The 57229-nt window shown below is 72.0% G+C and carries 50 protein-coding genes and 3 pseudogenes (2 of these 53 only partly in view); 26 read left to right on the top strand and 27 right to left on the bottom strand.

The genetic code is table 11. The features are described from left to right. Positions 1–673, top strand: partial view of a TerB family tellurite resistance protein gene (locus tag OG247_RS14740; protein WP_327252685.1) — the 3' portion only. It extends 23 nt beyond the left edge of the window; only the last 673 of its 696 coding nucleotides appear in the window; its start codon lies beyond the left edge, outside the window; the stop codon is at positions 671–673. 49 nt (positions 674–722) lie between these two features. Here the strand turns inward: OG247_RS14740 and OG247_RS14735 are convergent, their stop codons facing one another. After that, positions 723–866, bottom strand: coding sequence for a hypothetical protein (locus OG247_RS14735; protein ID WP_327252684.1), 144 nt, complete (start codon positions 864–866; stop codon positions 723–725). 633 nt (positions 867–1499) lie between these two features. Between OG247_RS14735 and OG247_RS14730 the strand changes: the two genes are divergently transcribed. The 3 genes from OG247_RS14730 to OG247_RS14720 all read left to right on the top strand — a co-directional run bounded on the left by OG247_RS14730 (position 1500) and on the right by OG247_RS14720 (position 4763). Further along, the gene (locus tag OG247_RS14730) at positions 1500–3026 is read left to right on the top strand and encodes a nucleobase:cation symporter-2 family protein (RefSeq protein WP_327252683.1); all 1527 of its coding nucleotides are present in this window, start codon (positions 1500–1502) and stop codon (positions 3024–3026) included. A 157-nt stretch (positions 3027–3183) separates the two neighbouring features. Next, positions 3184–3930 (top strand): DNA repair protein RecO, encoded by a 747-nt coding sequence (gene recO / locus OG247_RS14725; RefSeq protein WP_250754311.1) that lies wholly within the window; start codon positions 3184–3186, stop codon positions 3928–3930. 11 nt (positions 3931–3941) lie between these two features. Continuing rightward, entirely contained in the window at positions 3942–4763 is an 822-nt protein-coding gene (locus OG247_RS14720; RefSeq protein ID WP_327252682.1) for an isoprenyl transferase, read from the top strand. A 333-nt stretch (positions 4764–5096) separates the two neighbouring features. On the opposite strand, the gene OG247_RS14715 is transcribed toward OG247_RS14720, so the two are convergent. Genes OG247_RS14715 through OG247_RS14700 form a run of 4 tightly spaced genes read right to left on the bottom strand, consistent with a single transcriptional unit; the run spans position 5097 to position 8264 of the window. After that, entirely contained in the window at positions 5097–5528 is a 432-nt protein-coding gene (locus OG247_RS14715) for a Fur family transcriptional regulator (protein ID WP_327252681.1), read from the bottom strand. Positions 5529–5587: 59 nt separating this feature from the next. Beyond that, positions 5588–6454 (bottom strand): metal ABC transporter permease, encoded by an 867-nt coding sequence (locus OG247_RS14710; protein WP_327252680.1) that lies wholly within the window; start codon positions 6452–6454, stop codon positions 5588–5590. Then, entirely contained in the window at positions 6454–7245 is a 792-nt protein-coding gene (locus tag OG247_RS14705) for a metal ABC transporter ATP-binding protein (RefSeq protein ID WP_327252679.1), read from the bottom strand. The genes OG247_RS14710 and OG247_RS14705 overlap by 1 nt, the downstream gene beginning before the upstream one ends. A gap of 35 nt (positions 7246–7280) precedes the next feature. Next, on the bottom strand, positions 7281–8264 hold the full coding sequence (locus OG247_RS14700) for a metal ABC transporter substrate-binding protein (RefSeq protein WP_327252678.1): 984 nt from the start codon (positions 8262–8264) through the stop codon (positions 7281–7283). A gap of 156 nt (positions 8265–8420) precedes the next feature. On the opposite strand from OG247_RS14700, the gene OG247_RS14695 reads away from it, so the two are divergent. Further along, a complete protein-coding gene (locus OG247_RS14695) occupies positions 8421–9803 on the top strand; it encodes a glycine--tRNA ligase (protein ID WP_327252677.1) in 1383 nt (460 codons plus the stop codon). Positions 9804–9872: 69 nt separating this feature from the next. Here the strand turns inward: OG247_RS14695 and OG247_RS14690 are convergent, their stop codons facing one another. From OG247_RS14690 to OG247_RS14665, 6 genes are all read right to left on the bottom strand, one after another. Beyond that, positions 9873–10589 carry a VC0807 family protein gene (locus OG247_RS14690; RefSeq protein WP_327252676.1) on the bottom strand — a complete coding sequence of 239 codons (717 nt, stop codon included), beginning with the start codon at positions 10587–10589 and terminating at the stop codon, positions 9873–9875. Between the two features lie 123 nt (positions 10590–10712). Next, the gene (locus OG247_RS14685; RefSeq protein WP_327252675.1) at positions 10713–11306 is read right to left on the bottom strand and encodes a TetR/AcrR family transcriptional regulator; all 594 of its coding nucleotides are present in this window, start codon (positions 11304–11306) and stop codon (positions 10713–10715) included. 21 nt (positions 11307–11327) lie between these two features. Further along, on the bottom strand, positions 11328–12359 hold the full coding sequence (locus OG247_RS14680; protein ID WP_327252674.1) for an aldo/keto reductase: 1032 nt from the start codon (positions 12357–12359) through the stop codon (positions 11328–11330). Between the two features lie 146 nt (positions 12360–12505). Continuing rightward, positions 12506–12934 carry a MarR family winged helix-turn-helix transcriptional regulator gene (locus OG247_RS14675; protein WP_327252673.1) on the bottom strand — a complete coding sequence of 143 codons (429 nt, stop codon included), beginning with the start codon at positions 12932–12934 and terminating at the stop codon, positions 12506–12508. Then, positions 12934–13350: a polyketide cyclase gene (locus OG247_RS14670; protein ID WP_327252672.1), complete on the bottom strand. Its 417-nt coding sequence runs from the start codon at positions 13348–13350 to the stop codon at positions 12934–12936. The genes OG247_RS14675 and OG247_RS14670 overlap by 1 nt, the downstream gene beginning before the upstream one ends. Before the next feature lie 88 nt (positions 13351–13438). Next, positions 13439–13783: a DoxX family protein gene (locus OG247_RS14665; RefSeq protein WP_327252671.1), complete on the bottom strand. Its 345-nt coding sequence runs from the start codon at positions 13781–13783 to the stop codon at positions 13439–13441. A 90-nt stretch (positions 13784–13873) separates the two neighbouring features. On the opposite strand from OG247_RS14665, the gene OG247_RS14660 reads away from it, so the two are divergent. Continuing rightward, complete coding sequence (locus OG247_RS14660) at positions 13874–14329, top strand: MarR family winged helix-turn-helix transcriptional regulator (RefSeq protein ID WP_327252670.1); 456 nt, start codon at positions 13874–13876, stop codon at positions 14327–14329. Between the two features lie 36 nt (positions 14330–14365). Here the strand turns inward: OG247_RS14660 and OG247_RS14655 are convergent, their stop codons facing one another. Continuing rightward, positions 14366–15826, bottom strand: coding sequence for an MFS transporter (locus OG247_RS14655; protein ID WP_327252669.1), 1461 nt, complete (start codon positions 15824–15826; stop codon positions 14366–14368). A gap of 63 nt (positions 15827–15889) precedes the next feature. On the opposite strand from OG247_RS14655, the gene dusB reads away from it, so the two are divergent. The 3 genes from dusB (at position 15890) to OG247_RS14640 (ending at position 21709) form a co-directional block, all read left to right on the top strand. Beyond that, positions 15890–17032, top strand: coding sequence for a tRNA dihydrouridine synthase DusB (gene dusB / locus OG247_RS14650; RefSeq protein ID WP_266909012.1), 1143 nt, complete (start codon positions 15890–15892; stop codon positions 17030–17032). A gap of 375 nt (positions 17033–17407) precedes the next feature. Next, complete coding sequence (gene ppdK / locus OG247_RS14645) at positions 17408–20116, top strand: pyruvate, phosphate dikinase (RefSeq protein ID WP_327252668.1); 2709 nt, start codon at positions 17408–17410, stop codon at positions 20114–20116. Between the two features lie 507 nt (positions 20117–20623). Continuing rightward, a complete protein-coding gene (locus OG247_RS14640; RefSeq protein ID WP_442813283.1) occupies positions 20624–21709 on the top strand; it encodes an ArsR/SmtB family transcription factor in 1086 nt (361 codons plus the stop codon). A 98-nt stretch (positions 21710–21807) separates the two neighbouring features. Here OG247_RS14640 and OG247_RS14635 read toward each other — a convergent pair whose 3' ends face one another. Then, on the bottom strand, positions 21808–22968 hold the full coding sequence (locus OG247_RS14635; RefSeq protein ID WP_327252666.1) for an alkaline phosphatase PhoX: 1161 nt from the start codon (positions 22966–22968) through the stop codon (positions 21808–21810). 332 nt (positions 22969–23300) lie between these two features. On the opposite strand from OG247_RS14635, the gene OG247_RS14630 reads away from it, so the two are divergent. Together OG247_RS14630 and OG247_RS14625 are read left to right on the top strand one after the other, a co-directional pair. Continuing rightward, the gene (locus tag OG247_RS14630; protein ID WP_327252665.1) at positions 23301–23807 is read left to right on the top strand and encodes a group III truncated hemoglobin; all 507 of its coding nucleotides are present in this window, start codon (positions 23301–23303) and stop codon (positions 23805–23807) included. A gap of 159 nt (positions 23808–23966) precedes the next feature. Beyond that, positions 23967–24374: a VOC family protein gene (locus tag OG247_RS14625; RefSeq protein WP_327252664.1), complete on the top strand. Its 408-nt coding sequence runs from the start codon at positions 23967–23969 to the stop codon at positions 24372–24374. Here the strand turns inward: OG247_RS14625 and nirD are convergent, their stop codons facing one another. From nirD to OG247_RS14610, 3 genes are all read right to left on the bottom strand, one after another. After that, positions 24375–24728 (bottom strand): nitrite reductase small subunit NirD, encoded by a 354-nt coding sequence (gene nirD, locus OG247_RS14620; protein ID WP_327252663.1) that lies wholly within the window; start codon positions 24726–24728, stop codon positions 24375–24377. It lies immediately after the preceding gene. Next, positions 24725–27214, bottom strand: a complete 2490-nt coding sequence (gene nirB / locus OG247_RS14615; RefSeq protein WP_327257477.1) for a nitrite reductase large subunit NirB — start codon at positions 27212–27214, stop codon at positions 24725–24727. Before nirB ends, nirD begins: the two co-directional genes overlap by 4 nt. 110 nt (positions 27215–27324) lie before the next feature. Then, positions 27325–28794: an NAD(P)/FAD-dependent oxidoreductase gene (locus tag OG247_RS14610; protein ID WP_327252662.1), complete on the bottom strand. Its 1470-nt coding sequence runs from the start codon at positions 28792–28794 to the stop codon at positions 27325–27327. Between the two features lie 167 nt (positions 28795–28961). Between OG247_RS14610 and OG247_RS14605 the strand changes: the two genes are divergently transcribed. The 4 genes from OG247_RS14605 (at position 28962) to OG247_RS14590 (ending at position 33292) form a co-directional block, all read left to right on the top strand. Beyond that, complete coding sequence (locus OG247_RS14605) at positions 28962–30263, top strand: ferredoxin reductase family protein (protein WP_327252661.1); 1302 nt, start codon at positions 28962–28964, stop codon at positions 30261–30263. A 677-nt stretch (positions 30264–30940) separates the two neighbouring features. Then, a complete protein-coding gene (locus OG247_RS14600) occupies positions 30941–31717 on the top strand; it encodes a sulfite exporter TauE/SafE family protein (protein WP_327252660.1) in 777 nt (258 codons plus the stop codon). 49 nt (positions 31718–31766) lie between these two features. Further along, entirely contained in the window at positions 31767–32783 is a 1017-nt protein-coding gene (locus tag OG247_RS14595; RefSeq protein ID WP_327252659.1) for a class I SAM-dependent methyltransferase, read from the top strand. Continuing rightward, complete coding sequence (locus tag OG247_RS14590) at positions 32780–33292, top strand: hypothetical protein (RefSeq protein ID WP_327252658.1); 513 nt, start codon at positions 32780–32782, stop codon at positions 33290–33292. Before OG247_RS14595 ends, OG247_RS14590 begins: the two co-directional genes overlap by 4 nt. A gap of 9 nt (positions 33293–33301) precedes the next feature. Here OG247_RS14590 and OG247_RS14585 read toward each other — a convergent pair whose 3' ends face one another. Next, positions 33302–34768 (bottom strand): MFS transporter, encoded by a 1467-nt coding sequence (locus tag OG247_RS14585; protein ID WP_327252657.1) that lies wholly within the window; start codon positions 34766–34768, stop codon positions 33302–33304. A gap of 115 nt (positions 34769–34883) precedes the next feature. On the opposite strand from OG247_RS14585, the gene OG247_RS14580 reads away from it, so the two are divergent. After that, complete coding sequence (locus OG247_RS14580; RefSeq protein ID WP_327252656.1) at positions 34884–35552, top strand: helix-turn-helix domain-containing protein; 669 nt, start codon at positions 34884–34886, stop codon at positions 35550–35552. On the opposite strand, the gene OG247_RS14575 is transcribed toward OG247_RS14580, so the two are convergent. The 4 genes from OG247_RS14575 to OG247_RS14560 form a co-directional block, all read right to left on the bottom strand. Next, complete coding sequence (locus tag OG247_RS14575) at positions 35549–36181, bottom strand: class F sortase (protein WP_327252655.1); 633 nt, start codon at positions 36179–36181, stop codon at positions 35549–35551. The genes OG247_RS14580 and OG247_RS14575 overlap by 4 nt on opposite strands. Positions 36182–36325: 144 nt before the next feature. Next, entirely contained in the window at positions 36326–36889 is a 564-nt protein-coding gene (locus OG247_RS14570; protein ID WP_327252654.1) for a hypothetical protein, read from the bottom strand. Between the two features lie 338 nt (positions 36890–37227). Beyond that, positions 37228–38505: a HAMP domain-containing sensor histidine kinase gene (locus OG247_RS14565; protein ID WP_327252653.1), complete on the bottom strand. Its 1278-nt coding sequence runs from the start codon at positions 38503–38505 to the stop codon at positions 37228–37230. Beyond that, positions 38502–39212 carry a hypothetical protein gene (locus OG247_RS14560; RefSeq protein ID WP_327252652.1) on the bottom strand — a complete coding sequence of 237 codons (711 nt, stop codon included), beginning with the start codon at positions 39210–39212 and terminating at the stop codon, positions 38502–38504. Before OG247_RS14560 ends, OG247_RS14565 begins: the two co-directional genes overlap by 4 nt. A gap of 202 nt (positions 39213–39414) precedes the next feature. Here OG247_RS14560 and OG247_RS14555 point away from each other — a divergent pair, with 202 nt between their 5' ends. The 3 genes and pseudogenes from OG247_RS14555 to OG247_RS14545 all read left to right on the top strand — a co-directional run. Beyond that, positions 39415–39906 carry a gamma-glutamylcyclotransferase family protein gene (locus OG247_RS14555; protein ID WP_327252651.1) on the top strand — a complete coding sequence of 164 codons (492 nt, stop codon included), beginning with the start codon at positions 39415–39417 and terminating at the stop codon, positions 39904–39906. Between the two features lie 250 nt (positions 39907–40156). After that, positions 40157–40644 (top strand): annotated as a pseudogene (locus tag OG247_RS14550) (RNA-guided endonuclease InsQ/TnpB family protein); the annotation flags it as partial. Positions 40645–40841: 197 nt separating this feature from the next. After that, positions 40842–41324, top strand: a pseudogene (locus tag OG247_RS14545) (LuxR C-terminal-related transcriptional regulator); the annotation flags it as partial. Between the two features lie 44 nt (positions 41325–41368). On the opposite strand, the gene dnaG reads toward OG247_RS14545, so the two are convergent. The 4 genes and pseudogenes from dnaG to OG247_RS14525 form a co-directional block, all read right to left on the bottom strand. Beyond that, positions 41369–43300, bottom strand: coding sequence for a DNA primase (gene dnaG / locus OG247_RS14540; protein ID WP_327252650.1), 1932 nt, complete (start codon positions 43298–43300; stop codon positions 41369–41371). Between the two features lie 34 nt (positions 43301–43334). Beyond that, positions 43335–44609, bottom strand: coding sequence for an NAD(P)/FAD-dependent oxidoreductase (locus tag OG247_RS14535; RefSeq protein WP_327252649.1), 1275 nt, complete (start codon positions 44607–44609; stop codon positions 43335–43337). A gap of 93 nt (positions 44610–44702) precedes the next feature. Next, on the bottom strand, positions 44703–46046 hold the full coding sequence (locus tag OG247_RS14530) for a deoxyguanosinetriphosphate triphosphohydrolase (RefSeq protein WP_327252648.1): 1344 nt from the start codon (positions 46044–46046) through the stop codon (positions 44703–44705). Between the two features lie 77 nt (positions 46047–46123). Then, positions 46124–47028, bottom strand: a pseudogene (locus OG247_RS14525) (sirohydrochlorin chelatase). Between the two features lie 88 nt (positions 47029–47116). On the opposite strand from OG247_RS14525, the gene OG247_RS14520 reads away from it, so the two are divergent. From OG247_RS14520 to OG247_RS14490, 7 genes are all read left to right on the top strand, one after another. Beyond that, complete coding sequence (locus OG247_RS14520; protein WP_327252647.1) at positions 47117–47617, top strand: hypothetical protein; 501 nt, start codon at positions 47117–47119, stop codon at positions 47615–47617. A gap of 248 nt (positions 47618–47865) precedes the next feature. Continuing rightward, complete coding sequence (locus OG247_RS14515) at positions 47866–48480, top strand: SanA/YdcF family protein (RefSeq protein WP_327257476.1); 615 nt, start codon at positions 47866–47868, stop codon at positions 48478–48480. Positions 48481–48595: 115 nt separating this feature from the next. Continuing rightward, positions 48596–49366 (top strand): glucose 1-dehydrogenase, encoded by a 771-nt coding sequence (locus OG247_RS14510; protein ID WP_327252646.1) that lies wholly within the window; start codon positions 48596–48598, stop codon positions 49364–49366. A gap of 102 nt (positions 49367–49468) precedes the next feature. After that, positions 49469–49828, top strand: coding sequence for a hypothetical protein (locus OG247_RS14505; RefSeq protein ID WP_327252645.1), 360 nt, complete (start codon positions 49469–49471; stop codon positions 49826–49828). Positions 49829–49874: 46 nt separating this feature from the next. After that, positions 49875–52004, top strand: coding sequence for a molybdopterin oxidoreductase family protein (locus OG247_RS14500; protein ID WP_327252644.1), 2130 nt, complete (start codon positions 49875–49877; stop codon positions 52002–52004). 199 nt (positions 52005–52203) lie between these two features. Next, on the top strand, positions 52204–52701 hold the full coding sequence (locus OG247_RS14495) for a hypothetical protein (RefSeq protein ID WP_327252643.1): 498 nt from the start codon (positions 52204–52206) through the stop codon (positions 52699–52701). A 227-nt stretch (positions 52702–52928) separates the two neighbouring features. After that, complete coding sequence (locus OG247_RS14490) at positions 52929–54044, top strand: RNA polymerase sigma factor (protein WP_327252642.1); 1116 nt, start codon at positions 52929–52931, stop codon at positions 54042–54044. Positions 54045–54129: 85 nt separating this feature from the next. Here the strand turns inward: OG247_RS14490 and OG247_RS14485 are convergent, their stop codons facing one another. Continuing rightward, positions 54130–56055 (bottom strand): ABC transporter ATP-binding protein, encoded by a 1926-nt coding sequence (locus OG247_RS14485; RefSeq protein WP_327252641.1) that lies wholly within the window; start codon positions 56053–56055, stop codon positions 54130–54132. After that, on the bottom strand, positions 56052–57229 hold the 3' portion of the coding sequence (locus tag OG247_RS14480) for an ABC transporter ATP-binding protein (protein WP_327252640.1). 556 nt of this gene lie beyond the right edge of the window; 1178 of the gene's 1734 nt are visible here — the last part of the coding sequence; the start codon falls outside the window, past its right edge; the stop codon is at positions 56052–56054. The genes OG247_RS14485 and OG247_RS14480 overlap by 4 nt, the downstream gene beginning before the upstream one ends.

Below are 57229 nucleotides of genomic sequence, written 5' to 3'. Positions count from 1 at the left end.
CGGCCGGAAGCTGACGGTCTGGGGTATCCGCACCACCTGGAGCACCGTGGGGGACGGGGAGTTCTTCTGTCCCGACTGCGGTGGCGACCGCAACTACCGCCGGCGCACGGGGCGCCGCCGGTTCACCGTCCTCGGCGTGCCGCTGCTGCCCCGCGGCCAGGCGGGTCCCGTCGTCGAGTGCCAGGGCTGCCGCGAGCGGTTCGGCACCGAGGTCCTGGACCACCTCACCACCACCCGCTTCTCCACGCTGCTGCGCGACGCCGTGCACACCGTGACCCTGGCCGTGCTGGCCGCCGGCGGGACGGCCTCGCGCAGCGCGCTGGAGGCCGCCGTGGGCGCCGTACGGTCCGCGGGGTTCCAGGACTGCACCGAGGAGCAGCTGGAGTCCCTCGTCGAGGGGCTGGCCGCCGAGGAGGGCAGGCTCGGGCTCTACGACGGCCCCGACTGCTACGGCGCCGCGCTCTCGATCGAGCTGCACGAGGCCCTGGAGCCGCTGGCCCCGCACCTGGCCGGCCCGGGCCGCGAATCGATCCTGCTGCAGGGCGCGCGCGTCGCACTGGCGGACGGCCCGTACATCCCCGCGGAGCGCGAGGTGCTGGCGACGGTCGGCGCCGCGCTGCGGATCGACATGGACGAGGTCGCGCGGCTGCTGTCGGCGGTCCGGGCGCCCTGAGAGGCCCGCGCGGGCCGCGTAGGGGATCCCTGCGAGGCCCCCAGGGACCTCAGGCGGCGCCCCGCGCCACCGGGGCGGGGTGGGCCGCGATGACGCGGCGCAGGGCCTCGCACAGCCCCTGAGGGTTGTCGAACGGGATCAGCGTGCGGGCGTGCGGGACCTCCGTGCTCGCGCTGTTGGAAGGTGCCTTCATGCCGGGCCGCGCGCACCGACGGGGGATCCGGTGTTCGCCGCGGCGACGGCGGCGCAGGCGGTCGTTTCGGCCGCACTGGCGGGTTCGGACGTGGCGGCGTCTCACGGTGTGGGCGAAAACGGCACAATCCGAGATAACGATCGGGCCTCGCACGCCCGAATCGGAGATCCTTCCGCGTGCCGTGAACCGCGGAGGCGTGCCATCCGTACGGGGTGTTTCCGCCAGGTGGACGGGCGGAGCGGCGCCTTCGTCTTTGCGTGGCCGAACGGCCTGCGGAGTGTTAACCCGCACGTCACCACGTACGGCCTTCGCGTTCGTGCAGCGGGAAGCGCCGATTTCGCGAAGCGTTGGCCATAGACGACACCGAGGGTCTCCGCCACTGGAGAAATCTCCAGATCCTGCACGTCGAAGAGTCAACATTTTGTAGAAGTCGACGATATCTGTGAGCGGCCCCACAGGCGTTCAATTCCGGTCACACGAGGAGACGCCGCCGGTAACACCGCGGAGCTTCGATTCACGTGGACGCAACGACAACCCTGACGGATCAACGGGCTAACGACCCACTTCGCCAGGGACAACCCGCTTCCTATCGCTTCCTCTCAGTTACCTACCTCATTGAAGGGCAAGGCAGAGATGGCACGTGTCGCCGCACCGCTTTCCGCCACCGGAAAGCAGAGCACGCACCCGGTCGACGAGGTGCTCCCCCTCCCCAAGCTCGCGCTGTACGGCTTCCAGCACGTACTCGCGTTCTACGCCGGTGCGGTGATCGTTCCGATCATCGTCGGTGGCGCCCTCGGGCTCACCACCGAGCAGCTGGTCTACCTGATCAATGCCGACCTCTTCACCTGCGGTATCGCCTCGATCATCCAGGCGTGGGGCATTGGCAGGATCGGAGCGCGGCTGCCCCTGATCCAGGGCGTCACCTTCACCGCGGTGTCCCCGATGATCGCCATCGGTCTCGGGGCCGGCGGCGGGACGGCGGGCCTGCTCGTCATCTACGGCGCGGTCATCACGGCCGGCATCGCCACCTTCGCCTTCGCCTGGCTGCCCCCCAAGGCCTTCCGCACGATCATGCGGCTCTTCCCGCCGGTCGTCACCGGCACGGTGATCACCGTCCTCGGCATCGTGCTGATCCCGGTCGGCCTGAACGACGCCGCGGGCGGCCTCGGCAGCCCCGACTTCGGCGACCCCAAGCACTTCGCCTACGCCGGCGGCACGATGCTCTTCATCCTCATCCTGATGAAGCTCGGCAAGCCCTTCCTCAACAGCATCTCCATCCTGCTCGGCCTGGTCGGCGGCACCGCCGTGGCCTTCCTGCTCGGCGACGCCAAGTTCGGCAACGTGAGCAACTCGGACTGGATCGGCATCACCACGCCGTTCTACTACGGTGCCCCGAAGTTCGAGTGGTTCCCGATCGTCCTGATGCTCATCGTCATGCTGATCACCATGGTCGAGACCACCGGTGACACCTACGCCGTCGGTGACATCGTCGGCAAGGACATCGACAGCGAGACCGTGGCCCGCGCCCTGCGTGCCGACGGCGCCGCGACCGCCCTTGGCGGTGTCCTCAACTCGTTCCCGTACGTGGCCTTCGCCGAGAACGTCGGCCTGGTCCGCATGACCAAGGTCAAGAGCCGCTTCGTCGTGGTCGCCGCGGGCGTCTTCATGATCGTGCTCGGCATGATCCCCAAGGCCGCCGCGATCGTCGCCGCCGTACCGCACGGAGTGCTCGGCGGCGCCGCGACCGTGATGTTCGCGATGGTCGCCCTGGCGGGCATCCAGACCCTGGCCAAGGTCGACCTCAAGGAGGAGAAGAACGCGCTCGTCGTGGGTGTCTCCCTGGCCTTCGCGCTGCTCCCCGCCACCGTCCCGGTCCTCTTCAAGGACCACATGGACCCGGACCTCTCCTCGCTCCTCAACAGCGGTGTGACGCTCGGTGCCACGGCCGCCATCGTCCTGAACCTGATCTTCAACGGTCTGGGCAAGGACGGTGCGCACGACGCCCCGACGGCCGACTCCCCGTTGGCCGACTCCCTGCCGGCCGACGCCCCGCAGGCGGACGCCCCCAAGGACGCCGCCGCGGCGTCGGACGACGAGTCCACGGCAGCCATTCCGGCCCAGTCGGGCGAGGGCGAGCCCGCCCCGGCGCCGACCGCCTGATCCTCCCAAGGGGTGTCCCCCGCCGGGCCTCGCGCCCGGCGGGGGTCGCTGCCGTCCGGGAGTCCGCCCTGCCGTCCGGGAGTCCGCCCTGTCGGTGGGGAGTCCGCCCTGTCGGTCGGGAGTCCGCTCTGTCGGTCGGGTACGGGACAATGAGTCCATGAGTCTGTTCCGCGACGACGGCATCGTGCTGCGCACCCAGAAGCTGGGTGAGGCGGACCGCATCATCACGCTCCTGACCCGGGGCCACGGCCGGGTCCGGGCCGTCGCCCGCGGCGTCCGGCGCACCAAGTCCAAGTTCGGCGCCGGGCTGGAACCTTTCTCCCACGCCGACGTGCAGTTCTTCTCGCGGAGCGGCGAACTGATCGGCCGCAGCCTGCCGCTCTGCACGCAGACCCAGATCATCGCCCCGTACGGCAACGGCATCGTCACCGACTACGCCCGCTACACCGCCGGCACCGCGATGCTGGAGACCGCCGAGCGGTTCACCGACCACGAGGGCGAGCCCGCCGTACAGCAGTACCTGCTGCTCGTCGGCGCCCTGCGCACCCTCTCGCGCGGCGAACACGCGCCGAACCTCATCCTCGACGCCTTCCTGCTGCGCTCCCTCGCCGTCAACGGCTACGCGCCCAGCTTCGACGACTGCGCGAAGTGCGGACTCCACGGCCCCAACCGGCACTTCTCCGTCGCCGCCGGCGGGGTCATATGCGGCGACTGCCGCGTTCCCGGCAGCGTCGTACCCTCGTCGGAGGCCATCGCCCTGCTCAGCGCCCTGCTGACGGGGGACTGGGGACATGCCGACGCGTGCGAGGCGCGTCACGTGCGGGAGGGCAGCGGGCTGGTATCCGCCTACTTGCACTGGCATCTGGAGCGCGGGCTACGCTCCCTTCGATACGTCGAGAAATAGGAGCTGGGCACATGGCACGACGCGGGATTCTGGGGCGCTCTCGCCGGGAGTACAAGGTTCCCGAGCCGCACCCCTCCGGTGAGCGCCCGCCGAAGATCCCCGGCGAGCTCGTCCCGAACCACGTCGCGATCGTCATGGACGGCAACGGCCGCTGGGCCAAGGAGCGCGGGCTGCCGCGCACCGAGGGCCACAAGGTGGGCGAGGGCGTCGTACTCGACGTGCTCAAGGGCTGCCTGGAGATGGGTGTCAAGAACCTCTCCCTGTACGCCTTCTCTACGGAGAATTGGAAGCGCTCGCCCGACGAGGTGCGCTTCCTCATGAACTTCAACCGCGACGTCATCCGGCGCCGCCGCGACGAGATGAACGAGCTGGGCATCCGCATCCGCTGGGTCGGCCGCATGCCGAAGATGTGGAAGTCGGTCGTCCAGGAGCTCCAGGTCGCACAGGAGCAGACCGTCGACAACGACGCGATGACCCTGTACTTCTGCGTCAACTACGGCGGCCGTGCCGAGATCGCGGACGCGGCGCAGGCCATCGCGCGCGATGTGGCGGCGGGCAAGCTGGACCCGTCGAAGGTCAACGAGAAGACCTTCGCGAAGTACATCTACTACCCGGACATGCCGGACGTGGACCTCTTCCTGCGCCCGAGCGGCGAGCAGCGCACCTCCAACTACCTGCTCTGGCAGAGCGCGTACGCCGAGATGGTGTTCCAGGACGTCCTGTGGCCCGACTTCGACCGCCGCAACCTGTGGCAGGCCTGCTACGAGTACGCCCAGCGCGACCGGCGCTTCGGCGGAGCCGTCCCGAACCAGGGTGAGGGCACCTCGGGCTGACCCTGACCGTAGGCCCCGCTGTCATGGACACGAACATGCCCGGGGGTCACGTCGCACCACCGAGCGCCGGGGCGGCCGAACTGGCTTCGCCGTCTCCGGGGTGGTGCCGTGGGCGCTCTCGCCGATCGTCCCCGGCCTGACGCCCTGGCTGCCGGCGCGGTCGTTCGCCGGCTGAGTGGAGAAGACGGGGGAGGCCCGGGTCCTCGTCGACGCATCCGGAGTCCGGGTGACGACGGCCGCCAGTGAGGCGCGCATCGGGTGGAGTGCGCAGCCCACGTACCGCGGCGGACGCCGACGCCCTGCGCGTGATCCTCGACCGGAACCTGCGCAGTTCTAGGCGGCGGCCGCCGCGCAGTCCGAGCAGGTGCCGAAGATCTCCACCGTGTGGGCGACGTTCACGAAGCCGTGCTCCGCCGCGATCGCCTCCGCCCACTTCTCCACCGCGGGGCCCTCCACCTCGACGGCCTTGCCGCACTTGCGGCAGACCAGGTGGTGGTGGTGGTCCCCGGTGGAGCAGCGGCGGTAGACGGACTCGCCGTCGCTGGTCCGCAGTACGTCCACCTCACCGGCGTCCGCGAGCGACTGCAGGGTCCGGTAGACGGTGGTCAGACCCACGGAATCACCGCGGTGCTTGAGCATGTCGTGGAGTTCCTGGGCACTGCGGAACTCGTCCACCTCGTCCAGCGCCGCCGCCACCGCGGCCCGCTGTCGGGTGGATCGTCCTCGTACTGGCGCGGTATTCATCTCGCCAGGCGCAGTCGCCACCGGTTCCTCCTCGTCTAGGCCTCGGCCCATTGTGCCAGGCGGCCGACTGCCCGAGGTCGTCACACCGTTACGCCGTCCCGCGTGCAGACTTCTTCGGCCGCGCGGGCGGCCCTGGCCCGGCGCCGGGCCAGGGGGGTGGACACCGCCGTCATGACGACGAACACGGCGATGGCGAGCAGCACGATGGCGCCCCCGGAGGGAGCGTTGACGTAGTAGGTCGCGGCCGTTCCGGAGAGCGAGACCAGGACGCCGATCAGCATGGCCAGGCTCAGGGTGGCGGTGAAGCCCCGGGTGACGCGCTGGGCGGCGGCCACGGGGATCACCATCATGGCGCTGACCAGCAGCAGGCCGACGATGCGCATCGCGACGGTGACGGTGACCGCGGCGGTGACCGCCATCAGCAGGTTCAGGAAGCGCACCGGCAGGCCGGTGACCCGGGCGAACTCCTCGTCCTGGCAGACCGCGAACAGCTGGCGGCGCAGGCCGACGGTGACCGCGATGACGAACACGGCGAGGACCGCCGCGGTGACGGTGTCCTCGGCCGAGACGGTCGTGATGGACCCGAACAGGTAGCTGGTCAGGTTGGCCGTGGAGCCGCCCGGGGCCAGATTGATGATCATGACGCCGCCGGCCATGCCGCCGTAGAAGAGCATGGCGAGCGCGATGTCCCCGCTGGTCTTGCCGCGGGAGCGGATGAGCTCCATGCCGACCGCGCCGACGACCGCGACCAGGGTGGCCATCCAGATCGGGCTGGTATTGAGCAGGAAGCCGAGCGCGACACCGGTCATGGCGACGTGCCCGATGCCGTCGCCCATGATGGCCTGCCGGCGCTGCACGAGGTACGTGCCGATCGCGGGGGCCGTGAGGCCGACGAGGGCGGCGGCGATGAGGGCTCGCTGCATGAAGGCGTAGTCGAGGAGGTCCATCAGCTCAGCAGTCCCGTCCGGAGGGGCTCGGCGTCGTGCGCGGAGTGGGGGTGTACGTGGTCGTGGCCCGGCAGCGCGTGCTGCCCCAGGGCCTCCGGGGGCGGGCCGTCGTGCGTGACGCAGCCGTCGCGCAGGACGACGGCGCGGTCGATGAGCGGCTCCAGCGGGCCCAGCTCGTGCAGGACCAGCAGCACGGTGGTGCCGGCGGCGACCTGGCTGCGCAGGGCGTTCGCGAGGACCTCCTGGTTGGCCAGGTCCACGCCGGCCATCGGCTCGTCCATGATCAGCAGCTCGGGTTCGCCGGCGAGCGCGCGGGCGATCAGGACCCGCTGGTGCTGACCGCCGGAGAGGGCGTTGACCGAGGCGTCGGCGTAGGAGCCCATGTCGACGAGGTCCAGCGCGTGCTCGACCGCGGCCTTGTCGGCCTTGCGCAGGAGCCCGAAACGGGTGCGGGCGAGCCGGCCGGCGGAGACGACCTCGCGGACGGTGGCGGGGACCCCGCTGGCGGCTGTGGTGCGCTGGGGCACGTACCCGATGCGCGACCAGTCGCGGAAACGCTTGAACTCGGTGCCGAAGAGGGACAGGGCGCCATCGCTCAGCGGAACCTGGCCGACCACGGCGCGGACGGCCGTGGACTTGCCGGAGCCGTTGGCGCCGAGCAGGGCGACGACCTCACCGCTGCGGACGGTGAGGTCGATGCCGCGCAGCACGGGGCGCGAGCCGAGCGAGGCCGTGGCCCCGCGCAGGGATATGACGGGCTGGTCCAGGGCCTGGCCGGGCTTGGACTCCATGGCTCGCGCCTCCGATGCCGCTACTGCTGTTGCCATTACTTGCTGCCGAGTGCCTTCTGGAGGTTCTTCAGGTTGGCCCGCATGACCTCGAAGTAGTCAGCGCCCTGGGACTTGTCCGTGATTCCCTCCAGGGGATCAAGGACGTCGGTCTTCAGGCCGGTGTCCGCCGCGAGGGTCTTGGCCGTCTTGTCGCTGGCCAGGGTCTCGAAGAAGACGGTCGACACATTGTCCTGCTTCGAAAGGGCCTGCAGCTCCTTCATCCGGGCCGGGCTCGGCTCGGACTCGGGGTCGACGCCGGAGATGCCCTCCTGGTCGAGGCCGTAGCGCTCGGCCAGGTAGCCGAAGGCGGAGTGGGTGGTGATGAAGGTCTTGGAGGCCGTGTTCTTCAGGCCGTCCTTGAACTCGGTGTCGAGCGCGCCCAGTTTGGCGACGAGGTCGGCGGTGTTCTTCTTGTAGTCCGCCGCGTGGCCGGGGTCGGACTTCTCCAGGGCCGCGCCGACGCCCTTGGCGATCTCCGCGTACTTGACCGGGTCGAGCCAGACGTGCGGGTCCTCGCCGGCTTCGCCGTGGCTGTGGTCGTGGCCGTCTGCGGCGCCCTCTTCGGCGGCCGCGTCATGACCGTCATGGCCGGAGGTGCCGTGCACCTCGAGCTTGGTGAGGGTGGCGGCGTCGACGACGTTCTTCACGCCGGACTGGGCGACGGCCTTGTCGACGGCGGGCTGCAGCGTCTTGAGGTAGAGGACGACATCGGCCTCGCCGAGCTGCGCGGTCTGCTTCGGGGTGATCTCCAGGTCGTGCGGCTCGACCCCGGGCTTGGTGAGGGTGTCGACCTTCACGTGCTCCTTGCCGATCTGCTCGGCGAGGAACTGCATCGGATAGAACGACGCCATCACGTCGAGCTTGCCGTCCTCGGCTCCGGCGGCTCCGGCCGTGCCCGAGCAGGCGGTGAGGGCCGTGGCGGCGAGGGCCACGGCTCCGGCGAGGGCGGCGGTCGGTATGAGGCGTCGTCGTACGTTCATGACATCCATTTTCATCAAAGATGGAAACGATTGTCAAAAACCCAGGTGGGAGGGGTGTGGAGGGCCCGGGGAAGGGGGTCCCGATTTGAAAGGGGGGGTGCGGGCGCCGGTAACCTTGAGGCTTCGCCGTTCGTCCTCGTAAATGAAGAGAGCACCGTGGCCGCCGACAAGATCGAAACCATCGTCAGCCTGAGCAAGCGCCGTGGCTTCGTTTTCCCGTGCAGTGACATCTACGGCGGCTCTCGGGCTGCCTGGGATTACGGTCCGCTCGGTGTCGAGCTCAAGGAGAACATCAAGCGCCAGTGGTGGAAGGCGATGGTCACCGGGCGTGAGGACATCGTCGGCCTCGACTCGTCCGTGATCCTGGCCCCCGAGGTCTGGGTGGCCTCCGGCCACGTCGGCACCTTCTCGGACCCGCTGACCGAGTGCACCTCCTGTCACAAGCGCCACCGCGCGGACCACCTGGAAGAGGCGTACGAGGCCAAGCACGGCCGCGTGCCCGCCAACGGTCTTGCCGACATCAACTGCCCCAACTGCGGCGTGAAGGGCCAGTTCACCGAGCCCAAGCAGTTCTCCGGCATGCTGGAGACCCACCTCGGCCCGACCCAGGACACCGGCTCCAAGGCGTACCTGCGCCCCGAGACCGCCCAGGGCATCTTCACCAACTTCGCCCACGTGATGACCACCTCGCGCAAGAAGCCGCCCTTCGGCATCGCGCAGATGGGCAAGTCCTTCCGCAACGAGATCACCCCCGGCAACTTCATCTTCCGCACCCGCGAGTTCGAGCAGATGGAGATGGAATTCTTCGTCAAGCCGGGCGAGGACGAGCAGTGGCAGGAGTACTGGATGCAGGAGCGGTGGAACTGGTACCGCGACCTCGGCATCCGCGAGGAGAACATCCGCTGGTACGACCACCCGAAGGAGAAGCTGTCCCACTACTCGAAGCGCACCGCCGACATCGAGTACCGCTTCAACTTCGGCGGCAATGAGTTCTCCGAGCTCGAAGGCGTGGCCAACCGCACCGACTTCGACCTCAAGGCCCACTCCGCCGCCTCCGGCCAGGAGCTCGTGTACTTCGACCAGGAGTCCAAGGAGCGCTACACCCCGTACGTCATCGAGCCGGCGGCCGGCGTCAACCGCGCCATGCTCGCCTTCATGCTCGACGCGTTCAACGAGGACGAGGCCCCGAACGCCAAGGGCGTCATGGAGAAGCGCACCGTGATGCGCTTCGACCCGCGCCTGGCCCCGGTCAAGGTCGCCGTCCTGCCGCTGTCCCGCAACGCGCAGCTGTCGCCGAAGGCCAAGGGCCTCGCCGCCGACCTGCGCAAGCACTGGAACATCGAGTTCGACGACGCGGGCGCCATCGGCCGCCGCTACCGCCGCCAGGACGAGATCGGCACGCCGTTCTGCGTCACCGTCGACTTCGACACCCTCGACGACAACGCGGTGACCGTGCGCGAGCGCGACACCATGAAGCAGGAGCGCGTCTCCCTGGACCAGATCCAGAGCTACCTCGGCAGCCGCCTGCTCGGCTGCTAGGTTCCGCCGCGGATGCGGCTGTGGCCCGGTACGCGATGCGTACCGGGCCACAGCCGTCTTCCGGCCCGCTTACGCCGGCGCCGGACTGCCGGCCTCCGCGGCGGCGGCCGCGGCCCTCGCCTGGCCCTCGGCCTGGGTGCGCTTGGAGAACCGGACGGTCCAGACGATCAGCGAGACCAGGAAGCCGTAGATCAGGACGGGGCTGACCCAGACCATCGTGTCGACGCTCAGCGTGTACGCCAGCACCACCCGCAGCGAGGCCTCCACCAGGTACGCCACGCCCCAGACGGTGGTCATCCGCCGCATCGCGCTGCGGAAGTCGGGGTACTGCCAGAGCCCGTTGAAGTACGCCACGCCCTCCTTGGTCCCGTCGGTCCCGAACTTGCGGCCGAAGTAGAACATCAGCGGCCGGGGAGCGAACAGGGTGGCGACGCACAGTGCGCCGAACAGACCCGTCACCCCCGAGTCCTTGATGAGCAGGGCGCGCGCCGAGTGCGCGCCGATCAGGGTGACGAGAGCGGTGATCACCAGGAAGAACAGGGTGACCACGGCGAACTCGTCGATCTTGCGGCGCCAGGCGAGGTGGACGAGGGAGTCGACCACCGGCCAGCCGCCGCTGGCCAGGAGCGCGGCGAACTCGCTCCAGCCCCGCTCGGTGAGCATGTTGTACGTGAGGATGGGCGCGACCACGTTGAACCCGATGGTCAGGATCCAGCCGATCGCCGCGGCGGCTCCGGACCGGGCCGGCGGCCCGGACCGCGCTGCCGGTTCTTGCTGAGTGGACAAGGTTCCCCCTGGAACAGACCTGATGGTGTGCGGTAGGGGGAACGTAGGAACACGGCAGGTGTGCGGCAAGGGCCCGCCGCCCCAAATGATGATCAAGCTGTCCGGAGTGGCCGCTTCCAGGGCTCAGGCGCGCAGGCCCCGGATGACCAGGGCGGTGACCGCCTCGAACTCGGCGGTGATGGTCGGCTCGAGCCAGTCCGCCGCGTACTGCGGATCGTGGAAGCGGCCGGTGGCATCGAACACCGCGCGCGCGGCGGCCGCTACGTCGGGCGCGGTGAGCGATCCCGCCGCGACCCCCTCGCCGATGATCCGGGAGAGCTGCTCGATCAGCTCGGTGATGTGGTGCTCCACCACGCCGCTGCTCTCGCCGAGCAGCACGATGTACGTCGCGAACAGCTCCGGGTCGTCACCCGCCTTGTGGCGCTTGGCCTCGAACAGCGCCTCCAGCCACGATTCCAGCTTGGACGGGGCCGGCTCGGCCGGGGCCGAGGCGATCTCCTCCAGCATGACCACGCTCTTGGCGAGCCAGCGGTCCGTGACGGCCTCGCGCAGCGCGGCCTTCGAGGGGAAGTGCCGGTACACGCTGCCGTGGCTGACGCCCAGGGCGCGCGCCACGTCCACCACGGTCGCCTTGGTCGGGCCGAAGCGGCGCAGCACCTCCTCGGTGGTTTCGAGGATGCGCTCGGGGGTGAGGGGCTCGGCGGCTGCGGGTGGCATGAGTACGACCGTACAGCCGGATCAGTGCTCGCTGTCCAGGTGGGCCATCTGGGCTGCCGGGTACCGGTCTCCGGCGGCCGCACCCGCCGGGACCGCGTCCTCGATGGACGCGAGGTCGGCGGGGGTCAGGGCGACCTGAAGGGCACCCAGCGCCTCGCCGAGCCGCTCGCGGCTGCGGGCGCCGACCAGCGGGACGATGTCCCCGCCCTGTGCGAGCACCCAGGCGATGGCCGTCTGGGCGACGGTGATGCCCTTCTCGTCGGCGACCTTGCGCAGGGCGTCGACCAGGTCGAGGTTCCGGTCGAGATTGCCGCCCTGGAAGCGCGGGCTCATCCCGCGGAAGTCGCCCGGAGCCAGTGCCCGGTCCCGGGTGAAGTGGCCGCTGATCAGGCCGCGGGACAGCACCCCGTACGCCGTGACGCCTATGCCGAGCTCGCGGGCGGTCGGCAGGATCTCCTCCTCGATTCCGCGCGAGATCAGGGAGTACTCGATCTGGAGGTCGGCGATGGGAGCCACTGCGGCGGCCCGCCGCAGGGTGTCCGCGCCCACCTCGGAGAGCCCGATGTGCCGGACGTGCCCGGCGGCGACGGCCTCGGCGATGGCGCCGACGGTCTCCTCGATCGGGACGTCGGGGTCCACCCGGGCGATGCGGTAGATGTCGATGTGGTCCCGGCCGAGCCGCTGGAGCGAATAGGCCAGGAAGTTCTTGACGGCCTCCGGGCGCCCGTCATACCCGGTGAAGCCGCCCTCGACCGTGCGCAGCGCACCGAACTTCACACTGGTCAGCGCCTTCTCGCGCGCCGCGGCGGGGGCGGTGCGCAGGGCTTCGTTGATGAGGAGCTCGTTGTGCCCCATGCCGTAGAAGTCGCCCGTGTCGAGGAGGGTGACTCCGGCGTCGAGGGCGGCGTGGATGGTGGCGAGGGATTCCGCCCGGTCGGCCTCGCCGTAGAGGGCGGACATCCCCATGCAGCCCAGCCCCAGCGGGAAGACGCCGGGTCCGGTGCTGCCGAGGGTGCGGGTGCCGGTCTCTGAGGTGCTCTGGTTTGTCGTCATGGAACGAGAATGACATGACGGCTGACAGATTTCAATATCTGTCACTCGTTCGGGCAAGGAAGCCCCGCCCGCAAGGCGGACGGGGCTGAGGGGAGGGGAGGGGAGGGGAGGGTGGGGGGGGCGGGGCGGGATTCGGGATTCGGGATTCAGGACTCGGGACGGGCCAGGCGGCCCAGCAGGGTGATGGCATCCTCGCGCGCGACCGGCCGGAAGAACGCCTCGTCGACCCCCTCGACGGCGGCGATCGCCCGCGGCGCCAGCTCGGCCCCGGCCGCGGTGACGCGCAGCCGCTTGGCGCGGGTGTCCGCCGGATCGACCTCGCGCGCGAGGAGCCCCTTCTGTTCCAGGGTGCGCACCACCTGGGAGGTCATCTTCACGTCGGTGCCCGCCTGGCGTGCCAGCGCCTGCTGGTTGGGCCGCTCGCCCTGTTCGTTCAGCCACCAGGCGCAGGCCAGGAGGACGAACTGCACGTGGGTCAGGCCCAGGGGGCCCAGCGCCGCGGCGATGCCCCGCTGCCAGCGCAGGGTGGCGTGCCAGAGCAGGAAGCCGGGACTCTCGCCGGGGGTCAGGGGCATCAGCCCTGGGCCGTCCGGACCAGTGCGGCCAGGGTGTCGGGCCAGTCGGCCGTGATGGCCGGGCCGATCTCGGGGCCCGCTTCCGCGGCGCCCTCGCCGCTGATCTCCATCCGGTACACCACCCGGCTGAGCGCCCGGTCGAGCCGGTCGATGCGGTGGGTGGTCCGCAGGACCAGGCCGGCGAAGCGCGCCTCGTCGGTGAACATCTCGCCCTCGGTGGCCTCGGCGACGAGCAGTTCCACCGGGTCCTGGCCGGCCGGGGTCATGGTGATCTCCGCGCCCGCCGCGAAGGGGCCCCGGAGCTCGATCTTCTCGATGTCGGCGTTCCAGGTGCCCCAGTTCTCGACGTCGGCCCACAGGGCCCAGATCGCCTCGGGTGCGGCGGTGGTCTCGATGCCGTGCTCGTACTCCCACATGGGGGTCCTCCAGATTGTCTTCGCGCAGACTATCTCTGCGCAGACTAACTGTCCAGGAGGTCGGGGCGGAGTCGCGGCGCAGGGCGTGTCAGGCCGCCGCGCGCAGGATCAGGGCGGCCGCCGCGACCAGGGTGAGGACGGCCGCGGGGGCGAAGTCGTAGTCCTTCGCGCGCAGGTGGAAGAGGATCGCGCCGAGGAAGTAGAGGGTCACGCCGATGGCGGCGGCCATGCCCAGTGGGGTCAGCCACAGGCCCGCGACCAGGCCGATCGCTCCGGCCGCCTTGAGGGTGGCCAGGCGGGGGAGCCAGGAGTCCGGCACTCCGACCTTCGTCATGCTCTCCGTGATCGCGGGGTTGCGCTGGAGTGTGAAGGTCGCGGACGCGGTGAGGACGAGGGCGAGCAGTCCGGCGACGACGGCGTAGGCGATGAACATGGTGGACTCCAACGATCGGCAATGGTGAATCATTGAATACCATCAACGATCGGCGGAGCGCAATCATTTCCCGGTTGTTACGATGTGGACATGACGGCGCCTCAGGACACCACGCACCCGCCGCAGCGGCTGGGCATGCTGCTGGCCTGGCACGGATCGGTCACCCAGACCCGCATGAAGAAGGCGCTCAGCGCCGCCGGACTCACCCCGCGCCACGCGATGACCCTGACGCACCTGGACGGCGGGCCCATCGGCCAGCGCGCGCTGGCGGAGCGGCTGGAAGTGGACCCGAGCGTGCTCGTCGGGATCCTGAACGACCTGGAGGGCGACGGACTCGTCGAGCGCCGCCGGGACCCCGCCGACCGCCGCCGCCACAACGTGGCCATCACCGACGCCGGCACCGCGGCCCTGGCGAAGACGAACGCGGCCCTCGACGCGGTGGAACTCGCACTGTTCGCCGGCCTCTCGGACCGGGACCGGGACGCGCTGCGCGGCCTGCTGGACCGGATCGACTCGCACAGCGAGGACTTCGCCTGCGGCGAGTAGCCGGCCGGCCGGTCCGGCAGCCGCGCGGCTCCCGCCTCAGTGCCGCGGTGCGGCGCCCGTACGCGCGGGGCCGGCCTGAGGCTCCAGGGCGCGGGCCGTGCGCAGGGCCGTCTCGCGGGCCCAGCGGCCGCTGGTGGCGAGGCCGACGCACAGGACGAGCAGTCCGCACACCGTGATGATCCACCAGGCGGGCCGGGCGGCGGCCACGAACGCGGCGGCGGAACCGGACCCGCCCGCCATCCCGGCGGCCAGGACCGCGCCCACGACCGCCACGCCCAGCGCCCCGCCGGTCTGCCGGCTGGTGGAGGCCACCGCGGCGGCCACCCCGGCCTGGGCGCGCGGCATCCCGGAGACGGCGGTGTTGGTGATCGGGGCGTTCACCAGGCCGAACCCGATGCCGAAGAGCACGTACCCGGCGAACAGCATCGGCGTCGAGCTCTCGGCCGAGAAGGCGGCGAACAGCAGCCCGCTCGCGCTCATCGTCACGCCCGCGACCAGCAACGGCAGCCGCGGCCCCCGGGTGGCGACGAGCCGTCCCGACACGGGCGCGCAGAGGAAGGCGAAGGCCGCCATCGGCAGCATGTAGAGGCCGGCGTCCAGGGCGTCCAGGCCCCGTACGTCCTGGAGGTACAGGGTGTTCAGGAACAGGAACCCGGACAGCGCGGCGAAGGCACTGACCGCGATCACCGTGGCCCCGCTGAAGGGGGCGCTACGGAAGAACCGCGGGTCGATCAGGGGCTCCGCCCGCCGTGACTCGTAGGTCAGCAGCCCGGCCAGGGACAGGACGGCGACGAGCGCGCAGCTCAGGATCAGCGGGGAGAGCAGTCCGGCGGCCGGGGCCTCGATGATCCCGAACGTCACCGAGCCGAGCAGCCCCATGACCAGCAGTTGCCCGACCGGGTCCGGGCGGCGCGGGTGGTCGGCCCGGGACTCCGGGATGTAGCGCAGGGTCAGGACCAGGGCGAGGAGGCCGACGGGGAGGTTGATCCAGAAGATGGACCGCCAGCCGACCGAGTCCACGAGCAGGCCGCCGATCAGCGGGCCCGCGGCCATGGAGATGCCGACGACGGCCCCCCAGACGCCGATGGCGCGGGCACGCTCGCGCGGTTCGGTGAAGGTGTTGGTGATGATCGACATGGCGACCGGGTTGAGCATCGAGCCGCCGACGGCCTGGATCATCCGGAAGGCGATCAGCCAGCCCAGGCTCGGCGCGAGCGAGCAGAGGACCGAGCCGGCGGTGAAGAGCACGATGCCGACGGTGAAGACCTTGCGGCGGCCGATCCGGTCCGCGGTGGAGCCGGCCAGCATCAGCAGCGAGGCCAGGACCAGCGTGTACGCGTCGATCGTCCACTGCATGCCGGCCACGGAGGCGTCCAGATCGCGGCGCATGGCGGGGAGGGCGACGTTCAGGACGGTGTTGTCCAGGCTGACGATGAGCAGGCTCATGCAGCAGATCGTCAGGATCAGCAGGCGCCGCCGCTGGGTCAGCTCGTCCATGGGCCGATAGTACGCCTAACTAACGACATGCGATCAACGGCACGACTGAGCCACAATGGTGGGATGACCACGCTCCCCCCGCCTCTCGCGATCGGCCCGCACACCGTGCAGCCCCCGGTGGTGCTCGCGCCGATGGCCGGCATCACCAACGCCCCGTTCCGTACCCTGTGCCGCGAGTTCTCGGGCGGCAAGGGGCTGTTCGTGAGCGAGATGATCACGACCCGGGCCCTGGTCGAGCGCAACGAGAAGACCATGCAGCTGATCCACTTCGACGAGACCGAGAAGCCCCGCTCGATCCAGCTGTACGGAGTCGACCCCGCGACGGTCGGCAAGGCGGTCCGCATGATCGTCGAAGAGGACCGCGCCGACCACATCGACCTCAACTTCGGCTGCCCGGTGCCCAAGGTCACCCGCAAGGGTGGCGGCTCGGCCCTCCCGTACAAGCGGAACCTGCTGCGCGCGATCCTGCGCGAGGCCGTCGCCGGCGCCGGCGACCTGCCGGTGACGATGAAGATGCGCAAGGGCATCAACGACGACCACCTCACCTACCTCGACGCCGGCCGGATCGCCGTCGAGGAGGGCATCACCGCCATAGCCCTGCACGGCCGGACCACCGCGCAGCACTACGGCGGCACCGCCGACTGGGAGGCCATCGCACGGCTCAAGGAGCACGTGCCGGAGATCCCGGTGCTGGGCAACGGCGACATCTGGTGCGCCGAGGACGCGCTGCGGATGGTCCGCGAGACCGGCTGCGACGGTGTCGTCGTCGGGCGCGGCTGCCTGGGGCGCCCGTGGCTGTTCAACGACCTGGTGGCGGCCTTCGAAGGGCGTCCCGAGGACTTCCACAAGCCCACGCTGCGGGAGGTCGGGCAGACCATGCTCCGCCACGCCCAGCTGCTGGGGGAGTGGATCGGCGACGAGGCGCGCGGGGTGATCGACTTCCGTAAGCACGTGGCCTGGTACACCAAGGGCTTCTCGGTGGGTTCGGAGATGCGGCAGAAGCTCGCCGTCACCTCCTCCCTGGCCGAGCTGGACGCTCATCTGAGCGAGCTGGATTTGGATCAGCCCTGGCCGGACAGCGCGGACGGCCCTCGGGGTCGTACGTCCGGAAACAACCGGGTTGTCCTGCCCGAGGGCTGGCTGAAGGATCCTTACGACTGCGCGGGCGTGAGCGAGGAAGCCGAACTGGACACGTCCGGAGGTTGAGAACTCGCTGGCAAAACGTGCCATGTGTGGCGTGACATACGCCACGCATGGGTGAGGTTTCGCTCAGATGAGCGTAATGGTCACGGGTAAGACTTTCAAAGGGTGGCACTGGGTGCCACCCTTTGTGCGTTCAAGTCTTGAACGCAAATGTATCGATGATCGCTCATCGGAGCGGAAACAAGCCTCAGTGAGCACCTCACCCTTCGGGATCTGAAGGCTCTTCGTAGGTTTTGGCTACTCGCCAGTTACATTCGATTGGCTGGCACCCAGGTGGTTACGGCCACATGACCGCCAAGTGGACGTACCCATAAGCCTTCGATCTGGGTATGTTCCTGGCCGTCAGGGCAGCCACCGAGCCTCGAGGAGTCGAGACCCGTGTCGGAAAACAAAGATCAGAAGTTCGTCTACGACTTCACGGAGGGCAACCGCGACCTCAAGGACCTTCTCGGCGGCAAGGGTGCCAACCTCGCCGAGATGACCAACCTGGGTCTGCCGGTCCCTCCCGGCTTCACCATCACCACCGAGGCCTGCAAGGTCTACCTCGACAGCGGCGAGGCCCCGGCCGAGCTGCGCGAAGAGGTCAGCGCGCACCTCGCCGCCCTCGAGGCGAAGATGGGCAAGAAGCTCGGCCAGTCGGACGACCCGCTGCTGGTCTCCGTGCGTTCCGGCGCCAAGTTCTCGATGCCCGGCATGATGGACACGGTCCTCAACATCGGCCTCTCCGACGAGTCCGTCGCCGGCCTCGCCACCCAGGCCGGCAACGAGCGCTTCGCGTGGGACTCGTACCGCCGCCTGATCCAGATGTTCGGCAAGACCGTCCTCGACGTGGACGGCGAGCTGTTCGAGGAAGCCCTCGACGAGGCCAAGGCCACCAAGAAGGTCACCGTCGACACCGACCTCGACGCCGCCGACCTGAAGAAGCTGGTCACCCGCTTCAAGAAGATCGTCGCCAAGCAGGCCGGCCGCGAGTTCCCGCAGGACGCCCGCGAGCAGCTCGACCTCGCCGTCGAAGCGGTCTTCAACTCCTGGAACACCGACCGCGCCAAGCTCTACCGCCGCCAGGAGCGCATCCCGAGCGACCTGGGCACCGCGGTCAACATCTGCTCCATGGTCTTCGGCAACCTCGGCCCCGACTCGGGCACCGGTGTCGCCTTCACCCGCGACCCGGCCACCGGCCACGCGGGCGTCTACGGCGACTACCTCCAGAACGCCCAGGGCGAGGACGTGGTCGCGGGCATCCGCAACACCGTGCCGCTCGCGGACCTGGAGACCATCGACAAGGTCTCGTACGACCAGCTCATGACGATCATGACGACGCTGGAGACCCACTACAAGGATCTCTGCGACATCGAGTTCACCATCGAGCGCGGCCAGCTGTGGATGCTCCAGACCCGCGTCGGCAAGCGCACCGCCGGCGCCGCCTTCCGCATCGCCACCCAGCTCGTCGACCAGGGCCTCATCGACGAGGCCGAGGCCCTCCAGCGCGTCAACGGCGCCCAGCTCGCGCAGCTGATGTTCCCGCGCTTCGACGAGGATGCGAAGACGACGCTGCTGGGCCGCGGCATCGCCGCCTCCCCGGGCGCGGCCGTCGGCAAGGCCGTCTTCGACTCCTACACGGCCGTCAAGTGGTCCCGCTCCGGCGAGAAGGTCATCCTGATCCGCCGCGAGACCAACCCCGACGACCTCGACGGCATGATCGCCTCCGAGGGCATCCTGACCTCGCGCGGCGGCAAGACCTCGCACGCGGCCGTCGTGGCCCGCGGCATGGGCAAGACCTGCGTCTGCGGCGCCGAGGACCTCGAGGTCGACACCAAGCGCCGCCGCATGACGGTCGGCGGAACGGTCGTCGAAGAGGGCGACGTCGTCTCCATCGACGGTTCCACCGGCAAGGTCTACCTCGGCGAGGTACCCGTCGTACCGTCCCCGGTCGTCGAGTACTTCGAGGGCCGCATGCACGCCGGCGCCGACGACGCCGACGAGCTCGTCGCCGCGGTGCACCGGATCATGGCCTACGCCGACCGCGTGCGCCGCCTGCGGGTGCGCGCCAACGCCGACAACGCCGAGGACGCGCTGCGCGCCCGCCGCTTCGGCGCCCAGGGCATCGGCCTGTGCCGCACCGAGCACATGTTCCTCGGTGAGCGCCGTGAACTGGTGGAGCGACTGATCCTCGCGGACACCGACGACGAGCGCGAGGAGGCACTCAGTGCCCTCCTGCCGCTGCAGAAGAAGGACTTCGTCGAGCTGTTCGAGGCGATGGACGGGCTGCCCGTCACCGTCCGCCTGCTCGACCCGCCGCTGCACGAGTTCCTGCCCGACATCACCGAGCTGTCGGTGCGCGTCGCCCTCGCCGAGTCCCGCAAGGACGCCAACGAGAACGACCTGCGCCTGCTCCAGGCCGTACACAAGCTGCACGAGCAGAACCCGATGCTGGGTCTGCGCGGAGTCCGCCTCGGCCTGGTCATCCCCGGCCTGTTCAAGATGCAGGTCCGGGCGATCGCCGAGGCCGCGGCCGAGCGCAAGAACGCCAAGGGCGACCCGCGCGCCGAGATCATGGTCCCGCTCGTGGGCACCGTCCAGGAGCTGGAGATCGTCCGCGAGGAGGCCGACCAGGTCATCGCCGAGGTCGAGGCCGCCACCGGCACCGACCTCAAGCTGACCATCGGCACCATGATCGAGCTGCCCCGCGCCGCCCTCACCGCCGGCCAGATCGCCGAGGCCGCGCAGTTCTTCTCCTTCGGCACGAACGACCTGACCCAGACCGTGTGGGGCTTCTCCCGCGACGACGTCGAGGCCAGCTTCTTCACCGCCTACCTGGAGAAGGGCATCTTCGGGGTCTCGCCCTTCGAGACCATCGACCGGGACGGCGTCGGCACGCTGGTCCGCAGCGCCGTCGAGGCCGGCCGGGCCACCCGCCCCGACCTCAAGCTCGGCGTCTGCGGAGAGCACGGCGGCGACCCCGAGTCCGTCCACTTCTTCCACGAGGTAGGCCTGGACTACGTCTCCTGCTCGCCGTTCCGGATTCCGGTCGCGCGCCTGGAGGCCGGCCGCGCCGCCGCCGAGGCGAAGGGCAGCGACAGCCGCTGACCGCTCCACGGCCCCCGTGCGGGGCCCCATCGACCGCGCCTGCCCCCGGGTTCCCTGACGTCCGGTGGCAGGCGCGCTCTATTTCCCCGGCGTTCCGCGGCGTTCCCCGTCCCTCTCTGACGTTCGCGGGCGTTCCCCGGCCTTCCCGGGCGCCGTCCATCGGTGTTCCCCGGCGTTCCCGGGGCTCAGTATTGGTTCAATGTTGTTCCAGATGCCTTAACGGCAACAGGCGGTGGACGGATCCCCACCCGTCCACCGCCTGTCGCCAATCCGCCGGACACGTCGGCGCTTCCCGGTGCGACCGACCGCCAGGCCCCGCAAAGCCCCCCACGGCCTTCGCGGAGCGTTTCGGTCGCGCCGGAGTGTGCCCGGCGGAGTACAGGATTTCGGTTGTCACACCTCCGCCGAAAGGGGTTTCAACTGTGGCTGAAAGGCCATGGTGACCACGTGTGACGACGTGCATACTCGAGGGGCGGGGGGATTGCGGTTGCACAGGTGGGGGTTCGGGTGCTGCGTATCCATTTCACTGGAGTGGACCTCGCGCGCGTAAGGATGGCAGGGCGTCCGGATGCGTTGTGGGAAACGATTCTGAGTTTTCACCGTTTACGGGACCGGCGGGATACGCGGCTCTTCGGCGATTGGCGTGCGGAAACACGCACCAGGTTGAATGGTGAAACACGACTTCTCGGTGCGCTGATACCGAGCCGCGGGTATTTCCCCGATTTCCTGACCCCCGTGGAGGGGCAGTACGGGTGGGACGTGGGCCTCGACGCACTGCGCGGGATCCGCCCCGAGCGGCTGCGGCGCGAGCTCACCCTGCTCGGCCGGAGCGTGGAGACGGGCTCCGGCATGGCCGCGGCCTTCGGGATGCCCGCGACGGCCGGCGGGGGCGCGTACCGCGGCTCCGAGGTCCTGGTCCCCAGGCGGCTGCGGGACTTCATGGAGGGGGACACCGCGCACCTGCCCCGGCTGATGGAGGAGCTGCGCCGGTACCACCGGGCGGCCGTCGACCCGTACTGGAGCCACATCCAGGCGCAGATCGAGGCCGAGCGGGCCGCGCGGGGGCGGGCGCTGCTCGACGGGGGAGCGGACGAGCTGCTGGCCTCCCTGCCGCCGATGCTGCGGTGGCGGGCGCCGGTGCTGGAGTGCGACTACCCCGTGGACCGGGACGTACGGCTACGGGGGCGCGGGCTGCTGCTCCAGCCCTCCTTCTTCTGCCGGCGCACGGCGGTGACCCTGCACGATCCGGAGCTGCCGCCCGTGCTGGTGTATCCGGCGGCGGCCGAGCTGTCCTCGGCGCAGGCCGGCGGCGAGGCGGCCCGTCCGGCGGAGGAGCGGCGCCGGCACCGCCAGCACACCCTGGGCAAGCTCGTCGGGCACACCCGGTCGGTGGTGCTCCAGGCGATCGGCGACGGGGCCACCACGAGCGAGCTGGCGCGGCGGGCCGGGGTGTCGCTGGCCTCCGCGAGCCAGCACGCGGGGGTCATGCGGGAGGCCGGGCTGGTCACCACGCTACGGCGGGGCAACGCCGTGTTGCACACGGTGACGCCGCTGGGGGCCGCGCTGCTCAAGGGCGGGGCCGTGATGTCGTGAGCGGCCGCGCCCCGGCGGGTTCGTGACCCGTCGGGGCGCAGCCTGCCGCTGGGCCGGTCGCTGGGCCGGATGTGGCCGCGGCCGGGGGCGGAGCGGTGTCAGACGCGGAACGGGCCCGTGACCTCGTACGTGATGCCACCCGTGGAGCTGCCGCTCGTGCCGCGCTGGCTGCTGAAGTAGAGGCGGTTTCCGGCGGGGGAGAAGGCCGGGCCGGTGATCTCCGAGGAGGACTGGCCGGTGACCCGCAGGAAGGGGGCGACGATGTCGTCCGGGGTGATGACGCAGATCTCCAGGTTGCCGCCGTCCTCGGCGACGTACAGGTCGCCGTACGAGGAACCCGTGACGTTGTCGACGCCCGTCAGGGGGGCGCCGCCGCCGGAGACCAGGGAGTCGTCGTAGGCGAGCTCGTAGGTGCTGTTCGCGAGGTTGAGCTGCCAGACGCGGTTGTCGCCCTTGGTGGTGAACCAGACCGTGTCGTTGGCGTAGTGGCAGCCCTCGCCGCCGTTGAACTTCTTCGAGCCCGAGACCTGGGTGCGCGTGCTGGTCGGCGAGCCGTCCGGGTCGGGGACGTTGGCCCAGGTGAAGGAGCCGGAGGTGGCGGTGCCGGCCTTGAGGACCTGGAGGGTGCCGGAGGAGAGGTTGCCCCAGGTGGTGGGGATGAAGCGGTAGAAGCAGCCGCTGCTCTCGTCCTCGGTCAGGTAGACGACCTGGCGCACCGGGTCGGCGGCGGCCGCCTCGTGCTTGAAGCGGCCCATCGCGGGGCGCTGCACGGAGGCGTTCACCCCGTACGGGTCGGTCTCGTAGACGTAGCCGCGGTCGACCTCCTCGCAGGACAGCCAGGTGTTCCACGGGGTCTTGCCGCCCGCGCAGTTCTGCCGGGTGTTGGAGAGGATGCGGTAGGCGCCGGTGACGGTGCCCGAGGAGTTGAACTTCACCGCGCTCGCACCGCCGGAGGGGTTGATCTCCGAGTTCGACACGTAGATCCAGCCCGTGCCGTCGGCGAAACAGGCGCCGCCGTCGGGGGCGCTGTGCCAGGCGTACGAGGTGCCGGGGACCGTCTGGCCGGAGCGGGCTATCACCCGGCTGCTGAAACCGGCAGGCAGCATGATGCCGTTGGCGTCGGCGGCGCCGAGCCCCCCGTAGGGTCCGGCGCCGGGCTGGGCGGGGGCCGCGTAGGCCGCGCCGTGCATCAGCGTGCCGCCGAAGGCGGCGGCGGAGGAGCCGATGACGGCCCCGCGAAGGAAGGTACGACGTTCCACGGTCACTCCTGTGGGAGGAGGGGCTCCGCGCCCGGTCGGGCGAGGAGTCACGCACGCGTCGAGGAACTTAGAACCGTCGAGTTGACGTCACGTCAATTCCATATGACGCGGGAGCGACCGGCACGAGGTCAATCCTCGCGGAGGGATTTCCTGAAGAATCGGAGAGGAAGCGGAGAGCGGTGGGAGAGCGAGCAGAGAGCAAGCAGAGAGCAAGCAGAGAGCGAACGGAGAGGCGGCCGAGAGGCGCTGGAGCGGTATCGAAGCGGCCGGGACGGCGTAATGCAGGACTTTCTGCCCTGGGGAGGGGAGCGGTGCGGGAGGATGGTGGAGTGATGAGCCATACCGCCGCCGAGACCGCGGCCGAGACCGCCGACACCGCGGCCGCGGGCATCGCCGACGCCGACATCTCCGGCCGCGCCGACCTCGATGTCGTGCTGCGCCGCTTCTACACGGCGGCCTTCGCCGACCCGCGGATCGGGCCCTTCTTCACCGAGATCGCCGGCACCGACCTCGACGTGCACCTGCCCCGGATCACCGACTTCTGGGAGCGGGCCCTCTTCCGCAGTGCCGACTACCGGCGCAACGCCTTCGCCCCGCACGCGGCCCTCCAGTCGGCCCGCGAGATGACCGCCGAGGACTTCGGCCGCTGGGTGCAGCTGTGGCGGGCCACGATCGACGGACTGCACCGCGGGCCGAACGCGGAGCGGGCCAAGGCCCAGGGCGAGCGGATCGCACTGACCCTGCACAAGCGGCTGGCCGGCGCCGATGCCTCGCTGGAGAGCGCCGACGGGCTGGGCTTCGTACCGCTGGCGGCCCTGCAGCTGCGCTCGTTCGCCTGACCCGTCTGGTCCGTCTGACCTGTCTGACCCGTCTGACCTGCGCGTTCGTCCCTCGTCGAAGAAATCCGAAAAAACTTCGACGGGGGCGATGAGTTCCCCGAGGCCCCGCGGTCTACCTCTCGAAAGCAACGCAGACGCACCGAGAGAAGAGAGACTGCGATGTCCTCCACCATGATCTTCGTCAACCTGCCGGTCAAGGACCTCGAGGCCACCAAGACCTTCTGGGGCAAGCTCGGTTACACCTTCAACGCCCAGTTCACCGACGAGAACTGCGCCTCGATGCCCATCACCGACTCGATCGTGGCCATGTTCCTGACCGAGGCCCGGTACAAGGACTTCACCCACAAGTCCATCGCGGACGCCACCACCACGTCCGAGGTGCTGCTGTGTCTGAGCGCCGAGAGCCGCACCGCCGTCGACGAGTTCGTCGACGGGGCCCTGGCGGCCGGCGCCACCGAGCCCCGCCCCGCCCAGGACCACGGCGTCATGTACGGCCGGGCCTTCGACGACCTCGAGGGCCACACCTGGGAGATCATGTGGATGGACCCGGCGATCATCCAGGGCTGATCAGACGGAGGCCGGGGAGGCCGGGGAGGTCGCGGCGGTCCGTACCGGGTACGTCCGGACCGTCACCTCCTCGTCGTCCAGGCAGTGCCCCGACTCCAGGTCGAAGCGCTGCTTGAGGAGCGGCGAGGCCACGAAGAGCCGTCCCGCGGCCGAACCGACGAGCCCGCGCGAGAGCACCTGCGCCCCGGTGAAGGGGTCCCGGTTGCCGATCGCGTACGGGCGTCCCGTGCGGTCGACGAACACGGCGGCCTGGCTCCCGTCGGGCAGCAGCGCCGCCACCCCGCGCCCGGGGATCAGCGCCGACAGCTCGCACACGGTGAGCCATCCCTCCGTCACCTGCAGTTCCACGGTCATCGGGTGCCTCCCAGGGGTTCCAGGGTGAGGACGGTCAGGTCGGGCTTGACCTGACCGCGTTCGGGGACGAACTTCACGCTCGGGTCGGGTGCGCCGGGGGCGTTGACGAAGGACACGAACCGGCGCAGCCGCTCCGGGTCGTCCAGGGTCTCGGCCCATTCGTCGCGGTAGTGCGCCACGTGGTCGGCCATCAGCGACTCCAGCTCCGCGCACAGCCCGAGCGAGTCGTGCACGATCACGTCCCGCAGGTGCTCCAGGCCGCCCTCCAGCCGGTCCAGCCAGGTGGAGGTCCGCTCCAGCCGGTCGGCGGTGCGGATGTAGAACATCAGGAACCGGTCGATGAGCCGGACCAGTTCGGCGTCGGACAGGTCCTGCGCGAGCAGGTCGGCGTGGCGCGGGGTGGCCCCGCCGTTGCCGCCGACGTAGAGGTTCCAGCCGCTCGCCGTCGCGATGATCCCGAAGTCCTTGCTCTGCGCCTCCGCGCACTCGCGGGCGCAGCCGGAGACCGCCGACTTGAGCTTGTGCGGGGCGCGCAGGCCGCGGTAGCGCAGCTCCAGGTCGATGGCCATCCGTACGGAGTCCTGGACCCCGTAGCGGCACCAGGTCTGGCCCACGCAGGACTTCACCGTCCGCAGGGCCTTGCCGTACGCGTGCCCGGACTCGAACCCGGCCTGGACGAGCCGGGCCCAGATCAGGGGGAGCTGGTCGATGGCGGCGCCGAAGAGGTCGATGCGCTGCCCGCCGGTGATCTTCGTGTAGAGACCGAAGTCGCGGGCCACCTCGCCGATCACGATGAGCTTGTCGGGGGTGATCTCGCCGCCGGGGATGCGCGGGACGACCGAATACGAGCCGTTGCGCTGCATGTTGGCGAGGAAGTGGTCGTTGGTGTCCTGGAGGGCGGCCTGCTCTCCGTCGAGGACGTAGCCGCTCGCGCCGAGGGTGGGAGCGAGCGAGGCGATGATCGAACCGACGGTGGGCTTGCAGACCTCGCAGCCCTCGCCGCCGCGCGCCTCCTCGCGGCCGTGGCTGTCGAGGAGCCGCTCGTACGAGGTCACCTGCAGGGTGCGGACGATCTCGTAGAGCTCGGCGCGGGTGAAGGGGAAGCAGTCGCAGAGCCCTTTGTCGGCGGCGGGCGGCATCAGCTGGCCGATCACCTTGAGGCAGCTGCCGCAGCCGGTGCCGGCCTTGGTGCACTTCTTGACCTCGGGCACCGTGCTGTGGGCGGTGATCGCCTTCTTGGTGACGTTGTGGCAGGAGCAGATCACCGCGCTGTCGGGCAGCGAGGAGGGGCCGAGGGCGACGGGAGCGCCGGCGCCGGCCGGCAGCACCAGCTGCTCGGGGGTGACGGGCGGTACGGAGCCGGTGAGCGGGCGCAGCAGACCGTAGGAATCGGCGTCGCCGACCAGGACACCGCCGAGCAGGACGCCCTCGGCGGAGACGACCACCTTCTTGTAGACGCCGGAGCGGGAGTCGGAGTAGACGACGTCGAGGCTGCCGGCGGTGGCGCCGTGGGCATCGCCGAAGGAGGCCACGTCCACGCCGAGGAGCTTGAGCTTGGTGGAGAGATCGGCGCCGGTGAACTCCTTCTCCCGGCCCAGCAGGTCGGCCGCGGCCGTCTCCGCCATCTCGTAGCCGGGGGCGACGAGCCCGTACACGCGGCCGTCGGAGGCGAGCGCGCACTCGCCGATGGCGTAGACGTGCGGGTCGGAGGTGCGGCAGCGGGCGTCGACGGAGATGCCTCCGCGTTCGCCGACGGTCAGGCCGCTCTCGCGGGCCAGCTGGTCGCGGGGGCGGACACCGGCGGAGAAGACGACCAGGTCGGTGGCGACGCTGGAGCCGTCGGACAGCTTCATGCCGCTGACCGCGCCGTCCTCGCCGGTGAGGACCTCCTGGGTGCCGACGCCCGTGTGGACGGTGAGCCCCATGTTCTGGATCGTGCGGAGCAGGGCCGCGCCGCCGCCCTCGTCGACCTGGACGGGCATCAGTCGGGGCGCGAACTCCACGATGCTGGTGGTGAGTCCGAGGCCCTGGAGCGCTCCGGCGGCCTCCAGCCCGAGCAGGCCGCCGCCGACCACGGCGCCGGTGGTCCGGGTCTTGGCGTACTCCTCGATCGCGAGGAGGTCCTCGATGGTGCGGTAGACGAAACAGCCCGGGGCGTCCTTGCCGGGGACGGGCGGCACGAAGGGGTAGCTGCCGGTCGCGAGCACGAGCACGTCGTACGGGAACACCTGCCCCGTGCGGGAGGTGACGGTGCGGGCTTCGCGGTCGATGGTCTCGGCGGGGTCGTCGAGGTGCAGGGTGATCCCGTGCTCCTCCATGAAGGAGACGGGGGTGAGGGAGAGGTCCTCGGGGGTGCTGCCGGAGAAGTACGAGGTCAGGTGCACGCGGTCGTAGGCGGGGCGGGGCTCCTCGCAGAGCACGGTGATCCGGTGCGTGGCGGTGGCGCCGAGTTCGGCGAGCGCCTCCAGGTAGCGCTGGCCGACCATGCCGTGGCCGATGAGCACGAGGGCGGGCCGGATCCCGGGGGTCGTGGCGATGGCCTGGGCGGTGGCCTGGGCGGTGCCCGGGGCGGGCTGGGGCGTGGCTGCGGCCATGATCAGGAGCCTCCGTCGTCGGTGAGCAGGTGGTGCAGGTCGATCAGACCGTGCTGGTCGGTGAGGGGGGCGCCGTCCTCCCAGCTGCGGGCGAGGGCGCCCACGCTGGAGAGTTCGCCGAGCAGGACCCCGCCGACGAGGCGGTCGCCGCGGACGACGACCTTGCGGTAGGTGCGGCGGGTGGCGTCGGTGAGCCGGACCACGTCGTCGCCGGGGAGCGGGGTGGTCTCGCCGAAGGCGGCGAGGTCGAGGGGCCGGTCGCCGCCGGCGGTCAGGGTGAGGCGGGTCAGGGCGCGGGTTCCGCCGTAGGCGGGGTCCGTGGTGAGTCCCCCGCCGGTCCCGAGGAGGACGCCGGCGAGGGCGTCGGCCTGTTCGAGGGCGGGTCCGGCCAGGCCGTACACCCGGCCCGCGTGCTCGGCGCAGTCGCCGACGGCGTGGATGCGGGGGTCGCTGGTGCGGAGCTCGTCGTCGACGAGGATGCCGGTGCGGACGTCGAGGCCGGCGGCCTGGGCGAGGCCGGTACGGGGGCGGACGCCGCAGGCGAGGACGACGAGGTCGGCGTCCAGGCGGTAGCCGACGGCGAGGTCTACGCCGGTGACCCGGCGGGGCCCCTGGGTGGGGGTGGCGCCCGGCCGCCGGGCGGGGGCTTCGGGAGTGGCGGCCCTGCGGGGTGTTCCGGGCTCTGCCCGGACCCGCTCCTCAAACGCCGGAGGGGCTGGATTTGGGCTGATGCCGCCGGCAGGGTGCGGCTGGGTTGCCCGCAGGGGCGGCGTCAGGCTCGAGGGCGCTGCGGGCACCAGGCCCGTCCAGGCCCCCGCCGGCGGGGCCGCGGCCGTCGTGGAGAGGCCTCGGACGCGGCATTCCGTGTGGATCTCGACGCCCAGGTCGGTCAGGTGGGTGCGCAGGAGCTCCGAGGCTTCCGCGTCGAGTTGGCGTTCCATGAGGCGTTCGCCCTGCTGGGCCAGGACGACCTGGGCGCCCCGTTCGGCCAGGGCGCGGGCCGCCGAGACGCCGAGGAGGCCGCCGCCGATGACCACCGCGCGCACGCCGGGACGTACGGCCGCCGACAGGGCCAGGCAGTCGTCCATGGTGCGGAACGCGTGCACCCCGGCGGGGAGTTCCCGCCCTTCGGGTTCGAAGAGGCCGCGGAGGGGAGGGAGGACCGGGTTCGATCCCGTGGCCAGGACGAGGGTGCCGTACGGCTCGACCGTGCCGTCGTCGCAGTGCACCACCTGCTCCGCCCGGTCGATCCGTACCGCCCGCACGCCCCGGCGCAGCGCCGGGCCGGGGGCCGGGAGGGAGGTCACCTCCGGTGCGTACCGGCCGGCCAGGACCTCCGCGAGGAGGACCCGGTTGTAGGGGGCGTGCGCCTCCTCACCGAGGACGCGTACGTCCCCGCCCAGCCGGGCGGCGAGCCGCAGGCCGGCGAGGCCGCCGCCGATCACCACCACGCGTTGCTGTTCCGAGGTCATGACACGAGAGTGCGCGGCCGCTGTTTCCCCACGGCATCGCCACTGTTTCCCCGACGGAACGCCGACCTCAGCGTGCGGGTTAAGCCTCAGTGAGGCGTCCCTCAAGGCCGCCTTAAGGATCACCGGGAGGGCCGGGGAGCCCGCCGGACCGCCCGTAGCGTGACCGTATGCGAGAGCGAGACATGGCGGTTCGGGTCAAGGGTGGGATGCTCGGCGGGGCGGGGATCATGGCCCTGCTGTGGGCCGCCCAGGTGCGGCCCTCGGCCCGGCTCGACGCGCTGTTCGCCACCGCCGCGCACCTGTCCGGCCTGCTCGCCGGGTACGGGGTGCTCGTCATGCTGTTCCTCATGGCCCGGGTCCCCGCCGTCGAGCACGGGGTGGGCGCGGCCCGGCTCGCCCGCTGGCACGCGCTGGGCGGCCGCCACGTCCTGCTGCTCTGTTTCGGGCACGCGCTCTTCGCGCTCTGCGGCTACGCCGTGCACGAGGGGGTCGACGTCCTCTCGGCGGTCCGGGACCTGCTCGGATATCCGGCCCTGGCCGCCGCGGCGATCGGGACCGTCCTCCTGGTCGCCGTCGGCATCACCTCCGCCCGCTCCGTACGCCGCCGGGTCAGCCACGAAACCTGGCGGGGGGTCCACCTCCTGGTGTACCTCGCCGCCGCCCTCGCCTTCGGGCACCAGCTCGCCGGACCCGACCTGGCCCCCGTCGCCTGGTTCTGGGCCCTCGCCCACGCGGTGGTCGCCGTCCTGCTGCTCTGGTACCGCGCCGTGGTCCCCGTACGCCAGGCCCTGCGGCACGCGCTGCGCGTCGCCGAGGTCCGGGTGGAGGGGCCCGGGGTGGTCTCCGTCCTCGTCTACGGGGAGCACCTCGCGGAACTGCGCGCGGAGCCGGGGCAGTTCCTGCGCTGGCGGTTCCTCCAGCGGCGGTTGTGGCACACCGCGCTGCCGTTCTCGCTGTCGGCGCCGGTCCGCGGGAACACCCTGCGCATCACCGTGAAGGCCCTCGGCGGCCACTCCCGCCGGATCCGCCGGCTGCGCCCCGGCACCCGGGTCCTCGCCACCGGCCCCTTCGGGGCGCTCACCGCCGCCCGGCGGACCCGGACCAAGGTGCTGCTGATCGCCGGCGGGGTCGGGATCACCCCGATGAGGGCGCTGTTCGAGACCCTGCCGGGCGGGCCGGGGGATATCACCCTGCTCTACCGGGCGGGCGCCGAGGAGCACCTCGTCCTGCGCTCCGAGCTCGAGGCCATCGCCGCCGAACGGCAGGCCGGGCTGCACTACCTGCTCGGGCCGTCGGGCGCCGCCTTCGACCCGCTGGCCCCGCAGGCGCTGGCCGCGCTGGTCCCGGAGCTGGCCGAGCACGACGTGTACCTGTGCGGGCCGCCCGGGATGGCGGACGCCACCCAGACCGCGCTGCTGCGGGCCGGGGTGCCGGCGGGGCGGATCCACGCCGAGTGCTTTGGGCTCTGAGCCCGCGCTCGATTCCGTCCCCGCCCCCGTCCCGGCCCCCGTCACCGCTCCCGCACCCGCATCCGAGAGGTCGCCGCCCCGTGCGTCACCCGCTGCACGTCACCCTGCCCGTGTCCCTTGCCGCTGCGCGGGGCTTGTCCCCTAGCCGCCCTTCGCCCGTTCCCCGGGGCTCCGCCCCGGACCCCGGTCCTCAAACGCCGGACGGGCTGGGTTTGGCTGCGCCCGGGCCCGGTCTTCGGGCGCCGGGCGGGCTGGGTTGGGCTGCGTCCGGACTCGGTCTTCGGACGTCGGACGGGCTGGGTTGGGCTGCGCCCGGACTCGGTCCTCGGACGTCGGACGGGCTGGGTTTGGCTGGGCCCGGGCCTGGGCCTGGGATTCCGACGCCGGACCGGCCGCAGGGCCCGCCGTTCCTCCCCGCGGCCGCGGCACGGCACCGCAGGCCCCGTACCTCCCCGGTGCGGGCGGTGCGGGCCGCGCTGGGGTCCGTACCGCCCGCCCGGCGGCTGGCGGCCGGGCTCGGGCTGGCCAGTGTGCTCGCGGCGAGCGTGCTGACGGCGGCGGTGGATCCGTCGGCTCCCGTGGCCCCGGACCGGGTTCCGGCGGGCCGAAGCTCAACCTTTGCGCAAGTTTCCGGGGATTGATGGCCACTGCACCCAACCGCTCCATAGGGTCGGGCCGTGCCTGACATATCGACAACCATGATCATCATGCTGTGCGTGGCCGCCGCCGCGGCCGGCTGGATCGACGCCGTCGTGGGCGGCGGCGGCCTGCTGCTCCTGCCCGCCCTGCTCCTCGGCCTGCCGAACGCCCACCCCGCGACCATCCTCGGCACCAACAAGGCCGTGTCCATCGTGGGGACCTCGGGCGCGGCCGTGTCGTACCTGCGCAAGACCTCGGTGGACGTGAAGCTCGCCGTCCGCATCGGCCTGGCCGCGCTCGCCGGCTCGATGGGCGGGGCCGCCCTGGCCGGCGGCATCAGCAAGGACGCGCTGCGCCCGCTGATCATGGTGGTCCTGGTGGTCGTCGCGGCCTTCGTCCTCTTCCGCCCCGGCTTCGGCGTCGCTCCCGGAGCCGCCCCCGTCAGTCGCCGGCGCGTCCTGCTCACCATCGCCCTGGCCGGTCTCGGCATCGGCTTCTACGACGGGCTCATCGGCCCCGGCACCGGCACCTTCCTGGTGCTGGCCCTGACGGCCCTGCTCCACCTCGACCTGGTCACCGCCTCCGCCACGGCGAAGATCGTCAACGTGTGCACCAATGCCGGGGCGCTCGCGATGTTCGCGTACCAGGGCATGGTGCTGTGGCAACTGGCGGCGCTGATGGCCGTGTTCAACCTGGCCGGTGGCATGATCGGCGCCCGGATGGCACTGCGGAAGGGCAGCGGCTTCGTCCGCGGAGTGCTCCTGACGGTCGTCGGCGGCCTGGTGCTCAAGCTGGGTTTCGAACAGTGGGGCTGACCTGGGACGCGCATGGGCAGGGCCGCGGCGGGGGGATAAAGTTGCCGACGTGCCCCACCTTGAGATATCCGACCTGATCACCGTCACCGATCCGCTCAGCGGGGCGCGACTGCCGGTGCGCCGGGGTGACGTGGTCCGCCGGTTCGACGAGGCGGGGGATCCGCGCGCGGCCCGGATCGTCGCCGGGCTGCCGGCCGGCCCGGACGACGTGCTCGACCCGCTGGCCGTGGACCGGCTGATGATCGGCGTCCACACCGAGCTGCAGCGGCTCAGCGAGGAACTGCGCATCGGGGAACGGCTGGTGCACGTACTGGACCCGCTGTTCGAGGCCATCCGCGAGATCGCGGGCCGCCGCGGCCGGTTCCGCCTGGTCGACATCGGATCAGGACTCGGCTACCTCGTCCGCTGGCTGGCGTCCACCGGAGCCCTGGGCCCGAACGTCGAGCTGATCGGCGTCGACCTCGACGCCGCCCTCGTCGCCGAGGCCGACCGGCTGGCCCGCGCCGAGGGACTCGACTGCCGGTTCGTCCACGGCAACGCCTTCGACCTCCCGGAAGTCGCCACCGTCTACGTCTCCACCGGGCTGCTCCACCACTTCCGCGGCCCCGCGCTCGCGGAGTTCTTCGAGAAGCAGGCCGACTCCCAGGCACTGGCCTTCTGCCACTTCGACATCGCCGCCACCCGGCTGGCACCCGTGGGCGCCTGGATGTTCCACCGCGCCCGGATGCGCCATCCGCTCGGCCGCCACGACGGGGTCGTCTCCGCCCGGCGCGCCCACTCGGACGAAACCCTGCTGCACGCCGCGACCGTACCGGGCATCCGGGCGCTGCTCTACGAGCCCCGGGGCCTGTCCAACCCCTTCTGCACCACCCTGCGCCCGGTCCTCGGCATCCGCCCCTACCTGGAGGACCCGCTGCGCCAGGCCCTCGGCCGGGCCTCCCGCAGGCTCGTGGGCGCGGAGGGCCTGACCCGCGGCGGACCGCCGAGGCACGACGCCGCGTCCTGGTCCGCCTCAGCCTCCACCTCCACCTCCGCCTCAGGGGCCGGGGCCGGGGCCGCGCGATGAACCCGGTCCTGCCGCTCGCCGTCCTCGGCCTCGTCGACGCGGCGTTCAGCGGCTTCCGCGCCTACGCCGGCCGGGACGCCCGGATCCGCAAGCACCGTGCCGTCCTGCGCGCCTCCCTGCGCGGGCTGGCGGTCGGCTCCGTCCTGCTGCTGGCCCCCGCCCTCACGGCCGGCGCCGTCCTGCTGCTCGCCGAGGACACCGACCGGGCGTACGGGGCCCTCGCCGACGGCGGGACCGGCTTCCTCGTCCCGCTCGGGGCCTACGCCCTCGCCGTCGGGCTCTCGCTCGCCGCCTACTTCACGCTGCCGTACCGGGCGAGCACCCTCGCCATGGTCGTCGGGCTCGGCCCGCTGACCCTGGCCCGGCCGCTGGTCGTGGCCGGCGCCTGCGCCGGTGCGCTCGTCGCCGGGGGCGGCTGGACCTCGCTCCTGGTGGGAGCCGTGGCGGGCGCCGCGGTCCTGTGCGTCGAGCCGTACGTCCACCGCCGCTGGTACGCGTTTCCCGCCTAGGCCCTGTCGTCACACTCCCGTCTGCCTCGGGCGACGACGGGAGTGTGACGACAGGCCCTGGGCCGTCCCTTTCGGATCCGACCGGGCCACGGAGGCCCGGGCCACCGCGAAGAGGAACAGTCCGCAGGCCGTTACGAGCAGCCAGCCCGGCCGGGACGCCCGGGCGAGGCCGTCCGGGCCGGCGCCCGCGGCCAGGGCCCCCGCGACGGCGATGCCGACCGCCGATCCGACCTGGCGGGCGGTGGAGGTGACGGCCCCGGCCACACCCGCGCGGGACGGCGGCAGTCCGCCGACCGCGGTATGCGTGAGCGGGGCGTTGGCGAAGCCGAACCCGATGCCGATGAGCAGCTGGGCCGAGAGGAGCAGCGGCACAGCGGTGTCCGGGCCCAGGTCCAGCATGCAGAGCCCGCCCGCCGCGGTGAAGCCGCCCGCGAGGAGCAGCGGACGCCGCGGCCCGAGGCGCCCCGTCAGGCTGCCGGACCACGGAGCGCAGACGGTCGCCCCGAGCGCCATGGGCAGGGTCGCCGCACCGGCCTCGAGCGGGGTCCAGCCGCGGGCGTCCTGCAGGTACAGGGTGGTCAGCAGCAGGCCCACGCTCAGCGCGGTGAACACCGCCACCGCGCCCAGTACCGCCGAGGCGAAGGGCGGCCGCCGGAACAGCCCGAGGTCGATCAGGGGCTCGGACCGGCGGAGCTCGACCCGGACGAAGGCCGTCGCCGCCGCCGCGACGACGGCGTAGCAGGCCAGGGCCGCGGGGGAGGTCCAGCCGATGCGGGGGCCTTCGATGAGGACGCCGACCGACACGCACAGGGCCGTCGTCAGGAGCAGCTGGCCGGGCGGATCCAGCCGCCGGGCGCGCTGACCGCGGGACTCCGGCACGAACACCGCGACCAGGACGAGCGCGCCGGCGACCACCGGGGCGTTGATCCAGAACACCGACCGCCAGCCGAAGGCCCCGATGAGGGCTCCGCCGACGACCGGGCCCGCGGCCATGCTGAGCCCGAAGACGGAGGCCCATATGCCGATGGCCCGGGCCCGCTCCCTCGGGTCGGGCATCGCGTTGACCACGATCGCCAGGGCCACCGGGCTCAGCATCGAGGCCCCGACCCCCTGGGCGGCCCGCGCCGCGATGAGGAAGCCGAGCGACGGGGCCAGGGCGCAGGCGAGGGAGGCGAGTCCGAAGACGGCCAGCCCGCACCGGAACACGCGACGGCGTCCGAAGCGGTCCGCGAGGGCGCCGGAGGCGATGAGGAGGCTGGCCAGGACCAGGGTGTAGGCGTCCACGACCCATGCCAGACCGCGGGTGCCCACCTCCAGCCCGCGTCCGATCGCGGGCAGACCCACGTTGACGATGGTGGTGTCCACTCCGATGAGGAACATGCTCAGCGCGCAGACGGCCAGTACCGTCCACCGGCGGCGCGCGCCGAGGAGGGGCCCGGGCCCTGCTGCCGCCCCTGCCGGGATCGTCGTGGTCATGGGTCCGCCTTCGGTCCGCGACGGCCTGTCGGCCGCCGGCTTCGGATGTCGGCCCATGCTCGGACCGGGCGGTGGCCGCGGCCCATGAAATTTGCCGATACCGCAAAATGGGCCCATGGACAGGGACGCCGGATCAGCCGGATCAGCCGGATCAGCCGCATCAGCCGAATCCAGCGAAACGCCCGGAGCCGGCGAAACCCCCGAACCCCCGGAACCGGCCGAGCTCGCGCGGACCCTCGACGCCATCGGCCCGCGCCTGCGGGCGCTGCGGCGCGAGCGCGGCCTCACCCTGGAGGCGCTCGCGCAGGCCACGGGGATCTCCGTGAGCACGCTCTCCCGCCTGGAGTCGGGCAAACGGCGGCCCGCGCTCGAACTGCTCATCCCGCTCGCACGGGCCCACCGCGTGGCCCTGGACCAGCTCGTGGCCGCCCCGGCCACCGGTGACGCGCGCGTCCACCTGAAGCCCCGCCGCCGGGACGGGAGCGTCCTGGTCCCCCTGACGACGTACCCGGGCCGGGTCCAGGTCTTCAAGCAGGTGCTCGCGTACCGGGAGCCGAAACTGGTGACCCACGCCGGATACGAATGGCTCTACGTGCTCGCCGGCGAGCTCCACCTCGTCATCGGCGAGCGGAGCCTCACCCTGCGCCCCGGCGAGGTCGCCGAGTTCGACACCGGTGAACCCCACTGGTTCGGCCCCGCCGAAGGCGAGGTGGTGGAGATCCTGCACCTGTTCGGCCCCCACGGCGACCAGGCCGTCGTCCGCACCGGCCGGACGGCCTCTTAGTACGTGCCCGTCAGGTGGGCGAAGACGACCACGTTGCCCTGGTAGCCGGTGCGCGGGGAGAAGCCCCCGCCGCAGGTGATGACGCGGAGCTCGGCGCGCGGCGACGACCCGTACACGCGGGAGTCGGGGAAGGCCTTGGCGTCGTAGACCTCCACCGCGTGGACGGTGAACACGGCCGTACGTCCATCCGCGCGGGCGATCTCGATCTGGGCCCCCCGGCGCAGTGCGCCGAGGTGGTAGAAGACCGCGGGCCCGGCCGCGTCGTCCACGTGCCCGGCGACCACGGCCGTGCCGGTGGCGCCCGGGGTCGTGCCCTCGCGGTACCAGCCCGCGAGGTCGCGGCGGGCGGGCGGCGGTACTTCGAGACTGCCGTCGGCCTGTAGCCCCAGCCCGGTGAGCGGGGCGTCCACCCGGATGGACGGGATCCTGATCCGGGTCGGCGGGGAGCCGGGGAGCGCGGCGATGGCCCCGGGGAACCGGGCCTGGGCGCTCAGCGCCTCACCGGGGGAGGGCAGCGGCGGCCGGACGGGCTCGCCGGAGCCGCTGCCGATGAGCCAGACGCCGATGCATGCGGCGAGTGCGACGAGTCCGCCGCCGCGGGCGCGGGCGCGGCGTGCCTCTGCCTCCATGCGGCCCCCTCGGCTTGGTGACGTGGTGACGTGGTGACGTGGTGACTGGCCGTCGCCCGGCCCCGCGAACGGGGGGGACCTCGCGGGGCGGGCGACGGGGGACGGTACCGGTCGGACCGCGGCCGGAGCCGCGGTGGGCGTCCGTCAGTTCCGCGTGCCGCTCGCCCGGCGACGCAGGAACCAGGTACCGCCGACGGCGGTGGCGGCCAGCACAGCCGCTCCCGCCGCGATCTTGGCGGGGTCGGTGGTGGTGGTCGTGCCACCGCCCACCCCGGTGCGCACGTGGCCCTGGGGGGCCCGGTCGTGCTCGGTGACGATCAGGTCGCCGGTGGCGAACTTGCCGTTCGCGCAGGTGGCGCCGATCGAGTGGGTGCCGGGGTGGGTTCCGCGGGCGACCTGGAACTGCCCCACGACCACCTCCTTGTGGGTGCCCGGAGTCAGCTTGAAGCGGCCGCCCCCGACGGTGGTGGCGTCGCCCTCGGCGTGACTGCCCGGGCCGCAGGCCTTCGTGTTCACCGTGACGGTGGTGCCGGGGGCGGCGGACTTGGGCCACACCTCCAGCGGGGCGAAGTCGCCTGCCGCGAAGCCCGTCATGCCGAAGCCCGTCATGCCCAGGTCCGCGGCGGCTACCGCGCCGGCCACCGGGCCGGTGAACGCGGCGGCGGTCAGCGCGGTGGCGGTGAGCACGTGGGCGGTGCGTCGTCGCATGGGGGGTCTCCTGGGGACACGGGGTCGTGTTTCCGAGGTAACCCGGAAGCCGGGGCGGGCGCCTGCTGATGCCATGTCAGATCGGTTCGGGGGGAGTGGGTGGCGGGGTATTCCCGCAGGTGGGGATGGGTGATAGGGCATCTGTGGGGCACCACCCCGTCTGGGTGACGGCGGCCTCGCTCGCCGGGTGCGGGTCGCCGCTGCGCGGAGCCCGTCCCCGCCCCGCCCTTTCTCCGTATCCCGGGGCTCCGCCCCGGACCCCGCGCCTCAAACGCCGGCGGGGCTCGAAGGGCCGGGCTCCGCCCCGGACCCCGGCGGGACCGGAAGGGGTGGCGGGGTCAGGCCGGCGGGAGGGTGAGGGCGGCCGCCGCGCCGGTGGGGGTGGGGTTGGCGAGGCTGATGCGGGCGCCGATGACCTGGGCCTGGCCCAGGGCGATGGTCAGGCCCAGGCCCGTGCCCTGGCCGCGTTCGGTCGCGCCCGTCAGGAACCGCTGCGGGCCGTCCCGCAGCAGGGTCTCCGGGAAGCCCGGACCGTGGTCCCGGACGGTGACGGTGTTCCCGGCGACCGTCACGGTGATCGGGTCCCGGCCGTGCCTGCGGGCGTTGACCAGCAGGTTCGTCAGGATCCGCTCCAGCCGCCGGACGTCCGTGCGGACGCGGGCCGTGCCGTCGGCGGCGCCCAGGACCCGAGCCTCCACCCCCGAGCGCCGGGTGACCTCCTCCACCAGCGGCCCCAGGAGGTGGATGTCCAGCTGGGCCACCTCCCGGTCCCCGTCCAGCCGGGCCACCTCCAGGAGGTCCTCCGTGAGGCCGCACAGGGCCGAGACCCGGTCGCGCACCAGCTCGGTGGGCCGCCCCGGAGGGAGCAGCTCGGCGGCGGTGTGCAGTCCGGTCAGCGGGGTCCGCAGCTCGTGCGCCACGTCCGCCGTGAACCGCTGCTCCGCCACCAGCCGTCGCTGCAGGCTCGCCGCCATCGTGTCGACCGCCGCGGACAGTGCGGCCACCTCGTTCCGCGTCCCCGGTACGCCCGACGGGCCTATCCGCGCGTCCAGTTCGCCCGTGCTGATCCGCCGGGCCGTCTCGGCGGCGGACCGCAGGTCCTTGCTCAGCCGGCTGGCCAGCGCCGCCCCGCCGGCCGCCGCGAGCGTGACGACGACCACCCCGAAGGCCATCAACTTCTGGTCCAGTTCCCACAGTTCCGCCTGTTCCCCCGCCAGCGGCTGGCGTACGGAAAGCACCTGGTCGCCGCCGACCGGCCGGGCGGCCCACACCGCCGGATGGAGGCCGTGCAGGTCGAGGTAGGTGGTGCGCTGCCCGGTGAGCGCGGCCTGCCGCAGGGGTTCCGGCAGGCTCGGGCAGTCGAGGCGCGCGTCGGCCTCCCCGACCTTGTCGAAGTCCAGCTGGCCCGTGAGCTCGTACACCTGCCGCACCCGGACGAGCTGCGCGAGGGCGCTCTTGCGCGCCGCGTCGGCCACCTGGTTCGCGCGGGCCTCGTGGATGAGGATGCCGATGGTGAGCGCGACGAGCGAGCAGCCGACGGCGAGCAGGACGGAGATCTTCCAGCGCAGGCCGAGGGAGTGCAGGAGCCGGCGGCAGCGGAGCAGGGCGCGCTTCACCTGGCGGCCCGGTCCGTGGGGGCGGGGGATTCGGAGCCGGACGGCCGCGGGGCCGGACACGTGCCGGAGCCCGGGCCGGAGATGGCGTTGCCGAACCGGTGCTCGTCGCTGAGGACGCTCATCCGCCGGCCGTCCCAGTGGTAGCGGATGTCGTGCGCGGATCCGTCGTCGTCGGTGGTGCGGACCAGCAGGTCGGTGCCGAGGACCTCGGCGCTCATCCGCCGGCCGCTGGTGGCCAGGATCGGAACGATCTTCCCGCCGGCCGCGGTGTAGACGCCGAGCACCGAACGCCCGGTCTGGGTGTCGGCGGCGACGATCAGTTCGGGTTTCCCGTCGCCCGTCAGGTCCGCGTACCGGGCCGGCCGGACCCCGGCCTTGCCCGGGCCCTCGATCTCCTTCCCGTCGCCGAAGCGCTTCATCGTCTTGTCCGCGCGGAGCACGGCCGTCACGTCGACCTCCTCGATGCCCTCCGGTCCCACGGCCGGGGCCCCGTCGAGCGGCTGCGGCGGCGGTTCCCGGCCGGCCACCGCCGTACCGCTGGAGCTCGGGGACTCGGTCCACGACGGCCACAGCGGCTTCGGCCGGGGCTGGGAGGACACGGGCGGCGCGACCTCGCCCTGCCCGAGGCCCCCGGGTGCGGCGCAGCCGCCGAGGCCGATGCAGAGCAGGGCGGCCGCGGCGAGGCTGCGGCGGGTCGGTCGAGTCATGGAGGGCGGAACCGTCGGGTGGTGGGGGAGGGCGGGGCGGGGGCAGGCAGACTGACGGTAGAGGGCGCCGGTCACGGGGACCGGGCGGTTGTGTAACAGCGGTGCGTACGCGGGCTTCCGCGGCCGAAGCCGGGACTTCCGGCCCGGCCCGCGGCCGGCGGAAGTCCGGCTCGCAGCCCAGCCTGAATCGAGGGAGGCCCGCATGGCATCGGCCGATCGGCCGGAAGGCCACGGCGAAAGGACGATTCCGCAGGCGGAGGTGCTGGAGGAGCTGGAGGAGCTCCCGTTCTTCGTCTACGGCACCCTGCGTCCCGGCGAGGTCAACCACGACCTGTTCCTGCGCGGCCGCACGGCCGCCGAGGAGCCCGCCCGCCTCCCGGACGCGGCCCTGTACGAGGGCCCCGGCTACCCGTACGCCGTGGACCGCCCCGGCTCCGCCATAGCCGGAGAGCTGATCACCCCGGCCCCCGGGGCCTACGGGGAACTCCTCGTGGCGCTCGACCTGCTTGAGGAGTACGCCGGCCCCGGGCACCCCGCCAACATCTACGACCGCACCGCCCGAGAGGCCTTGCGCCCCGACGGCACCCCGGTCCGCGCCTGGGTCTACCTGGCCGCCCCACCCCTGGCCCGCCACCTGGCCCGCTCCGGCACCCGGATCCCGGGCGGCGACTGGCTGCGCCGAGAGACGCCTTAGGGACCAGGCGGCGGTACTGGCCTTGCGGCCACCCGTCCCCGCGGGCGGGCGGACGCACGGCCGGGAGGGGCTGGTTCCAGCCGGTACAGCGCGCGAGGCCGGTGCTGTCGTTCCAGGCGCAGGCCCGCATCACGTAGCCCGCGTCGTTGTGGGCCGGGGTGTGGGTGTCGCTGCCGTTCTGCACGGTGGTCATGCCCAGCGGGCCGGTCCAGGTCCTGCCGCCGGCGGTGGAGCGGTCCACCCAGACCGCACCTACGACCAGATCGCAGTACTCCGCGCGAAAGCCAAGCGCAGGGCCTTGGACTGGCAGCACCAGACGACCACCACCATCGCCCGCACCTACGGCACGGTCGTGGTCGAAGCACTCACCATCACGAACATGGTCAAGTCCGCCAGGGGAACCATCGAGGAGCCGGGGAAGAACGTCGCCCAGAAATCTGAGCTGAACCGCTCCATCAGCGGGGAGGCGTGGGGCCGCACGGTGACACCCTTGTAAAGGTCCCGGCCCCCGGCACCTCCCGGCGCTGCTCAGCGTGCGGCTTCACCACGCCCGGGAGCCGGGAGTCCCAGGCCCTGTTCGTGTGCAAGAACCCCGACTGCGGCTGGACCGGCAACGCCGACCACAACGCAGCCCGCAACGTCTTGCACCTGTACCGGATGGGCCTCGCGCTCATCCCGGCTGCCGGAAGGGCAGTCGTCAGGCGCGCCAAGCGCGTCAAGCCCGCTACCGCAAGGTAAGCAGGAATCTCCCGGCTTCAGCCGGGAGAGCACTTCAAGGCGGAACAGTGGTCGTCGGCCCGCGGACCGAGGGGGGATTCAGCGTGTGCCTCACCCTGCCGGTCACCACGGCGCCCGTCACCCCCGCGGGTCCCCTCGGGCCGGAGAACCGGCCGGCGGCGTGATCCGCGTCCTGGTCGTCGACGACCAGATCCTGATCCGGGCCGGCCGCCACCGAGCGGATCCTCGCGGGATCGGTGGACCCGCTGCCGCGGGTCCTCGTCCTGACCACCTTCGATCTCGACGAGTACGTGTACGCCGCCCTGCGCGCCGGAGCCTCCGGGTTCCTGCTGAAGGACACCGGCCCGGAGCGGCTGATCGAGGCGGTCGTGGCGGTGGCCCGCGGCGACTTGCTCTTCGCCCCGAGCGTGACGCGGCGCCTCATCGAGTCCTACGTGAACCGCGCGGACCCGGTGCCGGACACTCCCGCCGTCCTCGACGCCCTCACCGCCCGCGAACGGGAGGTGCTGCGGCTGACGGCGCGCGGGCTGTCCAACACGGAGATCGCCGAGCTGCTCTTCATCAGCGAGGCGACCGTCAAGACCCACCTCAACCGGACGATGACCAAACGGGCCCTGGACAGCCGGGCCCAGGCCGTCGTCGTGGCGTACGAGACGGGACTGGTCGTCCCGGGGGCCTAGGGGCCTGAAGGCCTGGAGGCCCGGACGTCTGGAGGCCCGGACGTCTAGAGGCCTTCAGCGCCGCGGTTGCGCAGGCGTTGGCCGTACTGCTGGAGCACCCACAGCTCCTCCTGGACCGCCGCCAGTTGCTCCGGCGCGTCCTGGTGGCCGAGGCGGGACAGGGTGCCCTGGATCTCGTGGACCCGGCGGTCGACCGCGCGGAGGCGGACCTGGACCAGCTGGACCCCGGCGTAGACCTCGTCCACCGTCTTCGCGTGGATGGCCTCGACGACGAGCTCGGTGACCAGCGCGCGGACGGTGTCGTTCGGCGCGGAGTCACGGACCCGGGTCACGTAGTCCTCGGTGCCGAGCGAGGCGCCGCCGGCGTCCATGATGGCCTGGCGCACGGCCGCGTAGGGCGGGGCGGTGAACTCGTCCATCCCGTACGCGTCGAAGGCGGGCGAGACCAGGGCGGGGCGCTGGAGCGCCAGCTTGAGCAGCTCGCGCTCGGTGATGTGCGCGGGGCTGCGCAGGTTCAGCGCGGGGCCCGCGGGGCCGGCGGACGGCGCGGGGATGTCCTCGTACGAGTGGCCGGAGTGGCCCGAGCCGCCGGAGTTGCCGGACTGGCCCCGGCGCTGCTGCTGGGGCTGGTTGCCGCGCTCCCGGGCCCAGCGGTCGAGCTGGGCGATCCGCTTGACCACGAACTGCTCGTCGCGCATGCCCAGCATGCCCGCCAGTTGGACCGCCGACTCGTGCTGGATCGCGACGTTCTTGATCTTTTTGATGATCGGGGCGGCTTCCTCCAGCGCGGCCGCCCGCCCCGCCGGGTTCTCCAGGTTGTGCCGGGCCACGATGTGCTTCAGCGCGAACTCGAACAGCGGGGTGCGGGCCTCGACCAGCCCGGATACGGCCGCGTCGCCCTTGGCCAGGCGCAGGTCGCAGGGGTCCATGCCGCCGGGGGCGATGGTGATGGAGGTCTCCGCGGCGAACTTCTGGTCGTCCTCGAAGGCCCGCAGCGCGGCCTTCTGCCCGGCCGCGTCCCCGTCGAAGGTGAAGATCACCTCGGCGGTGGCGTTGTCCATGAGCAGTCGGCGCAGGATCTTGATGTGGTCGCCGCCGAAGGCGGTGCCGCAGGTGGCGATCGCGGTGGTGACCCCGGCCATGTGGCAGGCCATGACGTCGGTGTAGCCCTCGACGACGACGGCCCGGGAGGTCTTGGCGATCTCCTTCTTGGCCAGGTCGATGCCGTACAGCACCTGGGACTTCTTGTAGATCGCCGTCTCGGGGGTGTTCAGGTACTTGGGGCCGTTGTCGTCGTCGCGCAGCTTGCGCGCGCCGAAGCCGACGACCTCGCCGCTGATGTCGCGGATGGGCCACATCAGCCGGCCGCGGAAGCGGTCGATGGGCTTGCCGCTGCGGCTGTCCTGGGCCAGGCCCGAGGTGATCAGTTCCTTGTCGCTGAAGCCCTTGCCGCGCAGGAAGCGGGTCAGGTGGTCCCAGCCGGCCGGGCTGTAGCCGACGCTGAAGTGCTGGGCGGCGGCCTGGTCGAAGCCGCGCTCGGCCAGGAACTTGCGGCCGATCTCCGCCTCGGCGCTGCCGAGCTGGTCCATGTAGAAATCGGCCGCGGCCTTGTGCGCCTCGACCAGCCGGATCCGCTCGCCGCGCCCGCTGGTGCCGGCGGTGTAGCCGCCCTCTTCGTACCGCAGGGTGATGCCGGCCAGGCCGGCGAGCCGCTCCACCGCCTCCGAGAAGGAGAGGTGGTCGATCTTCATGACGAAGTCGAGGGTGTCCCCGCCCGCCTGGCAGCCGAAGCAGTGGTAGAAGCCCTTGCTGGGGCTGACCTGGAAGGACGGGGACTTCTCGTCATGGAAGGGGCAGAGGCCCTTGAGGTTGCCGCCGCCCGCGTTGCGCAGCTGGAGGTACTCCGAGACCACGGCGTCGATCGGGACCGCGTCCCGTACCGCCTTCACGTCGTCGTCGTTGATCCGTCCTGCCACCGCGCCAGTCTACGGCCGGGCGGAGACAATCCCGTCAGGCCCCTTCCGCCGGAACCAGGGCCGAAAGCGGAATCGACGGATCCGCCAGCCTCTCCCGGTCCACGGGCGCCTTCGACCTGATCAGGGCCTGGATGTCCTCGGTGACGTCCCACACGTTCACGTTCATTCCGGCCAGGACCCGGCCGTCCGAGAGCCAGAAGGCGATGAACTCCCGCTTGCCCGCGTCGCCGCGGATCAGCACCTGGTCGTAGCCGCCCGCCGGGGCGTACCCCGAGTACTCCAGACCCACGTCGTACTGGTCGGAGAAGAAGTACGGCACCCGGTCGTACGAGACCTCCTGCCCCAGCATCGCCCGCGCGGCGGCCGGACCCCCGTTCAGCGCGTTCGCCCAGTGCTCCACCCGCAGCCGGGCCCCCAGCACCGGGTGGTGTGCGGCCGCCACGTCCCCGACCGCGAAGACGTCCGGGTCGGAGGTGCGCAGCGAGGCGTCCACGGCGATCCCGCCCCCGTGCTCCCGGTCGACCAGGGCCAGGCCCGAGGTCTCCGCCAGTGCGGTCCGCGGGGCGGCCCCGATCGCCGCGAGGACCGCGTGCGCCGGGTGCTCCTCCCCGTCGTCCGTACGGGCCGCCAGCACCATGCCGTCGTGCCCGACGATCTCCGTCAGATGGGACCCGAAGTGGAAGCGGACCCCGTGCTCGGTGTGCAGGTCGGCGAAGAGCCGGCCGACCTCCGGGCCGAGCACCGCGTGCAGCGGGGTCGGCGCCGGCTCGATCACGGTGACCTCGGCCCCGTACCCGCGGGCCGCCGCGGCGACCTCCAGACCGATCCAGCCGGCGCCCGCGATCAGCAGGTGCCCGTTGTCCCGGCCCAGGCTCGCCAGGGCCCCCCGCAGCCGCTCCGCGTGCGAGAGCCGGCGCAGGTGGTGCACCCCGACCAGCTCGGTGCCCGGGATGTCGAGCCGGCGCGGTTCGGCGCCGGTGGCGAGCAGCAGCTTGTCGTAGGGCAGCGCCGTGCCGTCGCCGAGGACCACCTTCTTGGCGTCCCGGTCGAGGTGGACCGCGGGCTGGCCGAGGTGCAGCTCGATGTCGGAGGCCGCGTACCAGGACGGTTCGTGCACGAAGACGCTCTCGCGCTCCTCCTTGCCCGCCAGGTACCCCTTGGAGAGCGGTGGCCGCTCGTAGGGATGTTCACGCTCGTCTCCGATCAGGATCACCCGCCCCGTGAACCCCTCGGACCTCAGCGTTTCGGCCGCCTTAGCCCCGGCGAGCCCTGCGCCGACGATGACGAACGTCCGGTGTGCGTCGACCACCTGATGCCTCCTCATAACCTCTGCGCCACATGCGGGCACATGCGAGCGTCCCGCACCGAGCCTGCCGCGTGAAGGGGGAGTGGCCCGATCGGCTCACCCTTCGGCGCGTCGCGCGCGCTGGGTGAGGCGGGCGTGCAGGGAGCGCGCGGAGGCGTCCGTGAGGGCCGCGATCTGGTCCACGACCGCCCGCTTCCTGGCCCGGTCGTCCGGCGCCTCGTCGAAGATGGCGCGGAATTGGGGGTCCAGACCCTCGGGTGCGCGGGCGCTGACCGCCTCCGCGAGTTCGGCCAGGACGATGCGCTGATCGGCTCGGATCCGCTCCTGCTCGTCGCGCTGCATGACGTACAGGTCGGCGACCGCCTTCAGTACGGCGCACTCGTTGCGGGCCTCGCGCGGCACCACCAGCTCCGCCGCGTACCGGGTCAGCCGGCCGGTCCCGTACGCCTGCCGCGTGGCGCCCTCGGCGGCCAGGCAGAAACGGCCGATCAGCTGGCTGGTCGCGTCCTTCAGCCGGGCCTGGGCCACGGCCGAGCCGTCGTACCCGTGCGGCCACCACTCCTGCTCCATCAGGCGGTCCAGGGCCTCGCGGAGCTCCTCCGGCTCGGTGTCGGAGGGCACGTACCGGCCGATGGCCACCCGCCAGATCTCGGCGCGCTCGGGCTCGGCGAACAGCAGGTTCGGGTCGAGGTGGCCGGCGTGCAGGCCGTCCTCGAAGTCGTGGACGGAGTACGCCACGTCGTCCGACCAGTCCATGACCTGCGCCTCGAAGCACTTGCGGTCCGCGGGCGCGCCGCGGCGCAGCCACTCGAAGACCGGCAGGTCGTCCTCGTAGGCGCCGAACTTCACCGAGCCCGGGTCGGTGGGGTGGTCCCCGCGCGCCCAGGGGTACTTGGTGGCGGCGTCCAGGCAGGCACGGGTGAGGTTGAGCCCGACGCTGACGAGGGTGCCGGTCTGCGGATCGGGGACGAACCGCTTGGGTTCCAGCCGGGTCAGCAGGCGCAGCGACTGGGCGTTGCCCTCGAAGCCGCCGCAGTCCTTGGCGAACTCGTTGAGCGCTTCCTCGCCGTTGTGGCCGAAGGGCGGGTGCCCCATGTCGTGCGACAGACAGGCGGCTTCGACCAGATCGGGATCACAGCCGAGGGCGGCGCCGAGCTCGCGGCCGACCTGGGCGCATTCGAGGGAGTGCGTCAGCCGCGTACGAGGACTCGCGTCCCAGTCGTACGAACGCGTCCCCGGGGTCACCACCTGCGTCTTCCCGGCGAGCCGTCGCAGGGCGGCGGAGTGCAGCACCCGGGCGCGGTCGCGCTGGAAGGCGGTCCGCCCGGGCCGTTTGTCGGGCTCGGTGGCCCAGCGCTCGGTATCGGCGGGAACGTACGGCTCGCCGGGCAGATCGAGATCGGGTCGGACAGGTGCGGTGGTGCCTTCCATGCCTTCCATGGCCCAAACGGTAACCGCACGAACCGACAAGACGAGTCAAGAGGAGCAATCCGAGCGATTGGGAACCAACCAGGCCGTTACGCGGTGGCCAGTTCGAGCGGGTGCTCCCGGGCTACGGGCGCTGCGAGCGCGGCGGCGGCTTCGTCGTAGCGCTGCAGCACCAGCCGGGCCAGCGCCGGGTGGGCGCCCAGCGGGGCGGCGGCCGGGCCCGGTGCGGCGGCGGCGCTCGCGGCGGCGAAACGGCCCGGGGCGGTGAAGTAGGAGGCGACCGCGACCCGGTGGAGGCCCCGCGCGGCCAGGGCCCGTACGGCGGCGGGCACGGAGGGCGCGGTGCCCGAGGCGTAGGCGGCCACCACGGGAACTCCGCCGAGGCGTTCCGAGAGCAGGCCGGCGGTGGCCCGCACATCGGCGGCGGAGTCGGGGTCGCGGGACCCGGCGGCGGCCAGCACCACCGCCGACCCGGCGCTCCAGCCGGCCTCCACGAGGCGCTCGTACAGGGCCTCGACGAGCAGCGGATGCGGCCCGAGCGGGGCGGCGACGCGGGTCCGCAGGTGCCCGGCGCGGGCGGCGGAGGCCGGGAGGTCCCGCTTGACGTGGGTGCCGCGGCCGAGCAGCAGCGGCACCAGGACGGCGGCCCCGGCGGCCCGTTCGAGGGTGTGGTCCAGCAGCGGGTGGTTCAGCTCGATGTGACCGAGCCGGACGTCGAGGCGGGGGCGGAGCTCGCGGACCCGTTCGAGCAGGGCTTCGACGGTGTGGAGGGCGCGCGGATCGCGGCTGCCGTGGGCCACGGCGACGAGGGCGGGCTGCTGCATGGGGGGACTCCTGCGTGGTGTCGGGGGCGCAGAACGCTGAGCTGCGTACCGAGCTGGGCGGTGATCCGGGTCAGCAGCTCCGCCGTGGTCGCGGGCGGCAGCGGGGGGTGCGGTAGAGGTGGGGGGAGGGGCAGGGGCGGGGATTCGGGAGGGTGCGCCGGCTCCGTCATGAACCGATCCTGCGCTTGGCAGGTTGCCGCTGCGTTGCGCCGGGGTGACGGGTGTTTTCCGCCTGCTCACAGGGGGGTGGACGCCGGGGTGGGGTCGGGCCGTGCTTCCCCGATCCGCGACCCGGCCGCCGTCGCCCGCGTGCTGTCGCTCGGCGCGCGGGGCGCCGGTGACCTGCTCGGCCGGATCGCCCTCTGGGGCTGGATCGCGGCCGGAGCCGCCGTCCTGAGCGCGCTCCTGGCGACCCGCGCGCGGTCCGCGGACGGTCCCGGGGGCTGGGATCCGTTCCCGCAGACGGACGAGGCGCGCAAGGCGCACCTCCTGGCCGCGCTGCTGACGGTGTTCCTGCTGGTGGCAGGTCTGGCAGGTCTGGCAGGTCTGGCAGGTCTGGCAGGTCTGGCAGGTCTGGCAGGTCTGGCAGGTCTGGCCGGCATGGCCGGCATGGCCACAATGGACCCGGGGGAACTGTGGGAGCTCCCTCGCTCGGGGCGCGCTCGGCTCTGCTGGACCGGCGCCCTGCTGCTCGCCCTCGCCCTGCACCTGCCGGCCCTGTACGGACAGCCGCACCCGGCGGTGCGGTGCCTGGCTTGAGGCCGGGGGCGGGGAACGGCCGGGCACCGTCGCGACCTGGGGAAACCGCCGGGACCGCCCGTGCGTCCGTAGACGACAGGACCGACAGCAAAACCGACAGCAAAACCGGCAGCAGGACCAGTGGGGGGATCGCATTGAGGCGCGCAACGGTACGAGGTCTGCCAGGGGCGGCATGGGAGCGGCTGAAGGCCGTACGGGTCACGCCGCCCCGGACCGTACGGGCCCGGCGGCGCGTCGTGCAGGTGGTGATGGCGGGCTGCGTGCTGGCCCTGCTGCCCTCGGCGTGGACGCACGCGTCCGCCGGGCCCCGGCTGCGCACCACCGCCGACGCGCCCGCCGCCGAGGTGGCCGTGGTCTTCGGCGCCGGGTTGTGGAACGGCAGGCCCACCCCGTACCTCGCGCGCCGGCTCGACGCCGCCGTCGAGCTCTACCGTGCGGGGAAGGTCAAGGTCGTCCTGGTCACGGGCGACAACAGCCGTACCGACTACGACGAGCCCGACGCGATGCGCGCGTACCTGACGGGCCACGGGGTGCCCGACGCCCGTGTCGTCAGCGACTACGCCGGCTTCGACTCGTGGGACTCCTGCGTCCGGGCCCGGGAGGTCTTCGGCGTGCACCGGGCGGTACTGATCAGCCAGGGGTTCCACATCCGCCGGGCCGTCGCGCTGTGCCGGGCCGCGGGCGTGGACTCGTACGGGGTCGGGGTGTCCGACGTGCACGACGCGACCTGGTACTACGGCGGGGCCCGCGAGGTCTTCGCGGCGGGCAAGGCGGCACTGGACGCGGTCTTCGAGCCGCAGCCGCGGTTCCTGGGGCCGAAGGAGGAGGGGGTGTCGCGGGCGCTGGCCTCTCTGGCAGACTGACGCCGCGATCGGTGTATTCCGATTAGTCATATAGCTCTTAGGGCTATCCGGCCCGCAGAGCTGTCAGCTGTCAGCTGTCCGTCGTGTCCGTCGTGTGCGTCAGGGGTGTGGAACCGTGGCTGTTGTGGATCTGAGCGGCAAGGTCGTCGTCATCACCGGTGGGGCCCGTGGCCTCGGCGCGGCGGCCGCGCAGGCCGTCGTGGACGGCGGCGGCAAGGTGCTGATCACCGACGTCCTGGAGGCCGAGGGCGCCGCGACGGCGGCCGAGATCGGCGAAGCGGCGCGCTTCCTGCGCCACGACGTGACCAGCGAATCCGACTGGGACGCGGCCCTCGCCTTCGCCCTCGCCGAGTTCGGCCGCATCGACGGACTGGTCAACAACGCCGGCATCGCCACCGGCCAGCTCCTGGAGCACGAGAGCGTCGAGCACTTCCGCAAGGTCGTCGAGATCAACCTCGTCGGCGTCTTCATCGGCATCAAGGCCGCGATCCCGCTGATGCGGGAGAACGGCGGCGGCTCCATCGTCAACATCTCCTCCGCCGCCGGGCTCACCGGCCTCGCCCTGACCGCCGGCTACGGAGCCTCCAAGTGGGGCGTGCGCGGACTGTCGAAGATCGGCGCGGTGGAGCTCGCGGAATCCCGGATCCGCGTCAACTCCGTACACCCCGGCATGACGCTCACCCCGATGACGGCCCCGGTCGGCATTCAGGCGGGCGAGGGCAACTACCCCGGCGCCCCCCTCGGCCGCGTCGGCCTCCCCGAGGAGATCGCCGCCGCCGTCGTCTTCCTCCTCTCGGACGCCGCCGGCTACATGACCGGCGCCGAGCTCGCGGTCGACGGAGGCTGGACGGCCGGCCTCACGGTGAAGTACCTGACGGGCCAGTGACCCGGCCCCGGCGCTGACCCCGGCTCCGGCGCTGACCCGGCTCCGGAGCCCCGGCGGATATTCGGGTGCCCGCCGCCCGGGTCCCGGGCTACGGTCCGCCCCGTGGAACACGACGCACCCCTCGTACGCGAGGTCTTCCCCGAGCTGACGTCCGAGCTCGTGAAGCTGCTGGACGCGGAGGGCGAGCACGAACTCGCCATCTGCGCCCACGACCTCCGCATCGTCGCGGACTGCGGCTGCGGCGACGACTCCTGCCAGAGCTTCCGGACCCATCCGCATCCGCCGGGCACGCCCTACGGGCCGGGCCACCGCAACGTGCCCCTGCTCCCCGAGCGGGGCATGCTGATCCTCGACGTCGTCGACGACCGGATCGTGTACGTGGAGATCCTCGACCACCCCCCGCTGCGCAGGGCCTCACCGGAGCCGGCGGGCCGCGCTGAGGCGGAGCACGCGGAGATGTAACGGGAGGCGGCGGCCCGCGTAACACCGCCGACGCACGCTGGGCTCCATGCACACCTCGGACTCCGTTACCGCCACGCACTGTCCATACTGCGCGCTGCAGTGCGGCATGAACCTCCGCCCCGAACCGGGCGCGGTCGGCGGCGTGGCAGTGGAGGAGCGGGCCGACTTCCCCGTGAACCGGGGTGCGCTGTGCGGCAAGGGCCGCACCGCCCCCGCCGTGCTCTCCTCCCGGGTGCGCCTCACCGAGCCGCTCGTCCGCACCCACGCAGGGCGGCTGGAGCCGGCCACCTGGGAGGAGGCCCTCGACGCCGTCGCCGAGGGCCTCGCCCGCACGCGGCGGTCGTACGGGGCGGACGCGGTCGGGGTGTTCGGCGGCGGCGGGCTGACCAACGAGAAGGCGTACGCCCTCGGAAAGTTCGCCCGCATCGCGCTGGGGACCTCGCAGATCGACTACAACGGCCGGTTCTGCATGTCCTCCGCCGCCGCCGCGCACCAGCGGGCCTTCGGGCTCGACCGGGGGCTGCCCTTCCCGCTGGAGGACATCCCCCGGACCGGCTGCGTCATCCTCGTCGGCTCCAACCCCGCCGACACCATGCCGCCCGCGCTGCGCTTCTTCCGGGAACTCCGCGAGAACGGCGGCACGTTGATCGTGGTGGACCCGCGCCGCACGCGCACCGCCGAACAGGCCGACCTGCACCTGGCCCCGCGCCCGGGCACGGACCTGGCGCTGGCGCTCGGCCTGCTGCACCTCGTGGTCGCGGGCGGCCACACCGACGAGGAGTTCATCGCCGAGCGCACCACCGGCTGGGAGGAGGCCCGCGCGGGCGCCATGGCGCACTGGCCGGAGCTGGTGGAGCGGATCACCGGCGTGCCGGTCCCCAAACTCCGCGAGGCGGTCGCCCTGTTCTGCGCGCCCGAATCCGCGATGGTGCTCACCGCGCGCGGCCCCGAGCAACAGTCCAAGGGCGTCGACACCGTCGGAGCCTGGATCAACCTCTGCCTCGCCACCGGCCGGGCCGGCCGCCCGCTCTCCGGCTACGGCTGCCTCACCGGCCAGGGCAACGGCCAGGGCGGCCGCGAGCACGGCCAGAAGGCCGACCAGCTCCCCGGCTACCGCAAGCTGACCGACCCGGCGGCCCGGGCCCACGTCGCCGGGGTCTGGGGGATCGACCCCGACAGCCTCCCCGGCCCGGGCCGCAGTGCGTACGAACTCCTCGACGCGCTGGGCTCGGACGTCAAGGCCCTCCTCCTGATGGGCTCCAACCCGGTGGTCTCCGCCCCCCGCGCCGGCCACATAGAGGGGCGCATCCGCTCCCTGGACTTCCTGGCCGTGGCCGACGTGGTCCTGTCCGAGACGGCGGCCCTGGCCGACGTGGTCCTCCCGGTCACCCAGTGGGCGGAGGAGACCGGCACCACCACCAACCTGGAGGGCCGCGTCCTGCTCCGTCGCCGGGCCCTCACCCCGCCGCCGGGGGTCCGCTCCGACCTGGAGGTCCTGCACGGTCTGGCCACCCGGCTGGGCATGCCGAAGGCCTTCCCGACCGACGCGGAGGAGGTCTTCGAGGAACTGCGCCGCGCCTCGGCCGGCGGACCGGCGGACTACTCGGGCATCACGTACGCCCGCATCGAAGCGGAGCAGGGCGTCTTCTGGCCCTGCCCCTCTCCCTCACGCCCGGGGGAGGCCGGCTCTGCGGAGGCCGGCTCGGCGGGGGAGGAACACCCCGGCACCCCGCGGCTCTTCCTGGACCGCTTCGCCACCGAGGACGGCCGGGCCCGCTTCGTGCCCGTCACCCACCGCGAAGCCGCCGAGGTCCCGGACGCCGAGTACCCGCTCCTCCTCACCACCGGCCGGGTGGTCGCCCAGTACCAGTCGGGCGCGCAGACCCGCCGGGTGGACGAGCTCAACGAAGCCGCCCCGGGCCCCTTCGTGGAACTCCACCCCCGCCTCGCGGCCCGCATCGGCGCGGTCGACGGAGCCCCCCTCGCGGTCACCTCCCGCCGCGGCCGCGCCGTCGCCCCGGCCCGCATCACGGACACCATCCGCGCGGACACGGTCTTCATGCCCTTCCACTGGCCGGGCGAGGGCCGCGCCAACACCCTGACCAACCCGGCGCTGGACCCGGTGTCCCGCATGCCGGAGTTCAAGGTCTGCGCGGTCCGCGTCGAGCCGGCGTAGGGCGGTCCGCGTCGGCCCGCCTCGGGGCGCGATCCGGTCCACCTTGATCACCTTGCAGGTGATCTCGTCCTCCGTCAGCCGGGCGAGAGCTCCGGCCTTCACTTCGGCCCGCTGCCCGGGCGCCAGGCTGTTGCTGATGCCCGCGCCCTCGGCCAGCCGGGTCCCGGTGGGGCCGAGGAACTCGATGCTCGCGATGTAGGTGGTGGTCCGCTCGCCGCTGTTGGTGATGGTCAGCCCGGCGGAGGGCCAGCGCGTGGTGGGGTCCACCCCGCACGAGTCGATCTTCACGTCGTGGACGGGCCCCCGGTCGCGTTCGGTCCGCGGCTCGGGCGCCGGGGAGCCGGGCCCCCGGGAGTCGGGGGCCAGGGAGTCGGGCGCCCGAGAGCTGGGCGCCCGGGAGGGGGGCGCCTGTGACCGGGACGCCACGGTGACGGGTGTCGCGGCCGGGGAACTCTCCCCGTCGCGGTCCTTCGTACCGTCGCCACCCGGACCGATGGTGGTGATCAGCAGACCGGTCAGGGCCACGGCGATCACCCCGGCGAACAGTCCGAGGGCCACGATCACCGCGGTCCTGCGCCGCGTCGGCGGAGCGGGTGGGGGCGTCAGGGGCCCGGCCGGCGGGTGGCTGTCCCGGGGACGCCACCCCGGAGGCGGGTTCGAGTGCGGCACGGACACCTCCAGGGGGCTGGACCGGTGATCGTGCTGATCAGCATCGCACCCGCCCGGCTCCCCCACACGTCGGAGCCGGGGGCCCCGTCCTCCTCGGACATGCGTCCGATCCGCATCGGGGTTCTGGTCCAGGGGTAACCATGGGTCACGCACCGGACCCAGAAAGTGGTCGCACGCCCCTCGTGGCAGCGATGTGTCGTACCCCACACTGAGGTGCGGTGCACCCGTCCTCGGAGCCCTGTGGAGGTCGCCCCCGTGCAGACCCAGAGCTTGACCGTCACCGTCAGCCCGCCCGCCGGAGTGCCCGCGGCCGAAGAGCCCGAGCCCGAGGCCGAGGCCGACGCCATGCACGAGGAGGAGGCCGAGGAGGCCGAAGGGGCTGAGGAGTTGGAGGGCCCGGAGCTGCTGGAGAAGGTGCCCACGCCGCGCAAGCGCCCGGCGGAAGGCTCCGGCGGAGCGGGACCGTCCGCCGACCTCTTCCGGCAGTACCTGCGCGAGATAGGCAGGATCCCGCTGCTCACCGCCGAGGAGGAGGTCGAGCTCGCGCGGCGCGTGGAAGCGGGCCTGTTCGCGGAGGAGAAGCTCGGCAGCGGAGCCCCGCTGGACCTGCAGCTCACCCTCGACCTCGACAAGCTCGTGGTCATGGGCCGGATGGCCAAACGCCGCCTCATCGAGTCGAACCTGCGGCTCGTCGTCTCCGTGGCCAAGCGCTACGTCGGCCGCGGACTGACCATGCTCGATCTGGTCCAGGAGGGGAACCTCGGACTGATCCGCGCCGTCGAGAAGTTCGACTACGCCCGCGGCTACAAGTTCTCCACCTACGCCACCTGGTGGATCCGCCAGGCCATGTCCCGGGCGCTGGCCGACCAGGCCCGCACCATCCGGGTCCCCGTCCACGTCGTGGAGCTGATCAACCGCGTCGTGCGCGTCCAGCGCCGCATGCTCCAGGAGCGGGGTTACGAGCCCACCGCCGAAGAGGTCGCCGTCCACCTGGAGTTGACCCCCGAGCGGGTCCTGGAGGTGCTGCGCCTCGCGCAGGAACCGGTCTCGCTGCACGCACCCGTGGGCGAGGAGGACGATGTCGCGCTCGGCGACCTCATCGAGGACGGGGACGCCGCCTCCCCGGTCGAATCGGCCGCGTTCTTCCTGCTCCGCGAGCACCTCGAAGCGGTGCTCTCGACCCTCGGGGAGCGGGAGCGCAAGGTCGTCCAGCTCCGCTACGGGCTCGCCGACGGGCGGCCGCGCACCCTGGAGGAGATCGGGCGGATCTTCGGTGTGACCCGTGAGCGGATCCGGCAGATCGAGTCCAAGACCCTCAACAAACTGCGCGACCACGCCTTCGCGGACCAGCTGCGCGGATATCTGGACTGACATCCGGAACGACATCCGGAACGACATCCGGACCGACGGAAAAGGGGCGCCCGGATGGGCGCCCCTCCCCGCCCGGCCGTACCGGTCAGTCGACCTCGGCCACCGCCTGCGCGAACTGCGCCGCGTACAGCCGCGCGTACGCGCCGCCCGAGAGCAGCAGCTCCTCGTGCGTGCCCTGTTCCACGATCGAGCCGCTCTCCATCACCAGGATCAGGTCGGCGTCGCGGATCGTGGACAGCCGGTGCGCGATCACGAAGGACGTGCGGCCGTGCGCGAGGCGCGCCATCGCCTTCTGGATCAGCACCTCGGTACGGGTGTCCACCGAGCTCGTCGCCTCGTCGAGCACCAGGATCACCGGGTCGGACAGGAACGCCCGCGCGATGGTGATCAGCTGCTTCTCGCCCGCGCTGACGCCGGCGCCCTCGTCGTCCAACACCGTGTCGTAGCCCTCGGGCAGAGTGCGGACGAACCGGTCGGCGTGCGCCGCCCGCGCGGCCTCCTCGACCTCGGCGCGCGTGACCTCGCGCGTGGCTCCGTAGGCGATGTTCTCCGCGATGGTGCCGCCGAACAGCCAGGTGTCCTGGAGCACCATGCCGATGCCGCCGCGCAGTTCCTCGCGGGTCATCTTCGCGATGTCCACCCCGTCGAGGGCGATCTCCCCGCCCGTGACCTCGTAGAACCGCATCAGCAGGTTGACCAGCGTGGTCTTGCCCGCGCCGGTCGGGCCGACGATCGCGACCGTGTGTCCGGGGTCCACGCTCAGCGAGAGGTTCTCGATCAGCGGCTTGTCCGGCTCGTAGCGGAAGGCGACCTTGTCGAAGGTGACCTGCCCGCGCAGGGTCTGCGGACGCTCCGGAACCTCCGCGTCCGGCTCCTGCTCCGGCGCGTCCAGGAGCTCGTAGACCCGCTCCGCGGAGGCGACGCCGGACTGCACCAGGTTCGCCATGGAGGCCACCTGCGTCAGCGGCATCGAGAACTGGCGCGTGTACTGGATGAAGGCCTGCACGTCACCGATCGACAGGGTGCCCGAGGCCACCCGCAGACCGCCGACGACCGCGACGAGCACGTAGTTGATGTTCGAGATGAACAGCATCACCGGCTGCATGATCCCGCTGACCAGCTGCGCCTTGAAGGAGGCCCGGTACAGCGCCTCGTTCTGCTCGGCGAACAGGGCCGCGGACTCCTTCTGCCGGCCGAAGACCTTGACCAGGGTGTGGCCCGAGTACATCTCCTCGACGTGCGCGTTCAGGGCGCCCGTGGACTTCCACTGCGCCACGAACTGCGGCTGCGACTTCTTGCCGATCTTCGCGGCCACGTACGCCGACACCGGGATGGTCACCAGCGCGACGAGCGCCAGCAGCGGCGAGATCCAGAACATCATCGCCAGCACGCCGACGATCGTCAGGATCGAGTTGAGCAGCTGCCCCATCGTCTGCTGGATGGTCTGCCCGATGTTGTCGATGTCGTTCGTGGCCCGGCTGAGCACCTCGCCGCGCTTCTGCTGGTCGAAGTACGACAGCGGCAGCCGCGACAGCTTCGCCTGGAGCTCCTCGCGCATCCGGTAGACGGTGCCGTTCATGATGTGGTTCGACAGCCGGGTGGCGACCAGCATCAGCAGACCGGCGAGCGTGAAGACGAGCAGCGCCCACAGCGCCACCGATCCGACCGCGCCGAAGTCGATGCCCTTGCCCGGAGTGAAGTCGGTGCCGGACAGCATGTCCGCCGTCCCGCCCTCACCCCTGGCGCGCAGACCGTCCAGCGCCTGCTGCTTGGTGAGGCCCTTGTCGAAGCTCCGGCCGACGATCCCCGCGAACACCAGGTCGGTGGCCTCGCCGAGGATCTTCGGCCCGGTCACCGACGCGGCGACGCTGCCGACGACCGCGAGGATCATGCCCCACAGCTTGGCCCGGTCGCGCGCCAGCGCGGCCAGCAGCCGCTTGCCCGAGCCCTTGAAGTCCATGGACCGCGTCGTCGGCGGTCCCATCATCATCCGTCCTCCGGGCCCGCTCACGCCGCCTCCGCCTCCGTCAGCTGGGAGAGCACGATCTCCCGGTAGGTCTCATTGCCGGCCATCAGCTCGTGGTGGCGTCCCTCGCCCACCACCTGCCCCTCGTCGAGGACGATGATCCGGTCCGCGTCGCGGATCGTGGAGACCCGCTGGGCGACGATGACCACGGTCGCCTCCTCGGTCTCGCGGGCGAGCGCGGAGCGCAGCGCCGCGTCAGTGGCGTAGTCCAGGGCCGAGAAGGAGTCGTCGAACAGGTAGATCTCCGGGCGCTGTACGAGCGTGCGCGCGATCGCGAGCCGCTGGCGCTGGCCGCCGGAGACGTTGGTGCCGCCCTGGGAGACCGGAGCGTCGAGCCCGCCCTCCAGTTCGGACACGAAGCCCTTGGCCTGCGCGACCTCCAGCGCGTGCCAGAGCTCCTCGTCGGTGGCGTCGGGGCGCCCGTAGCGCAGGTTGCTGGCGATGGTCCCGGAGAAGAGGTACGGCTTCTGCGGCACCATGCCGACCGTCCTGGCGAGCAGGTCGGGGTCGAGGCGGCGCACGTCCTCGCCGTCGACGAGCACGTCGCCGCCGGTCGCGTCGAAGAGCCGGGGGATCAGCCCCAGCAGCGTGGACTTGCCGCTGCCGGTCGAGCCGATCACCGCGGTGGTCTCGCCGGGGCGGGCCACCAGGTCGACCCCGCGCAACACGGGCGCCTCGGCGCCCGGGTAGCGGAAGTCGGCGCCGCGCAGCTCCAGGAGGCCGTGACGAAGGAGCTTGCGGACCGGGTCGGCGGGAGGGACCACGCTGGAGTCGGTGTCCAGGACCTCCTGGACGCGCTCGGCGCAGACCTCGGCGCGCGGCACCATCATGAACATGAAGGTGGCCATCATCACGGACATGACGATCTGCATCAGGTAGGCGAGGAAGGCCGTCAGCTGGCCGATCTCCATGTCGCCCGAGTCGATGCGCATCGCGCCGAACCAGACGACGGCGACGCTGGAGATGTTCACGACCACGATCACGGTCGGGAACATCAGCGCGAGCAGCTTGCCGGCGGCCAGCGAGACGCCGGTGAGGTCGGCGTTGGCTTCGCGGAAGCGCTCCTTCTCGTAGTCGTCGCGGATGAAGGCGCGGATCACCCGGTTGCCGGTGATCTGCTCGCGCAGGACCCGGTTGACCGTGTCCAGACGCGTCTGCA

This window comes from Streptomyces sp. NBC_01244 (genome assembly GCF_035987325.1).
Lineage (GTDB): Bacteria > Actinomycetota > Actinomycetes > Streptomycetales > Streptomycetaceae > Streptomyces.
Note: the sequence above shows the minus strand (reverse complement) of the source record. Positions and strands in the feature narration are given on the sequence as shown.

Coding starts and splice junctions, on each gene's coding strand:
- OG247_RS14735 (WP_327252684.1), bottom strand. CDS start 866: ATGAAGGCACCTTCCAACAGCGCGAGCACGGAGGTCCCGCACGCCCGC.
- OG247_RS14730 (WP_327252683.1), top strand. CDS start 1,500: ATGGCACGTGTCGCCGCACCGCTTTCCGCCACCGGAAAGCAGAGCACG.
- recO (WP_250754311.1), top strand. CDS start 3,184: ATGAGTCTGTTCCGCGACGACGGCATCGTGCTGCGCACCCAGAAGCTG.
- OG247_RS14720 (WP_327252682.1), top strand. CDS start 3,942: ATGGCACGACGCGGGATTCTGGGGCGCTCTCGCCGGGAGTACAAGGTT.
- OG247_RS14710 (WP_327252680.1), bottom strand. CDS start 6,454: ATGGACCTCCTCGACTACGCCTTCATGCAGCGAGCCCTCATCGCCGCC.
- OG247_RS14705 (WP_327252679.1), bottom strand. CDS start 7,245: ATGGAGTCCAAGCCCGGCCAGGCCCTGGACCAGCCCGTCATATCCCTG.
- OG247_RS14700 (WP_327252678.1), bottom strand. CDS start 8,264: ATGAACGTACGACGACGCCTCATACCGACCGCCGCCCTCGCCGGAGCC.
- OG247_RS14685 (WP_327252675.1), bottom strand. CDS start 11,306: ATGCCACCCGCAGCCGCCGAGCCCCTCACCCCCGAGCGCATCCTCGAA.
- OG247_RS14680 (WP_327252674.1), bottom strand. CDS start 12,359: ATGACGACAAACCAGAGCACCTCAGAGACCGGCACCCGCACCCTCGGC.
- OG247_RS14675 (WP_327252673.1), bottom strand. CDS start 12,934: ATGCCCCTGACCCCCGGCGAGAGTCCCGGCTTCCTGCTCTGGCACGCC.
- OG247_RS14670 (WP_327252672.1), bottom strand. CDS start 13,350: ATGTGGGAGTACGAGCACGGCATCGAGACCACCGCCGCACCCGAGGCG.
- OG247_RS14665 (WP_327252671.1), bottom strand. CDS start 13,783: ATGTTCATCGCCTACGCCGTCGTCGCCGGACTGCTCGCCCTCGTCCTC.
- OG247_RS14660 (WP_327252670.1), top strand. CDS start 13,874: ATGACGGCGCCTCAGGACACCACGCACCCGCCGCAGCGGCTGGGCATG.
- OG247_RS14655 (WP_327252669.1), bottom strand. CDS start 15,826: ATGGACGAGCTGACCCAGCGGCGGCGCCTGCTGATCCTGACGATCTGC.
- dusB (WP_266909012.1), top strand. CDS start 15,890: ATGACCACGCTCCCCCCGCCTCTCGCGATCGGCCCGCACACCGTGCAG.
- OG247_RS14630 (WP_327252665.1), top strand. CDS start 23,301: ATGAGCCATACCGCCGCCGAGACCGCGGCCGAGACCGCCGACACCGCG.
- OG247_RS14625 (WP_327252664.1), top strand. CDS start 23,967: ATGTCCTCCACCATGATCTTCGTCAACCTGCCGGTCAAGGACCTCGAG.
- nirD (WP_327252663.1), bottom strand. CDS start 24,728: ATGACCGTGGAACTGCAGGTGACGGAGGGATGGCTCACCGTGTGCGAG.
- nirB (WP_327257477.1), bottom strand. CDS start 27,214: ATGGTCGGCCAGCGCTACCTGGAGGCGCTCGCCGAACTCGGCGCCACC.
- OG247_RS14610 (WP_327252662.1), bottom strand. CDS start 28,794: ATGACCTCGGAACAGCAACGCGTGGTGGTGATCGGCGGCGGCCTCGCC.
- OG247_RS14605 (WP_327252661.1), top strand. CDS start 28,962: ATGCGAGAGCGAGACATGGCGGTTCGGGTCAAGGGTGGGATGCTCGGC.
- OG247_RS14590 (WP_327252658.1), top strand. CDS start 32,780: ATGAACCCGGTCCTGCCGCTCGCCGTCCTCGGCCTCGTCGACGCGGCG.
- OG247_RS14585 (WP_327252657.1), bottom strand. CDS start 34,768: ATGACCACGACGATCCCGGCAGGGGCGGCAGCAGGGCCCGGGCCCCTC.
- OG247_RS14580 (WP_327252656.1), top strand. CDS start 34,884: ATGGACAGGGACGCCGGATCAGCCGGATCAGCCGGATCAGCCGCATCA.
- OG247_RS14575 (WP_327252655.1), bottom strand. CDS start 36,181: ATGGAGGCAGAGGCACGCCGCGCCCGCGCCCGCGGCGGCGGACTCGTC.
- OG247_RS14570 (WP_327252654.1), bottom strand. CDS start 36,889: ATGCGACGACGCACCGCCCACGTGCTCACCGCCACCGCGCTGACCGCC.
- OG247_RS14560 (WP_327252652.1), bottom strand. CDS start 39,212: ATGACTCGACCGACCCGCCGCAGCCTCGCCGCGGCCGCCCTGCTCTGC.
- OG247_RS14555 (WP_327252651.1), top strand. CDS start 39,415: ATGGCATCGGCCGATCGGCCGGAAGGCCACGGCGAAAGGACGATTCCG.
- OG247_RS14530 (WP_327252648.1), bottom strand. CDS start 46,046: ATGGAAGGCATGGAAGGCACCACCGCACCTGTCCGACCCGATCTCGAT.
- OG247_RS14515 (WP_327257476.1), top strand. CDS start 47,866: ATGGCGGGCTGCGTGCTGGCCCTGCTGCCCTCGGCGTGGACGCACGCG.
- OG247_RS14500 (WP_327252644.1), top strand. CDS start 49,875: ATGCACACCTCGGACTCCGTTACCGCCACGCACTGTCCATACTGCGCG.